This is a genomic window from Moritella sp. Urea-trap-13 (genome assembly GCF_002836355.1).
Classification (GTDB): domain Bacteria; phylum Pseudomonadota; class Gammaproteobacteria; order Enterobacterales; family Moritellaceae; genus Moritella.
This window is the reverse complement of the sequence record NZ_PJCA01000039.1, coordinates 288,358-344,007: the sequence shown is the minus strand read 5'-3', so window position 1 is coordinate 344,007 and position 55,650 is coordinate 288,358. Positions and strand designations below refer to the sequence as shown.

The following is a 55,650-nucleotide window of genomic DNA, read 5'->3' as shown; positions in this document are numbered from 1 at the left end:
ATATCTGTAAATAATTAACAGTTAAAGTTAAATGCAGAATCTTGCTCGCTGAAACCTTGATGCATTAAAAATGCAGATAGTTCAACAGTCACTTGCGCTGACTTAGGCACAGTTACGGTTTCTAAGCTTAGTGATCTGGCGTACTCGATTGCTTGCTGTATTAGATATTTACCTACACCACGCTGTTGGGTTATATCTCTCACTGCAATGCAGCTTAGGAATAACGCTGCTGCGTCATGTTGCATAATTAGCCCACCAATGTGGCGATCATTAAACTTAGCAACAAATAGCGTCTGGCTATCATCTTGAAGTAATTCATAGAAACGGTTTTTAATTTCAGCTTCGTCATGCTGAAATGGTCGATACAATTTTGTTATATCAATAAGTAACTGTGGTGTTGATTCTGTTACTGTAAATGCTGATAATCTCATACTGTTCCCTTTTTTAGATACAGGCTTATTTTACGCTATTATCACTCAATTTTTAAGGTTTGTTTTATGCAATGCAGGATGAATTGTGGGGCGTGCTGTGAAGCGCCAAGTATAACCAGTTATATTCCTGGAATGCCGGATGGTAAGCCTGCAGGGGTGCGTTGTGTTAATTTATCTGCAGACAATCTCTGCTTGATATTCACCGACCCAGAACGACCAGCGCTATGCGATACATTCAAGGCCAGTGCTGATGTGTGTGGCAATAATCGCGATCAAGCTTTGTTTTTAATTACTGATTTGGAAATACAAACCGCGATCTAGTCTATAAGCGTTTAAGCCATGAGCGTGGGTTAACGGCTTTACCTTTGTGGCGGATTTCGAAGTAAACCCCTGACTCTAGCTGACCACCACTGCGTCCCGCTAATGAGATCACATCGCCTTTACGTACTTTTTCGCCTGTTACCTTAAGTAAAGTCTGGTTATGGCCATACAAACTCATATAACCTTTGCCGTGATCGATAATCGTTACCATACCGAATCCACGTAACCAATCTGCGAATACCACTTTGCCAGCGCTGACGGCTTTAACTTTGCTGCCTTCATTCGCACTGATAACTAAACCACGCCAACTGACATTATTAAATCTCTTACTATTGAAGTTATGCAGCACTTTACCTTTTATCGGCCAGTCCAATTTACCTTTATATTGTTGTAAGCCTGATAATGATATCTGTGCGCTTTGTTGTTTTTTTAATAACGCGATTTGTTGTTGTTTTCGCAATAACGCAATTTGTTGCTTTAATTTTTGTGCTGCAATGCCTAATTCTGTTCGGGTTTTTTGCTGTTTGTTGATGCTGTAAGCGATATTTTTATTACTTTTCTTCTGCTGGTTTTTCTGTTGTGCTAATTGCTTGGCTTTTTGTTGCTGTGAGGTTTTTATGACAATTAATTGTTGTTTTATTTCTTCCTGCGCTACTTCATTTTTTTCGATTTCAGCTAAAGTGTCATTAAATTCAGCAATGGATTCTGCTCGTGCGGCGTGGAGGTGTTGATAATAAACCAGTGAGCGTTCTATCTCATTAGTGTTCTGCTGATTTAGAAGTAACTTCAAATAATCATTATTACCGCTTAAATAGGCTGTTTCGATTTGTGCGGAAAGGATATGTTGCTGTTGCTTTTTACTTTTTAATAACGCTTTTTGCTTTACCACTAGGGCGTTAAGGTCCTGCTCGATATTGGTAATTAGAGATTCGGTATTACTTAATTGTGCGGCAACTTTACTAATAGCACGATCGGTACTCTGGGTCTGTTTTGATAAATCGTTTAAATAGCGGTGCTGCTTTTTGATAGATGCGTCTTGGACTTTGATCTGATTGCGAAGTTGATTTAGTTCGGATTGATTATTGGCTGCATAAGCGTTTAATGAAAGCAATATCAGCAGGCCTATAACGCTATAGGCCATGCTGTTTTTTAAAAATGTCATGACGTTATCCTTTCCCCGTAGGGAAACGATTATTTCAGATTCATTAAGTTGTTACCAGTCATTTCCGCAGGAATATCTTGGCCAAGTAATGTTAGCAGTGTTGGTGCTAAATCACATAGACGACCCGTTTCAGCTGGTTCAGCATCACGACCAAAATAGATCAGCGGTACAGGTAAATTAGTATGCGCTGTATGGATGCCACCGGTTTCAGGGTTGACCATCATTTCAGCATTACCGTGATCGGCTGTGATCAAGCATTCACCACCCGTTTTTTCGAGTGCAGCAACAACACGGCCAATCGATTTATCGACAGCTTCACATGCTTGTACTGCAGCATCAAAGATACCAGTGTGACCAACCATATCGCCGTTAGGGTAGTTACAGATGATTGCGTCATATTTACCGCTCTCGATCGCTGCAACTAACTTATCTGTTAGCATTTCTGAGTTCATTTCAGGCTGCAGGTCGTAAGTTGCTACTTGTGGAGATGGGATTAACTCTCGATCTTCGCCAACAAATGCATCTTCTAAACCACCATTAAAGAAGAAGGTAACATGTGCATATTTTTCAGTTTCTGAAATGCGTAACTGCGTTTTGTTGTTTTGTTCAAGCACTGAACCTAATGTATTTACTAGCTTATCTGATGGGAAGGCAACGCTTGCATCAATACTCGCTGCATATTCAGTTAACATAACAAAGTCAGAAAGCTTCGGCGTTACTGCGCGTTCAAAGCCGCTGAAATCTGTATCTACGAATGCACGGGTAATTTCACGGGCACGATCGGCACGGAAGTTCATGAAGATGATTGCATCACCATCAACAATCGGAGCTGCTTCACCGATCACTGTTGCTTTAACAAACTCATCATTCTCATCACGAGCATATGCCGCTTCAAGACCAGCAAGTGCACTATCAGCATTATGTGATGCTTGTGCTTGGGTAAATAAGTTATACGCTTCTTCAACACGATCCCAACGATTATCACGATCCATTGCAAAATAACGGCCGATCAAGGTTGCAGTTTTACCAACGCCGACTTCGGCAAATTTAGCATCAAACTTTTCTAACGTACCTTGCGCACTGCGCGGTGGTGTGTCACGGCCATCTAAGAATGCATGCAGATAAATTTTTGTTGCACCCTGTTTTGCTGCCATGTCGATCATAGCTACAATTTGATCATCGTGGCTGTGTACGCCACCTGGTGATGCTAAACCAAGAATATGGACTGCTTTATCGTTAGCAATCGCAGCATCTACAGCTTTAACAAGTACTGGGTTCTGATTAAATTCACCATCAGCGATTGATTTGTCGATTTTAGTTAAATCTTGATAAACGATACGACCAGCACCAATATTTACGTGACCAACCTCAGAGTTGCCCATTTGACCATCAGGTAGGCCCACATCTAAACCTGAACTCGAGATCAACATGCTTGGGCAATCTTGCCAAAGCTTATCTAAAATCGGTGTTTTTGCACTAGCAATCGCATTATTTTGTTGGTCAAGACGGTGGCCCCAGCCATCCATGATGATAAGTGCAATTGTTTTCTTAGCCTTAGACATGAGTTTACCTCTCGGTTATTTAATTTAAATATAGGAATATTACTACACTTTCAGTGGTAAAATTGGCTCTTATTTATGATCCAGGTAGAATATTGGAGATATTTAATGGTTAATATCGGTAATATTACTACATTTAAAGCTGTTTCATGTACTGAGGTGTTAGCTTCATTATAGAAAAAACGTCATTAATTTTATTGTTTAGCTATTCATAACGGTAGTGAGGAATTTATTATTGAGCTGCTTTTATTTCTTGTCGCATGTATACTCCGTTGAGAATAATCCATTATTATTAAATCTTAGAGTCATAATCACATGCAAGAATATATTGAGTTTGCTTCAAATAATCCAGCCTTATCTCTCGCTTGGGTAGCTATTGCTGGTTTCCTTATTTATTCATTTGGCACTAGTGCCATGTCTAAAGTTAAGTCGGTGAACAACCACGAAGCGACAACTTTAATGAATAAAGACAATGCTATTGTCGTAGATGTACGTGCGGCAGAACATTATCGTAAGTCACATATTTTAAACGCAATTAACGTTACTACTGCTGATATCGAAGCAAATAAGCTAACCATGATTGAAAAATACAAAAACACCCCAATCATCGTTATGTGTGATACAGGAATGAGTTCAGGTCGCGCAGCGAATCGTTTAGCGAAAATGGACTTTACTACTGTTTATAACTTATCTGGTGGTATGGCAAGTTGGCAAGAAGCTAACTTACCGACTGTTAAGAAATAATAGTCTACCAATCAGATAGCCAAGTAATTAATTATTCAGTTTGAATTTATAAAATATTGGAAGTTACCTATGTCAGAATCAGCAAGCCAACAAGAATTTAATATCCAACGTGTTTATCTTAAAGACGTATCTTTTGAATGCCCTAATTCACCTGCGATCTTCCAACAAGAATGGAAGCCTGAAGTTAAATTAGATCTTGATACTCGTAGCTCTAAGCTGGGTGAAGGTGTATTTGAAGTTGTACTATCACTAACTGTAACTGCTAAAGATGGCGAAACAGTGGCATTCTTATGTGAAGTTCAACAAGCAGGTATCTTTACTGTTGGTGAATTAAGTGAAGGCCAACTAGCACATTGTTTAGGTGCTTTCTGTCCAAATATCTTATTCCCATATGCACGTGAAACAATTGCTAGCTTAGTAAGTCGTGGATCTTTCCCACAACTTAACCTTGCGCCTGTTAACTTCGATGCTTTATTTGCATCTTATGTACAACAAGCACAACAAGCAGCTGAAGTTCCTGCAGAGCAAAAACTGGATTCTTAAGTGATGACTAATGCAGCCTTGATAACAGTATTGGGCGCAGGCTCTTACGGTACGTCGCTAGCGATGTCTTTAGCACGTAACGGTAATAAAACTGTGTTGTGGGGTCATAATCCACAGCACGTTGCCGAACTTGCTAAAGCGCGCAGTAACGAAGCGTATTTACCTGGTATCGCCTTTCCTGACGCTTTGATATTGGAAGCTGATCTGCAGCAAGCTATTGCAGCAAGTCGCGATATTCTGATTGTTGTACCTAGCCATGTTTTTGGTGATGTATTAACGCAAATTAAACCATTCTTACGTGATGATTCTCGTATATCTTGGGCAACTAAAGGCTTAGAAGCTGAAACGGGGCGTCTGTTACAAGACGTTGCGACTGATATTCTCGGTACTCACTATCCTTTAGCTGTATTATCTGGACCGACATTTGCGAAAGAGTTAGCGGCGGGTTTACCCACAGCTATTAGTATTTCATCAACAGACCCCAAGTTTGCTGATGACATTTCACACCTGTTGCATTGCGGTCGTAGCTTACGTACTTATACCAACAATGATTTTATTGGTGTGCAACTTGGCGGCGCGGTAAAAAACGTAATTGCTATTGGCGCAGGCTTATCTGATGGGCTTGGGTTTGGCGCTAATGCACGTACTGCTTTAATTACCCGCGGTTTGACAGAATTATGTCGCCTTGGTGAAGCATTGGGTGCCGATAAAAATACCTTTATGGGTATGTCTTGCTTGGGTGATTTGGTACTGACATGTACTGATAATCAAAGCCGTAATCGTCGTTTTGGCCTCGCACTTGGTGCGGGTAAAGGCGTTGATGAAGCACAAGTTGAGATCGGTCAGGTTGTTGAAGGTTATCGAAATACCAAAGAAGTTTATTTGTTATCTGCGCGTCTTGGTGTGGAAATGCCAATTACGGAACAGATCTATCAAGTGTTATATGAGAATAAGTCTGCTAAAGAAGCAGCATTAGATTTGTTAGCACGAGATAAAAAAGGTGAATAACTATTCTTTGTAGATAAGTTTTGTCTATAAAAAAAGTGACAGCGAAAGCCGTCACTTTTTTTTATTGCCGATTTATGTAAATCGAATTCTATTACTACTTCTACGGATTAGTAAGTTAACTAACCCATATTAGCGATAGGCTTAGTAGTAAGAGTGCTCACCAGCTTGGTGCTCAGTTGCATCTTTAACTGCTGTTAGTTCTTCAGGGAACAATTCTAGTAACTGCTTTTCAATGCCTTCTTTCAACGTGAAGTCTACTTGGCTACAACCATTACAACCGCCACCGAACTGTAAAATAGCAATACCGTCGTCAGTGATTTCAGTTAATACTACGTTACCACCGTGACCTGCAAGTTGTGGATTAACTTCAGTTTGGATCACGTATTCTACGCGTTCAGCCAATGGTGCGTCATCAGCAACTGCGCGTACTTTTGCATTCGGCGCTTTCAGGGTTAATTGAGAACCCATTTTGTCAGTCACAAAATCGATATAAGCATCGGTTAAGAATGGTTTGCTCATGTCATCAATTAATGCATCAAAACCACTGAATGGTAAGACAATATCAGTACTCTCAATAGCTTCAGGTGGACAATATGATACGCCACACTCTGCATTTGCTGTGCCTGGATTAACGACGAATACTCGAATGTTAGTGCCGTCTTTTTGGTTGCTAAGTAATTTTACAAAGTGAGTTTGTGCCGCTTCAGTAATTGTTATCATGATGTCCTCTTTGTTATACCTGACTAATTTACTATGTCTTTAATTGTAACGCTATTCCTGATGAGAAACCACTAATCCGCTAATGTTCTGGCGATACACCATATATCAATACGTTCTACCCCTGCTGTAAATAATGTTTGGCAAGCTGCTTTTATGGTTTCGCCTGTGGTAACGACGTCATCAATAACTGCGATATGCTTCGCGGTTATAGGTTCGATGACTTGAAATACATTGTGCATATTGGCTCTACGCTCTACGGCAGTTTGTTGCGCTTGTGCTTTGGTATTTTTAGTTCGGATAAATTTGTTCTCGGCGATTAGCGGTATTTGTAGTTGTGCTGCTAAATCCTTGGCGACTAACTGAGCTTGGTTGTAACCACGTTTTGCAAGGCGTTTTTTATGTAAGGGGATCGCAATTAGGGCGTCGGGTAAATGGTAATCAGCTTGTATGACTTTGTTAGCGATACTACGACTTAACAGTTGTGAAAATAGTAAGTGTAGTTGTGGTTGTTGAGAAAATTTGTATTGTTTAATTAAGTATTGGCATTCTAAGGTATAACTCATACAGGTAATTAATTGCTGCCAAGGCGGTGCTTGCTCGTTGCATTCACTACATTGCAGTTGCTGGTTTTGACCTTGTGGTAGCCCACAGCGCGGGCAGTAAGAATAAGGCAAGTAGGGCAGTTCTTGTTGGCATAATAAGCACAGGAAAGGTTGTGGATTGTCGATAGGCATGTCGCATAAATAACAGCGAGGTTGTAATAGTACCATACTGATCCTGCGTATCATGGCTGTATCTACTGGTTTGATTAGTATATCCTCATGGCAATAAATAATTGCTCAAGTGTAGGATCAAATGCCAGAAGTTATCGCCACAGAAAGTAAAAGTGTAAGCCCTTGCACAAAGTTGCATGTCGAAGTTGTTGGTGATGGCCCAGATCTAGTGCTGCTGCATGGTTGGGGGCTAAACAGTGCGTGCTGGCAATCCGTGGTACCATTATTATCAGCGCATTATCGCTTACATTTAATTGATCTGCCTGGTTTTGGTTTTAGCCATGACAGTCATCTTGCCAGTGGCACACTAACAGATATTACAGAGGTATTGTTAAAGGTTGCACCAGCTAACGCAGTTTGGTTAGGTTGGTCTTTAGGTGGACTTTGTGCCACTCATTTTGCCCTGCAACATCCACAACGGGTTGCTGCTTTGGTTACTGTGGCTAGCTCTCCGAAATTTATGGCGACAGCAGAAGTTGCAGATTCGGCGGCTTGGTCTGGTATTGCTGAAAAAGTATTAGCGCAATTTCAACAGCAGTTACAGCAAAACCTACCGCAAACGATAAATCGTTTTTTAGCTATTCAGGGTATGGGTAGTGACACGGCGAAACAAGATATTAAGCAATTAAAATCCTTGTTGGCAGCTAGACCACAGCCACATGAACAAGCGCTAAGTAACGGCTTACAGTTATTAGCAAGTGTTGATTTACGTACCCAGTTATCCGCGTTATCCATGCCATTTTATCGTTGTTATGGTCGTTTAGATTCGCTAGTGCCACAAGCAACAGTTGTGTGGATGGATAATTATCTACCGCAATCATCTAGTCTGATATTTAAAGCCTCGTCGCATGCGCCTTTTATTTCCGAACCCAGACTTTTTGTTGATGAATTGCAGGCATTTATCGATCATTCGTTATAAACTCAACTGACAGACATTGATGTTATTGTGGATGTGCTACAACAAATGGGATGTTATTGCTAATCATGAGGGGATATATGTTTGTACAATCCAAAATGGCGATTAATGATCCTCGTATGAATATTGTAGATGGTGGTACTGGCATATGGCATTAGTCATTCCTCCACCAACTGGCATTCCCAATGCGCTAAATCCAACCACAGCAGCGGTCGAACGTGATGCTGAAAAACGCGAGATAACCCCTGCGATAACCCCTGATAATGCCTCCGCTGCAACCAGTGATAGTACGGCAGATAAAGATCTTATTAATTACAATCCAAAGAAACAAGATCCTCACCAGAAGAAAAAACCAAGCCATGAGCCATCCTCGTCTATAGATGCGGATGATGGCGTGATACTCGATCATGTGATTCCTGAAGGCGAAGCTCAAACACCAGCTGAAAGTGTCGTTAGTGTGATGGGATCGATCGATATGTCGGGCCCTCCGGAAACTATAATTGCTGAAGTATTGTTATTACGACAAGCCATTTTGGCTAAATCAACACTCATCGTTAACGATCGTCAACAACTTGCAGAGATCAATCACATCATTAAAACCGCACTTGCTGATCTATTGCGCTTGAAGCTGCTTGATGAAGTGAAGGTATTAGCGTCACAGCTGCCCGGGGCTAAAGGTGTATTAAAAGGTCAGAGCACACATTCCAATGTTGTCTCACTTGATGATCTATTTGCTTACTCTTTTGATGATCAAGCCGATTCAGCAGGTGCCAGTGTCTCTGCCAAATCAAAATTAGCTGGCGCTGTTGTAGGTTATTTTTATGGTGAAAATATCGAACCGCATCCACCTTCACAAATCGATCATAAGGAATGACACTGTTATTTATTGCTTATTTTCCGATACTTTAGCAGTAACTCAAGCTCTGCTTTGTTAGTATAGATAAAAATAACCTTACTAATAACGAGGATGTCATGTCAGAGCAACGGATACAGCAAGCAATACAATTAATCGATCAAATAAATCAGTGTGACCCAGTAACTGAACTCGTTGATGGTGTGGCCCAACCGAAAGAATGGCTATATGGTTTACGTATGAGTGAGTGCTTAGCTGAATTTATGCCCGACGCATCAATCGCTCTGCAGATCGCAGCGCGTGCTCAACATATTAAGCGTTGGAGTATTCCGCGTAGTGAACACCCACTTGGTCGTGAAGGCTATTACAAATGGCGTCAGTCTTTGGGTCGTTTACATGCAGAAGAAGCCATGACGATTGCTGCGCAAGTTGGTTGTGAGCAAGAAGAGATACAAGCGATTGGCCGGATGTTACGTAAAGAAAAAATCAAACGTGACCCACAAGTTCAAGCACTAGAAGATGTTATCTGCTTAGTATTCTTAAAATATTATTTTACTGCATTTGCAGAAAAGCATACACCAGAAAAGCTGATTGTGATTGTGCAAAAGACCTGGGCTAAAATGTCTGAAAAGGGCCATGAAGCGGCACTGAAATTACCGTTTACAGCTGACCAGCAAGCGCTACTAGCTAAAGCGCTGGGCTAATCACACGCTGTGAACAGCTCATAAATTCATCACTAATTTACTGTCACTATGATGAGTGTCAGTGAATTATGATGGAGCTGTTACTTCCTATTTCCCTTTCTTGTCCTGTCATTATTACTCGACGTCGCAGACGTCATTACCCGATTTTATGATATACAGTACATATCACTCTGTTAGTGGTAATTTTTCTTTGCTTTTCACTGTCATTAAAGCCTTTATATATGCAATCGCTCTGGTATATTGAACTCAGTAGTCATGGTTGGCTAATTGTATGATTTAGGGAGTTTAAGTTAATGGAAATGGAAATAATATCGGCAGCGGTCATGCTCTTTTTGATCATGGACCCGCTAGGTAACTTACCTATATTTTTGTCTATTTTAAAACATATTGATAAAAAACGCCGACGTGCGGTGATGGTCCGTGAGTTGTTAATCGCACTGTTTGTGATGCTATTATTCTTATTCTTAGGTGAAAGGATCCTTGGTTTCTTAAGTTTAAAGCAAGAAGCTGTGAGTATCGCCGGGGGTATTATTTTATTCTTGATCGCCATTAAGATGATTTTCCCGACCGCAGGTGGATTAACAGGTCTGGCTGCAGGTGAAGAACCCTTTATTGTACCAATGGCGATTCCCATGTTAGCTGGTCCTTCAATCCTAGCTGCACTGTTATTATTAGCCCATCAAGACCCAAATAAAATGTTTGAATGGTCTGCTGCGTTGCTTATTGCATGGGGTTTAACTGCTTTTATTTTGATGTTTTATGAAGGCTTTAACCGTATTTTAGGTGAGAAAGGCTTAGCTGCTGTCGAACGATTGATGGGCATGCTATTAGTGATGATCTCTGTGCAGATGTTACTCGATGGTATTGCTGATTATCTTGCCACAGTAAGCTGATAAATAACCATGGGTTGTTGCGTTATTGTAAACAAAAAATTGCTTTGTTGTTTGCAATACGCCGTCGCAATGGTAAATTAATCTATCTTAATACTTAAGTAAGCTTAACAGATAGTTTAGGACGTCAGATAAAGGCGTGCCATTTAAAGGTACTACTTCTGATGACAGTTCTCACAATATGACAAGGAAATTGAATGAGCATTACCTCTTTTTATCCCCCACAACGTACTTTGATGGGCCCTGGTCCTTCAGATGTTTATCCTAATGTATTACAGGCGTTAAGTCGTCCGACCGTTGGTCACCTTGATCCGACATTTGTACAAATGATGGATGAAGTAAAAGAATTGCTGCAATATGCGTTTCAAACTAAAAACCCTTGTACCATGGCAGTGTCTGCGCCGGGTTCTGCAGGTATGGAAACATGTTTTGTGAACTTAATTGAGCCCGGCGATAAAGTCATCGTCTGTATCAATGGTGTGTTTGGTGGCCGTATGGCTGAGAACGTAACACGCTCTGGTGGTGTGCTGGTTAAAGTGGAAGATGAATGGGGTAAACCTGTTGATCCAGAAAAACTTGCAGCGGCGTTAAAGGCCCATCCTGACGCGAAAATTGTCGCTTTTGTCCATGCAGAAACATCAACGGGTGTACTTTCTGATGCGAAGACGCTTTGTGCACTAGCAAGAGAACATGGTTGTTTGTCCATTGTCGATGCTGTGACGTCACTTGGTGGTGTGCCATTGTATGTCGATGATTGGGGTATTGATGCGGTTTATTCTGGCACGCAGAAATGTTTGTCATGTGTGCCGGGTATTTCTCCGGTGAGCTTTAGTGCTGCAGCGGTCGAAAGAATTAAAAACCGCACAGTACCAGTACAAAGCTGGTTCTTAGATCAGACGTTAGTCATGAGTTATTGGTCTGGTGAAGGCAAGCGTAGCTATCACCATACTGCACCAGTGAATACCCTGTATGGATTACATGAATCTTTAGTGCAATTACAGACTGAAGGTCTAGAAAATGCGTGGGAACGTCATGCACAGCAACATTTAGCACTACGCGCAGGCTTAGAAAAACTCGGCATTGAATTTATTGTCGATGAAGCCTGTCGTTTACCACAACTTAATACCGTGGTTATTCCTGACGGTGTGGATGATGCGGCAGTACGTAATCAGCTACTACAAACTTATAATCTTGAGATTGGTGCTGGTTTGGGTGCATTTGCTGGCAAAGCATGGCGTATTGGTTTGATGGGTTATGCTGCACGTCCTGCTAACGTTGCTTTGTGTTTACGCGCTCTAGAAGAAACGTTGAATTAAAGCATCGGTTTGGTACTAGAATACCTTTAATTATTAGGCTCGGTTAAATTAGCCTCCTGATATGTAAAAGCCCCGCTCATTAATAATGACCGGGGCTTTTTTGGTTTTAGTCTTAGCCAACTTTTGTTTTAGCTTTCAGCTAATAAACGCTTATTTTTTATTGAGATTGAGTGCTATCAGCCTGACTCGCAGCAAAGCGTTGTACCAACTTATTACGCGGATAAAGTAGCGCAGTGCGTTGCAATAAGACCTTTGCCTCGTCGTGTTGACCTAGCTTGGTTAATACGCGAACCCAGTTAATATAGATATTGGCTCTTGGTGTTTGCTGGCTGATTTCAGTAGCCCAATCTATATAGTTATTTAGCTCTGCAATGTCATTATTGTACATGGCTATTTGTAAGCGATACATCATGGCATTGAACTCTAAGCGGGTGATCCAAGCCACTGGATTCACCACTTTTGTCAGTGGCGTTATATCACTGCGATCACTACGTTCGTATTGCGTTAACAGGGTATTGGTATGTAGCGTAGTTACCATAAATACGGCAGTAACCAGTGGAATTAATAGCGCTAAAGTACGTAATAAAAACGTGTAGTTGAACGCGATGCTTTTGGTGTTGCCATAACGACTGCCGATATACCAAACCAAGGTTAAAAAGACTACCCAATGTACGATGGCATGATAAAACGGGTATTCAGTTTGGCTGTGTAATACCAGTGGGAACACCAATCCTAATAAGGCCAAACCTTGCCAGATAGGTTGCTTGACGATAATACGCAGGAAGCCAATAACCAATAAGGCGATCCCCGCTAATGCCACAAGGCCGCCTTCAATGCCCCAATATAAGAGTTCATTGTGTGGATGATCGAGGTTTTCATCTGAGCCGGGTAAGGCTAGGCCTTGGCTTAATGCGTCGCCATAGGAGTTGAGATAGGCCACTTCAAAGCTGCCATAACCCCAACCTAATAATGGTTTTTCTAACCACATAGAAAAACTGTGTAAATAAATAGGAAGACGACCACCTGGGTCTGTCAAATAAGCACTTGAGCGAGCTACAGTCTCTGCCGTTTCGAGTGAGTAAGCACCAATTGCAACAGCGATAACGCCACACACTAACCATACAAACAGACTTTTTGTTTGTTCAGATTCGCGTAATTGCAGCCACACCCAAGGTAGTAACATCAGCGGGGCAATTAATAATGACAAATAACCAGTACGTGATTGCAGTAATATCACCGGGATAACAGCCATAAAGGTGGTGACGTAACAAAATAGCCGTTTACCTTTTTCATCTAACTTGGTCTGTGTCAGCAGATATAAAGCCAGGGCAATACCGGTGGTTAAAAATGATGCGGAGACATTCGGTTGTTGAAAAATACCATAAGGGCGATTGGCAATTTTTTGATAACCGACGGTATTATTGACGGGTAACAGATAATATTGCACTAGGCTAAATAGCGCCTCGACAAAGACAGCACCTAAGATGAGATACAATAACATCAGGCGTTGTTGTTGATTAAGCTGCAATTGTTGCAAGGCAATAAAAAACAGTAAACCTCCGACTAAACCGAATAATCGCGTATAGCTAAGCCCCGCGACGATTGGGTCGGCATATAATACCGGTATTAACATGACCAGCGTGGCGGCGATGAACATTAAGCTGAGACGTGAATAAACCAGCTTAGCTTGTAATGTCGCTTGCCATAGACCGATGCCGATTAAGGTGGAAATAAATATCCAACCTATGGCATTAAATGGCAAGTGTAGACCAGAGCCGCCACCATTATGCTGAAAATAATGCATCCCGATCAGCATATAGATGGCAAACGTAATGAAAAATCCTTTTTTCAATGTTGTTAAGTTCATACTATGACTCTTGGTTAATATTATTCTGGTGGTTGAGAGTACTCAGCTGCTTTGTACGTTCAAGCATTGGCTTTAGAAAGCGTGCAGTATGGCTGTCTGGATGTTCTGCTACCGTTTCAGGTGTGCCAGCAACCAGTATTTCACCACCACCGCTACCGCCTTCAGGACCTAGATCAATAACCCAATCTGCTGTTTTAACGACATCAAGGTTATGCTCAATAATGACGATAGTATTACCGTGGTCGCGTAGGCGGTGTAATACTTTCATCAACAACTTAATATCATGAAAATGCAGACCTGTAGTCGGTTCATCCAAGATATACAAGGTTTGGCCAGTATCGCGTTTGGATAACTCTTTAGCTAATTTCACGCGTTGTGCTTCGCCACCAGATAAGGTTGTTGCTGATTGACCTAAACGTATATAAGAAAGGCCTACATCCATTAAGGTTTGTAATTTACGCGCAATAGGCGGGATCGGCGCAAAGAAGGTATTAGCCTCTTCAACTGTCATATCCAATACTTCGTGAATATTCTTACCTTTGTAACGTACTTCTAACGTTTCGCGGTTATAACGTTGGCTTTTACAGCTATCACAAGGTACATAGACATCAGGTAAGAAATGCATTTCTACTTTGATTAAGCCGTCACCTTGGCAGGCTTCACAGCGACCACCTTTAACATTAAAGCTAAAGCGCCCGGGTTTATAACCACGCGAACGGGATTCTTGCGTACCAGCAAAAATCTCCCGGATAGCGGTGAAGATACCGGTATAGGTTGCAGGGTTTGAACGTGGGGTTCGACCAATTGGGCTTTGGTCTATGTCGACAACTTTATCGAGCTGATCCAGTCCTTCTATTGAAACATAAGGTGCTGGTGTTGTTACTGTTGCGCCATTCAATTCGATATGGGCAATTTTAAAGAAAGTATCATTAATCAGGGTCGATTTACCAGAGCCTGAAACACCTGTTACACAGGTCATCACCCCAACGGGTACCGAAAGATCCACATTTTTAAGGTTGTTACCGGTTGCGCCTTTAAGATGAACCCATTTATCCGTTAACGGTGTACGTTGCGCAGGGATCTCTATGGCTTTACGGCCACTAAGGTAATCGGCTGTCAGTGAATTTTCACATTTTAAGATATCATCGACATTACCGCGAGCGACGATCTCACCACCATGAACACCCGCACCAGGGCCTATATCCAGCACGTAATCAGCGGCACGGATCGCATCTTCATCGTGTTCAACAACAATTACGGTATTGCCAAGATCACGTAAGTGGATCAGGGTTTGCAACAAGCGCTCGTTATCACGTTGGTGTAAACCGATCGACGGTTCATCGAGTACGTACATCACGCCAACCAGACCTGCGCCAATTTGACTCGCCAGACGAATACGCTGTGCTTCACCACCGGATAAAGTATCAGCGCTGCGCTCTAGACTTAAATAATTAAGACCAACATTAACCAAGAACCCCAGACGATCGCCAATTTCTTTGAGGATCTTTTCGGCAATTTGACCTTTTTGACCAGGTAGTTCCATACCAGCAAAGAAATCAAATGCTTCACCTATGGCCATGCGTGATACTTCCGGCAATGTGGTTTCTTGTATATATACGTGGCGTGCTTCTTGGCGCAAACGTGAACCTGAACAAGTCTCGCAGGGTTTAGTGGTTAAGTATTTCCCCAGTTCTTCACGTACTGCATTCGACTCCGTTTCTTTATAGCGGCGCTGCATATTCGGAATGATGCCTTCGAACGCGTGGCGGCGGACAACAATATCGCCACGATCATTGACATAGTTAAATTCAATTTCTTGCTCGCCACTGCCTTGCAGGATGTAATCTTGTACTTCGCTGGTTAATGAATTAAACGGTTTGGTGAGATCAAATTTATAATGCTTAGCCAGTGAGGTGAGCATTTGGAAATAATAAAAATTACGTTTATCCCAACCACGGATCGCGCCACCAGATAGACTCAAGTCGGCGTTGATAATAATGCGGTCGTGATCAAAATATTGTTGCACCCCAAGACCATCACAAGAATGGCAAGCACCAGCAGGGTTGTTAAACGAGAACACCCTTGGCTCAAGTTCTGCCATGCTATAACCACACTGAGGGCAAGCAAAGTTAGCCGAAAACACGATCGGCTCCGCGTTGTTATCATCCATATCGGTAATATAAGCGGTGCCGCCAGACATGTTGAGTGCAGTTTCAAAAGACTCCGAGAGACGCAGTTGCAGATCATCTCGGACTTTAAAGCGATCGATCACTACTTCAATAGTATGTTTTTTATGTAGGTCTAATGCCGGTGGATCGGAAAGATCACACACTTCACCGTCGATACGCGCACGGATATAACCTTGGCTGGCTAAACTAGCGAGGGTCTTAACATGCTCGCCCTTACGCTCTTTGACGATCGGGGCTAATAACATCAGTTTACGGCCGGTCTCTAACGCCAACACGTGATCAACCATCTGGGTGATCGTCTGTGCTGCTAATGGGGCATTGTGAGTAGGGCAACGTGGTTCGCCAACACGGGCAAACAACAGGCGCAGATAATCGTAGATCTCGGTGATGGTACCGACTGTTGAGCGTGGGTTATGCGATGTTGATTTTTGCTCGATAGAGATCGCTGGAGAGAGACCTTCTATATGATCGACATCGGGCTTTTCCATTAACGATAGGAACTGTCTGGCATAAGCAGAAAGCGATTCTACATAGCGACGCTGACCTTCTGCATAAAGCGTATCAAATGCTAACGACGACTTGCCAGAACCCGATAACCCAGTGATAACAATAAGCTTATCGCGTGGTAGTTCAACATTGATATCTTTAAGGTTATGGGTGCGTGCGCCCCGAACAATGATTTGATCCATACATAACTCACACTACATAAAATAATCAGCCAGTATCGCATACTCGAACTTGTTAGGCATTACTTTAGAAGAAACTTGAGTCTAAGTGGACTTTACCACTGTGAGCGATTCTCGGTTAAATCAGATTTTCTTTCGCCCAAGATACTGCTTGTAGGCGATTTTTAACTTTGATTTTTTTGAACACATTATAGAGATGCGATTTAATGGTGTGTTCACTGACATATAATGCATCGGCAATTTCTAAATTTGATGAGCCGGTCATTAACTGACGTAAAATTTCTTGTTCACGAGTGGTCAGCTCTGGTTTTCTATCTAAATCAACGGTTTTAGTGGAACGGTAAATTGAAATCAAAGAACTGAGAGTACGTCTTGGCATCCAAAATTCACCTTCGGTTATCTTTCCTATGCCTTTACAGACTACGTCGAGTTCATCGCGTTTATTAAACACGCCGAATATTGATGGCCAGGTGGAAATGTTCTCCATCGTGGTATCATCACTTAAATTAATTAATGCCAAACGAAACATGCCATGGTATTGCTTTAATTTATTTTTCAGTTGCTCTTGTGAAATACTGCTGAGATTGTCTGTATCAACCAGTAATAGTAAGTTGTTATCAATCGAGATCCGTTCAATTTCGGCGACTTCTCGTAATTGTTGTACCGGTATATCGAGTTTGGCTCTTAAACAAGAGACCAAGGTAGCCACTTGCAGGCTCGGTTGTGACAGTAGTACTACATTTGGGTAATCCGACATATGACTAATCCTTTAGTGTGTGTGGTGATATCCATATTTATGCTGAGTAGTATTATAAAGCGATACAATTGAGTTAATGACTTAATTTAACGATTAAACCTAATACCTAAGTTTAATGCAGCTTGGTACTAAAGTATTGACTAGCAGTCGAAAACCCAAGCTAACCTCTTTATACATTTTTCTTAATGGGTTGTTAACTTCGCTTAACATATCTGGGTGGTATAAATGAGTCAAGTTAGCATTCCGGTTTATCTCGACTCATACTTTTATCGTTTAGCGGTATCAATGGTTTAACCTTGTATACACTTTGGTTTTCATTGTCTTGCTGTCTTATTTTGGCGTTTAATGTCATTAACTATTATCAACTTGGTGTTTTACGGTTATTTTTGTTTTTTGTTAATGCTAAAGCATGGCGAGCGTCATTGTTTTTGTTTTAAATAAATTTTTATTGTCAGCTGGCATGACGTGTTAACATGGCGCTGTAAATATTAAGGGGTTGATGGATTAATTATGGATAATGTAGCTTTATCTAAATTAGAGCAAAAAACAGCGGTGTCGTTAGCATTAGTATTTGGCTTAAGAATGCTGGGGTTATTTATGATCATGCCTGTTTTTGCTATTTATGGGCGTGATTTAATCGGTTATTCGCCACTGTGGGTTGGTATCGTGATCGGTGCTTATGGTTTGACCCAAGCGATGCTGCAAATACCGATGGGGCAGTTGTCTGATCGTATTGGTCGTAAGCCCGTTATTATTGCTGGTTTAGGCCTATTTTGCTTAGGTAGTATTGTCGCCGGTATGGCTGATTCCGTTTACGGCGTGGCTTTCGGACGTATATTGCAAGGAACTGGCGCTGTTGCCAGTGCTATTCTGGCGTTAGCTGCCGATATCACTCGTGAGCAACAACGTCCTAAAGTGATGGCGGTCATTGGTATGTGTATCGGACTGTCATTTGCGTTTTCGTTGGTGGCGGGCCCGGTATTAGCACAATGGATAGGTCTTAAAGGTATCTTCTTTGTTACTGCTGCCTTGGCTATTGTTGGTATGTTAGTGGTGCATTATATTGTGCCGAACTCCACAACCAAAGCGCCAGCGGGCGATGCCAGTACCAATAAAAACAAGTTAAGAGCCATGTTGCGGGATCCGCAATTATTGCGTCTCGATGTGGGTATCTTTGTATTACACTTAACCCTGACTGCAGTATTTGTATCACTGCCATTTGAGTTAGAGGCGGCAGGACTAGTTGGTGAGCACCACTGGTGGATATATTTCCCGGCATTACTGCTATCATTTATACTGATGGTGCCGATGTTGATTATTGCGGCGAAAAAGAAAATGAATAAACAATTTTTCTTATTCGCCATTGCATTAATGGGTGTTGCCTTGTGTGTCATGGGCTTTGCAAATGGTAATCTATGGCTATTTGGCTTAGCGATTGTGTTGTATTTTACCGCGTTTAACTTTTTAGAAGCTTCGTTACCTGCGATGATCTCTATGTCAGCTCCGGCTGGTGCTAAGGGATCGGCAATGGGCATTTACTCAACCTCACAGTTTGCGGGTGCATTTTGTGGCGGTATTATTGCGGGTAGTTTGTATACGCAATTGGGTTCTCAAGGTTTATTCTTTATTATTGCTGCGGTAATGATAGTGTGGTTTGTTATTTCTTTGGGGCTAGAAAATGTCGGTCAAGTGAAGGCGCATACTATCGCTGTGACCATCGCAAACCAAAGAGAAGCTGAATTAATAGCCGAAAAGCTAATATCGCTATCCGGTATTAATGAAGCTGTAGTAGTATTAGAAGAGCAGGTCGCTTATTTAAAAGCGACTAAAGATTTTGAAATAGACCAGGCTTTGAACCTGGTTCGTGAACAGCACAGGAGCTAGCATGGCCAGTCGTGGCGTAAATAAAGTAATTATTCTTGGTAATTTAGGTAATGATCCTGAAATCCGCTCATTCCCAAATGGTGGCGCGGTTGCCAATCTAACGATTGCGACAAGTGAATCGTGGCGTGATAAGCAAACTGGCGAACAGCGTGAGAAAACTGAATGGCACCGTGTTGCTGTATTCGGTAAACTAGCGGAAATTGCTGGTGAATACCTACGTAAAGGTTCACAGGTATACATTGAAGGCGCCTTACAAACACGTAAATGGCAAGATCAAAATGGCCAAGACCGTTACACTACAGAAGTTGTAGTACAAGGTTTTAACGGTGTAATGCAGATGATTGGTGCCCGTCAAGGCGGTCAACAACAGCAGCAAGGTGGTTACAACAGTAATAACCAACAGCCACAACAGCAGCAGAATCAAAATGCAGGTTGGGGTCAGCCACAACAACCGGCTGCAGCACCTGCACAACAGCAAGGTGGCGGTTATAACAATAGTAACCAACAGCCACAACAAGCTCCACAGCAACAGGCTCCACAGCAGCAAAGCTATGCTCCACAACAGCAAGCACCTGCAGCAGCGCCTCAAGCACCACAGCAAGGTTTTAACGAACCATCTGCTGACTTTGATGACGACATTCCGTTTTAGCTCCCGAATTGATTGTTTAACATGATGATATAAGAACCTCGATTTTCGGGGTTTTTTATTATTTGTAGTTCAGGAATTGATGAGACAATAAATAACAACATAGTGTTATGATTTGAAATTATAACGATAAATATGGAAAAAAATTATTCATTTTAGCGGTGGATTAAGGTCACATTTATACTTAATCGAGCCTAAAATTAGTTGTTTTTTATTCGTATTACTCGCTAAACTGGTTTTTTATTCTTGATACCGTTCGGTATATTATCTGCTTTTCATTTTGAAATGCCGTAGAATCGATGACGATACGGTAAGTTAGTTATCATCAACAAAATTAAATTTTTGCAAGATTAGATTCTGATATAGGGATGTATAAGAATATATGAAATTTACCAATAAACTGATTGGTTTTATTATCTTTTGTGTGCTTTCATCAGTCGGTGTAGTGCTGCTCGGCGGTGCGGTGAGTTTACGCGAATTGGCGATTGAAACTCAAAAACAAAATATTTCCCGTCTCATTGATGTCATGGATGAGCAACTGGCAATGGAAGATAGCGAACCGCGTTTTGCATTCTGGCTGCCTGAGTTATTGCGCGCGCATTCGGTATTACAATTAACTGTCGAAAAAGACGGTATCGTTAGTTATTACTTTGATGCTAATACCCCTGATCCTGTTGCCGTGACCTCCTTCCTTAAAGAATATAACTTTAAATTACGCGTTAATAATGACTTCACTGCGAAGGTGGTGATGCTGTCGCCATATTACGCGATGGAATATCCCTCGGTATTATTAACTGGCGTCGGAACTGGCTTAGTGATTGCCTTGTTTGGTTTAGTTATTGCAATTCGATTACTTAAAAAAGGCATGTATGGCGCAGAGCTGTTGTCGTTGCGCAGTTATCAGATCCTTAATGGCGACCACCTCAAAGTGGCTGTTGGCTGTGAATCTGAATGGCCAAAGGCAACCAGCCGTGCATTTGATAAGTTAATCGCCGATCTTGAAGATACCAAAAAAGAGCGTAGCCGCTTTGACTCCTATATGCGTACTAACGCCTTCGTTGATCCATCTACAGGCATAGGTAACCGTGATTTCTTTTTAAATCAACTTGAGGCTATGTTATCCGACCCTGGTGTTATTGCGGGTACTGTTATCAAGATAGAAATGTATGAGTTATCGCAATTAAATTATGACCATGGCGTTGCAGATGTTGATGAGATGGTGAAGTCAGTCAGTGCATTACTGAGTAAATTTGTCGATCGTTTTACCGGCTCTGTACTTGCGCGTTATCGTGGTGATCAGTTTATTATTTTATTACCGAGGATCACCGGACCTGAATCAGAAATTGTGATGAAGCAGTTATATAAGTTGCTATCCAGAGTCAGCTTATCAACCCCTGTCGATTGTGATGAATTATTTTATACTGGTGTGGCTATTTATAACTACGGCGAAGATGCAGAAGAGGTATTAGAAAGCGTCGATCAAGCTTTAAAAATTGCGGTGCTGCAAGGCTGTTCCGGTTGGTTCTTATATGAGCAAGATGAACAGGTACCTGTGTATGCCAAAGGTACCGTGAGATGGCGTGGTTTGTTTGATAAAACCTTTAACAATAATGGCTTCCATTATGAACAGCAATTAATTCTTAGCATGGCAGATAAACAAGTATTAGGTTATGAAATATACCCAAGATTGAAAGATGAAAATGATGATTGGGTACATGCTGGGGTATTTTTACCGATGGCAGAGAAATGTGGGGTATTGAAACGTATTGACCGTCTGACCGTAGAGCACGCTATCTCTAATTTAGAAACGCGTGAACCCATTGCTTGCGGGATAAACTTAGATATCCAGAGTTATTTAGATAAACGTTTTATGCGCGCGGTGTACTTAGATATTATTCGCTTACCTGCGGCATTACGTTCACTGTTATATTTTGAGATCCATGAATATCAAATTAATCGTAATTTGGAGATGCTAATCGAACCAGCGAAAAATTTAAAAGCGCTCGGTTGTTGTCTCGCAGTGGATATGGTCGGTCAGGATGTGGTTGATTCTTCTTATATTAAAAAGTTAAATGTGGACGTTATCAAGATCCATCCGAGTTTGGTGCGTGACTTACATAAACGTCAAATCAATCAATTAGCCATCCGCAGTATTCTCGGTGGCACGGTGAATCTCGCCACCAAGGTGATTGCTGTCGGTGTTGAGTCTAAAGGTGAGTGGGATGCGCTGAATAAACTCGGCGTTTACGGTGCTCAAGGTTATTTTTGTAATAAAGTCAGTGTGTTGGCTTGAAGACTAGTTGGTTTGAATGTTATTTTTGTGCATTTCTCTGATGTTAAAACCGTGCTAATATCACACTTTGCTTACTACTTAATGCCGATTAAAGTATGATAGCCCGCAAGAAATTGATAATTCATTATTCATTTATTTAGGTGCAACAGAATCTTATGCGTATACCCTGGTTTAAAAGTCGTCACAAGCAAGCAAAACTGGGTGTTTTTATCGCTAAGCAGCGCGTTGATATTTGTGCCTTGTCGCTGGGTAATGATGCTATTGCAGTACTTGATTCAATTGCGTTTAATGATGTATCTGAATTGGTCAAAACGCTCAGTGAACTGGTCGCAAAACATAATTTAGATGCAGCGACTTGCCATGTGGTGTTGTCGAACCAGCTGTATCAGTTATTACAAATTGACAAACCGAATGTGCCTGATAATGAAATTGCTAGTTCATTACCTTTCATTGCCAAAGAGTTTATTCATGAAGCGATTGATTCTGTGGTATTCGATTATTTTTCGGTGCCGAATCAAAATAAAATTAATTTAGTTTATTGTTCAAAAAGCTTGGTTGAATTAATTGTCAGTGCAATACAGCAAGTAAAACTCGAACTTATCAGCATTGCTATTGAGGAATTAGCGACGGCAAATCTATTTAATACCCCTGCCGACGCGAAACAAAAAAATACCCAAATGTTAATTTCTCAGCAGGATTATCAAGAAGTTAATCTCACCATTATTCATGATAATCAATTGTATTTTTCACGCCGTATACGTGGTTTTGCTCGTCTACGTGACCTGCATGAAAATCAGCTTGATAGCCCCTTGCTGGATAATTTCAGTTTGGAAATTCAACGCTCAGCTGACTTTGCGGTGAGCCAGTTGAAGTTACCTGAAGTAAAAGAAATCAACTTAGCCTTGCCGAGTCATATTTTAGAACCGTTAATTACCCGCCTGCAACTCAATTTTACTATTCCGGTGACGCCGCTAAAGCATGCATTGATTGCTGATAATATGGATTCTGGATTTTTACCTGCCATTGGCGGCGCTTTGGAAAAACTGTAATGAAGACTCGCGTAAATTTATATACTCAGGCGTTTAGGCCAAAGAAAGAACGCTTTGCGTTAACACATGCTTTGCTGATTATTAGCTGTTCACTGTTATTGATGCTGACGCTAACAGTGATGTCGGAAAATGAAAATTCAGCGTTAACGCAGCAAGTCAACAATGTCAAACAGAAGGTCGCGACATTGGAAACTGAGGTCGATGTACTGTCTGATAAAGTTGCTCGTCATGTACAAAATCCGGCTTTAGAGCAACAACTCGCGCTATTAAAAACACGCTTAAAATACCGTGATGAGTTATTGGTGCAGTTATCAAAGTTAGCGCAAGTGCAAACCAGTGGTTTTGCTATCTTAATGTCTGATTTAGCTTTACAACGCGATAAAGATATTCGCTTAAATCAAATTCGTTTAGCGGGCAGCAGCATGACGTTAAAAGGTATCGCACGTAATCATGACGCGATCCCCCGTTGGATTGGTAAATTTTCGGCGGGTAAATCACTGCAAGGCCGTGAATTTAGCCAGCTTAACATCACCCGCAATGACGATGATATTATCGCGTTTACCTTAACTAATACGCCTATTTTGGAGGCCGATAAATGATCAAGCAACATTGGCTAACCATGAATGATAAATTTAAGCAGTTGTCGATGCGTGAACGCGTGCTGCTTGTCGGTTCGCTGGCCTGTGCGATTATTTATATCATTTTTAGCTTTGTACTCGAACCTAACTATGCGCGTAATAAACAATTAGCGACCCAACTATCTTCGTTAACACAACAACAGCGACAATATAATTTTACTATTGCTGAGTTACAGCAAGTACTAGTAACTGATCCTAATAAAGTAATCAAATTACGTATTTCACGTGCTGAAAATGAACTTAAGCAAGCTAATGGTAAATTAACCGATCTGACGGCAGATTTAATTAATTCCAACCAAATGGCATTAGTGCTGGGCGATGTGTTAAGTCGAGCTAAAAAAGTGAAATTGCTTGCTATCGAATCACTACCAGTGACTGCTATCACCGGTAATAGTCATAACACCGCAGAGCAAGAAAAAGCGCAAGATAAAAGCCAAGCTAAGCCGAAAATGGCCAATGCTAGCGGGCAAGAAGTTAACTCTGAAGAACTCATTAAAGCGGATGCTATTTCAAGTAATATTAATAGTGTCTTGGAGTCGAGTGGTTCTGAAGTGTTGCTTTATCGCCATGGGTTACGTATTACCATGACGGGTGCGTTCTTTGATATTCAAGCGTATCTGGACTCTATTGAGCAATTGCCGAAAAAATTCTACTGGGAAGTATTTGATTATCAAATGCAAACATACCCAACCGCTGAAGTTGTTATGGAAATCTATACCTTGAGTATAAATAAGGAGTTTATTCGTGGTTAAACTACTACTGCCTATATTCATTCTATTGAGCTCAACCTTGGTTCAAGCAGGGCAAGGTGTGATTGACGGTCATGTACTTGATGATCCTACTGGTCCTTGGGGAGCGGCAGATCCTATTGTGCGTACTCAAACTAAAGCAAGGATACAGACACCAAATTTGCAGGCTATTTTTGTCCGAGGCAATAGCCACATAGCGATCATGAACGGTAAAGAAGTGATCGCAGGTAGTTGGGTATCTGGTTTCCAGATCCGCCAAATTACCGATGACTTCGTGTATTTTATACGTAACGATAAAGAATTTAGATTGTCATTATTTGGCAGTAAAATTAAACATTAAGGCTCAAATTTAATTATGAAAAAGTTGTATCTTGCAATTATTTTAAGTGTATTTCTATCGGGTTGTGAAACAACGCGTAGCCCACTTGAGCCTGTTGCGATCAAAGAGTCCATTCAAGCAGAACTCGATCGAGCCGATGCCCAAGCGCAAGCTTGGACTGTGCCGGATGATGTTAATGCTGAATTATTGCCTGATTTTGAGAGCAGTGATGCGTTAAACCGTCCTGTTGTCGAGCCGCGTATGGATATTTCGGCAAAATCGGTAACCGCGCGTCAATTCTTCGGGTCTTTACTAAAAGGCACGAAATATAATCTGACTGTGAATCCTGATGTGTCGGGTCGTGTTACTGTGGTGCTCAATGATGTCACCATTGCTGAAACCATGGATGCCGTTGCGGATATGTATGGCTATGATATTAAGCGTCACGGTAATACCTACCGTGTTAATGGTGCCGGTGTTCGCACTGAAATCATCCCAATGAACTATTTATTGATGAAGCGTAATGGTTTATCAAACAGCTCAATTAGCTCGGGTTATTTAACTGACAATGGCTCGTCGAGCAGTTCTTCAAATGATGATAATAGCTCATCTGACTCATCGTCGTCATCATCAAAGAGTGCTGGCACCGAGATATCAACGCAAACGGATACCGATTATTGGGCTGAATTAGAAAATACCTTATTAGGCTTAACGGCAAATCAAGACGATACCCAAGTCATTATTAGCCCACAAGCGGGTTTAGTGACTGTACATGGTTATCCAAAAGACATTCGTAAAATAAAAGACTTTCTTACTAAAGCGGAGCAGCAATTACAACGCCAAGTATTACTTGAAGTGAAGATCATGGAAGTAACATTAAATGATGGCTACGAACAAGGTATTGATTGGAACGTAAATAATGCCAATGTAGCCACTGATTCATCGTTTAGTTTTGGTATTGATAATGTCGCTGATGTTGTCTCTGGTGGCGGGGTCTTAACTTTAGCGGGTAATGACTTTAGTGCTGCCATTAACTTGCTGAAAACCCAAGGTGATGTCAACGTATTATCAAGTCCACGAGTGACGGCGCTAAATAATCAAAAAGCGGTGATTAAAGTTGGCACGGACGAATATTTTGTCACGGGTTATACCACCACGACATCAACAGAAAACGATACCACAGATCAAGATATCGAATTAACGCCATTCTTTTCCGGTATCGCCTTGGATGTGACTCCGCAAATCGATAGCGAAGGCGGGGTGTTATTGCATGTCCATCCATCGATCATTGATGTTAGTGATTCGACTAAAACGATCTCTGCCGCGACGGATATCGTCTTACCGTTAGCGAAAAGTGATGTGCGTGAAACAGATACAGTGGTGAAAGCTAAAAGTGGTGAGATCATTGTTATTGGTGGTTTGATGAAAACCGCCAATAAAGACTTAGTGGCTAAAATACCATTCCTCGGTGATATTCCTTGGTTAGGAGAACTCTTTACCAGTCGTTCGCAATCAGTACAAAAAACAGAGTTAATTATTTTAATCAAACCTATCGTTGTTGATCAAAATACCTGGCGTTTAGAATTGGAACGTTCGGCTGAGTTGCTGGAACAATGGTATCCAACTGAATCAAAAAATGAGCAAGGGTAATGTATAAAGCTCATTTTGGTTTGACCGAAGTACCGTTCGGTCTCACGCCTAACACGCAATTTTATCATCCCTTAGTCCCGCATTTTGAAGCGCTGCAAGTATTGACGACAGCGCTTGCTAGCGGTGAAGGTTTTATTAAAGTTACCGGTGAAGTAGGGACAGGGAAAACCTTAATTTGCCGTAAATTGCTCAATGAGCTTGGCGAGCATTATGTGATTGCTTATTTGCCGAATCCGTATTTAACGCCAAATGAAATGCGCGCCGCTATTGCCAGTGAATTAAGTATTGATACCAGTTTAGATCAACAGCAATTAACCCAAGCACTGAATCATCGTTTAATTGCGTTATCAGGCGAAGACAAACAAGTGGTGTTGTTAATCGATGAAGCGCAGATGTTGCCGCATGAAACGTTAGAAGCGTTGCGTTTAATCAGTAATTTAGAAACAGAAAGCAAGAAGCTTATGCAGGTGGTGTTGTTTGGTCAGCCAGAATTGGATGTACGTTTAAAACAAGATGATTTACGTCAATTACGTCAGCGTATTACTTTTTCTTACCAACTTAGACCTTTACTTACCAATGAAACGGCTAGCTATGTTGAGCATCGCTTAACGGTATCAGGCTATCGCGGTGCGCCGCTATTTGAAGCCAAAGCATTACGATTATTACATCAGGCCAGTGGTGGTATTCCGCGTTTAATAAATATCTTAGCGCATAAATGTTTAATGCTGAGTTATGGCCAAAATGTGCGAAATATTAGTGCCAAGTTAGTCAAGCTGGCAATAAAAGATACCGACAGTGCCATTCAGCCACGTAATCTTCGCTTGCCTATCATGGTGAGTATTTTAGTGATTGAAATATTTTTAGTTATTTGGTGGTTTGGGGAGTCAATGCTGTGAGTGTTATTAATCAAATGCTAAAAGGCTTAGATAAAGAGCAACAACAAGCTATGGTTGAATCGACTGGCGCTGTTATCGTTGCAGCGCCTAAACGTCATAATAAACTTGTGATTACCTTGTGCTCTGCCATCGTTATTTTTGCTGCGTTAGCAGGCTATTTTTTTGTGCAAAAACAAAGTCGCGCAGAGAACGTGAACGGGCAACAGAGAGTGACCTCATCACCAGTAGGTGCTGAAGAGGTTATAGCGAGTGACGAGCAGATGATCAGCGAAGAATTAGCGTCCCAGCTAGTGCAAAAGCCGATACTTATTGAACCTGAACCTGAACCTGAGCAGGCTAAACCCTTTGTCCGAAAGCCAGTGATAGCTAACTCAGCGGTTGCTCCAGTGACAGCAGAGACAAAAGTTGTCGTTGCTCGAATTGAACCGCCGACACCAGTAAGGGTTAAACCGAGTCCAGTAACTGCACCGAAAAAACCAATTCAACAAGTTGTGCCTGTGACGCCTGCTGCGCATCCTACAGCACCTGCAGAAGATGAAGTCGTTATTAAAACGGTAACAAGAACGCCTCTACAGCAAGCGCAGTTATATGCCAAGCAAGCTGAAGCCGCGTTATTGGCGGGTGACAAAGCAAACGCGAAGAAACTCTTTAGCAAGGTATTAAGCTTTGATAAACAGCATGATTTAGCGCGAGAGAAATTAGCGGCACTGTTATATGGTGAGCAGCGTACGCAATCTGCGGTTAATTTGTTGCAAGAAGGTTTAAGTGTATCGCCTGAATATACTAATTTCCGCTTAATGCTGGCACGTATTTATCTCAAGAATAACAATAAACAACAAGCTTATTATTATCTCAAACCGCATCAACCTCAGGTTGCTGGTAATGTTGAGTATTATGCGATTTTGGCTGGTTTAGCGCAAAGTCTGGATGATTTAGATACCGCGTTAGTGGCTTATAAAAAACTTACCGTTCATGAACCTAACCGCGCAAAATGGTGGTTAGGACTGGGTATTACTGCAGATAAAGCCAAGCAAGTGGGATTAGCGCTAAATGCTTACCACACAGCCCAAAATATGGGGCAGTTATCTGCGTCTTCACGTAACTATATCAATGCACGAATTACCCAGTTGGAGAAACAGTAATGGCACAATTAAAATTAAAACAACGACTGGGTGACTTACTTGTTGGTGAAGGCATCATCAGTGATGAACAGCTCGGTTTAGCATTAAAAGAACAGCGCAGTAGCGGCCGTAAGCTTGGTGCGACATTAATTCATCTCGATTTTATTACTGAAGAGCAACTGCTGAACTTTTTATCTCAACAGTTGGAAATTCCATTTTTAAATATAGCTACGCTAAATATCGATCCGCAAGCGGTACTTAAGTTACCGGAAGTACATGCTCGTCGACACCGCGCATTAGTGGTTAAAGCCGACCATGAGACCTTGACCATTGCCTTAAGTGATCCGGCAGATTTGAATGCGGTGGAAGCGATATCAAGTTTCTTATCCTCGTATCAACTCGAATTTGCGATTGTGCGAGAGAGTCAGTTATTACCAGCGTACGATCGTTTGTACCGCCGAACCAAAGATATTGAAGCGTTTGCTGGTCAGCTAGAAGATGAGCATAGACCAGCGCAAGAATTTGATATTTTTAAAGATGTCGACGATGCCTCTAGCGAAGCTACGGTGGTTAAGTTTCTTAACTCGGTGTTTGAAGATGCGGTGCAAGTGGGCGCTTCGGATATTCATATTGAACCTGATGAAAAAGCCTTACGTATTCGTTTACGTGTGGATGGCGTGCTGCAAGAGAATATCTTGAATGAAGTCGCGATCGTACCTGCGTTGGTATTACGGTTAAAGCTAATGGCCGGTTTAGATATTTCCGAGAAACGCTTACCGCAAGATGGCCGTTTTAATTTAAAGGTTCGTAATCAATCGATTGATATCCGTATGTCGACGATGCCGGTGCAATACGGTGAATCTGTGGTGATGCGTTTGCTTAATCAAGATTCAGGTATTTTCCAGTTAGAAAGCACCGGGATGCCTGCAGACTTAATTAAGCGATTACGTGGTTTGATCCGCCGTCCGCATGGCATGGTATTGGTAACAGGCCCAACAGGTAGTGGTAAAACCACCTCGTTATATGCCGCCTTGAGCGAGCTAAACGAACCCGGTAAAAAGATTATTACCGTGGAAGATCCGGTGGAATACCGTCTACCACGGATCAGTCAAGTGCAGGTAAACCCTAAGATTGGTTTAGACTTTGCGCATATTCTACGTACTTGTTTACGTCAGGATCCGGATATCTTATTGGTCGGCGAAATGCGTGACAAGGAAACCGTCGAAATTGGTTTACGTGGCGCCTTAACTGGACACATGGTGTTATCGACACTGCATACCAATGACGCGATCACTTGTGCATTGCGCTTAATGGACATGGGTGCGCCGGGTTATTTAATTGGCGCGGCATTACGTGCTGTTGTTGCTCAGCGCTTAGTACGAAAATTATGTAACCAGTGTAAAAGTAGCCATGAACTGACCAGCAGTGAACATGCTTGTTTAGAGCGGATTGGCAATGAATCATTCGGCGAGGAACATTTTTATCGCAGTGTTGGTTGTCAAAGCTGTAACTATACCGGCTACCGTGGCCGTATCGGTGTATTTGAGTTATTAGAACTGAATGATGCTATGGGTGATGCATTACGACGTGAGTCGGCGGCAGAATTTGAGGCGGAAGCGCGTAAGAGCAAACTCTATCGTCCATTGGTATTATCAGCGCTGGATTTTGCCAAGCAAGGCTTAACCTCTATTGAAGAAGTATTAAAACTGGCAGATGAAGTGGTTCTTGATGATAATCACGGTGAAGGTAATAGTAGCGGTGAAGATGACCGCAGTGGCGAACATGAATTCAGTAATGATAACAACCATGTTACCAGTGTTAGCGCCAATGAAACCGCAGTTTCTGATACTTTAGGGGCTAATATCGCCTCGCATGTTCGGGAGTTAGACAAGGTCGATAATGTTGATATTGAAAATATCTTACGCTTGGTTGAAGTGGTTAGATCGATGGACCGTAGTGGTCAGTAAACAGGATTGTTAAGGTTAGCCAATGCCAAATTTCACGTATAAAGGCCGCGATAGCCAAGGTAATGCTGCTTCTGGTAAACAGGATGCGCAGAATCAAGATGCCTTAGTGCAATCGTTAATGGCTAAAGGTATTACTCCCACCGAGATTAAAGTGGCGAGCAGTAACAGTAATAATATTGATCTCAGCCAGTTGTTAACACGCAGTATTCCACTTGCCGAGTTGGTTATTTTTGCCCGTCAGATGTACTCGCTTACACGAGCGGGTATTCCGATGATCAGGGCGATTAAAGGACTCTCTGAATCGAGTTCACATGCCAAGCTTAAAGACGTGCTTAACGATGTGGTTGTCCGTCTAAACAGTGGTAATACCTTATCGGCATCAATGGCGGCACATCCGCATGTATTCGCCTCTATCTTTGTGTCCATTGTGCGAGTGGGTGAGAATACTGGTCGTTTAGATGATTCATTTTTACAAATCGCTAATTATTTAGAATTAGAAATGGATACCCGACGTCGTATTGCCAGTGCCGTGCGTTATCCTATTTTTGTATTGATCGCTATTTCAGCCGCGATGGTGATCTTGAATATTTTTGTTATTCCGACGTTTGCCAATATGTTTAACAAGTTTGGGGTTGAATTACCTTGGGCGACGCGAGCATTACTGGCTTCATCGGCATTTTTTGTTAATTATTGGCATCTACTTATTGTTGCGGTTATTGCCAGTATTATTGGCTTTAAATATTACATTCAAACCGATAAAGGCAAGTTACGCTGGGGACTGTTTTATATTCGTATTCCCATTGTTGGTCCGGTAATTGAAAAAACCTTGTTATCACGTTTTGCGCGCAGCTTTTCATTAATGTTAAAAGGTGGTGTGCCACTGAATAACAGTTTGTCATTGGTGGCATCAACGGTTGATAATGCTTGGATGGAAGTGCGTATTTTATCGATGCGTGCGGGTATTGAAGAGGGGAAAAGCCTGACGATCACGGCTAGTGAAAGTGGCATGTTTACTCCGCTTATTTTACAAATGATCTCGGTGGGTGATGAAACGGGTCAAGTCGATGACTTATTATTAGAAGCTGCACAGTTTTATGAGCGTGAAGTGGATTATGAACTGCAGTCGTTGACCGCTAAGATTGAACCGATATTGATAGGCATCGTGGCTGTAATGGTATTGATTCTTGCTCTGGGTATTTTCGTACCTATGTGGGACATGATGGGGGTGGTACAAGGTTAGTTTGACACTACCACTATGGTATTATCTAGTGTGAAAACGATATAATCATGCTTATTGTTTTGTTAATTACAATATGAAATGTTATAGACGGACAGAATGTTGTGATTAAGCGACATTTATGAAAAAAAACTAGTGAAATGGTACATTTTTTGGCATAGTATCGAAAAATATACTATTACGTACATTAATGTAAATTAGGTGGATATCCTACTAGTTATATATTCATGTAATTTATACTAAAAACAGCTTTTGGAGCTAAAATGAAAAGAAATGCAGGTTTTACACTAATCGAATTAGTGATCGTAATTATTGTTCTAGGTATCTTAGCTGCCACTGCTGTGCCGAAATTTATCAACCTTCAAGATGATGCTAAAGTAGCTGCAATGAAAGGCGTTGAGTCTGCTCTACATAGTGCTGCTAATATCGTTTATTCAAAGTCTGCAATTGATGGAACTGAAACTTCATCTGATTCTGCAGTATCAGATGCTGGTGCGACTATTGAAACTATTTATGGCTACCCTGAAGCAACTGATGCTGGTATTGGCGCATCTGTTGAATTAAGTGGTTTTAGTTCGACTGATGCTACAGCTAGTGGCGGTCTTGCTACTTTGATATTCTGGAATGGAAATGCGTCTTCAACCACAGATACTTGTGTGACTTATACGCAAGCATCTAAAACAGTGCGTTATGCTATAGTAAGTGGTAAATGTCCAGCAAAGTAATTTACTAAACATTAATAGGTTTCCCTATTATTGATTTGTAAAAAGCTTACTTCGGTAAGCTTTTTTTATATTTTCAATATAATTTAGTAATGTATTATTATCAATGCTTAATATGAAAATCGTTTAAAATCAAATACCCACAACCATTAAGCCATCAGGTACGATAGCATATGTTTAAAAAATCAGGCTTTACCCTCATTGAGCTGGTCATTGTTATCATCCTTCTCGGTATTCTCGCCGCGACTGCGATCCCCAAATTAATTGGTAATGATGGCTTTGAGGCGCAAGCCTATCGTGACCAACTGCAGCAATTATTAAAAACCGTACAGCAGCAAGCTATGAGTTGTGATGCGGCATGTCGTAGTACTCGCACGACTAATCCTTATGCTTGTAATAAAGTACTTATTGAAGCTGAACGTTTCGGTATACCTTCTAATTGTGATGATAAGATCTTAACTCCACTTAAGCTACCAGTGGTATTTAATCCACCCCAATTAGGCATGAGTAAAGCAGAGGCTGATAGTAGTGGTATTAAATTTAGTGAGCATAAGATTGAATTTAACTCTCGTGGTGTCGCCAGTAGCTGTGCTGGCTGTGATATCAGTATTTTCGGCGATCAAACATTAAAAATCCGTATCGAATCTCAAGGTTATATCCATGAACAAGGTTAACAATAAGCAACGCGGCTTTACCTTAATTGAAATTGTTGTCGGCATCGTGGTGTTGGCGGTAGCGCTGACTATTGTGACAGGGGTGTTCTTACCACAAGCCAATAAAATGACTTCGCCTATGTACCAAATAAAAGCGACGGCCTTAGGTAAAAGCATCATGAACCAAGTGCTTATTCGCTATTATGATGATGTGAATGCCCGCAGTAATGGCGCTATCCGATGTGGCCAAGTTATTACTGGTGAAGTGACTGTTGCGTGTAGTACTAGCTTAGGGTTAGATACTGGCGAGACTAAAGCCAGCCCAAATGCTTTTAATGATGTTGATGATTATCATATTTATTGTGATGACCAAACGGATTATGATCCAAAAACTGCACTAGGATTTTTTACTGATGAATATCCTGGCTATGGTGTTCGGATTTGTGTTTCATTAGCTGCCGATAAGTTTGGTGGTAGTACCGGTGAAAACCATGTCGCGAAGCTAATATCAGTGACCATATACATGCCTAACAATGAAGAGGTTACGCTGACTTCATTTAAGGGCAACTACTGATGTCTAATGCCCTTAAGCATAAGCAGCTAGGTTTTACTTTAGTTGAATTGGTGACTGTGATCATCTTGTTAGGTATTGTAGGTACCTTTAGCAGTCGTTTTATTAGTGATAACGTCGTGCTTTATCAAACTTCAGTTAACCAAAATGAGCGTCTTAATGATGCGCGCTTTGTAATAAATCGTATGAGCAAAGAGCTGGACTCTACAATCGCGTTTAGTGTTACTCAAACTCCTGCTATAGCAGGGAATACGTGTATCCAATTTGTGCCTTTTACTGCAGCTGGTCAGTATCTTAATAGTGTGCTGGATGAACCTATGACGTTAATTATGGATAAAGAAACCAGAGATTTAGACGATCCAAATACCAATGATTTCCAAGGCCAATACATGAGTGTTCTCACCACTGATGCGAGCGATTTTTATTCTGTGCCAAGCGATACCTTTGCTGAAATTGATGCTTATATCCAAATCCCAGTATCAGGTGCTAAATCAACTCAGGCCGATATCACGTTGCTATCGCCACTAGTAAGAGACTCTGCTGTCTCGCGTTATTTTATTGCTGAAAAGAAAGTACAATATTGTTTAACGCAAATTGGTGATGCTATGCGCTTATCTCGTAGTGAGGCAGCGTTAACTTCTTCGGTTTACCCGCTTTCTGTTTTAATGGTAGATAACTTAAGTATTGGTAGTCGTATGTCATTAACCAATGCAAGCCAATTCAGTAATGCTATTTTGGAGTTAAATTTTAATTTCTTATTACGTGATGGCAGTGCAATCAAATTTGAACATCAGGTGGTTATGACCAATGTCCCTTAATCATATGCCGAGTAAACGCAAGCAACAGCAAGGCAGTATGTTGGTGATCGCTCTTTTTATTATTGTGGTCATTTCATTATTAGCTGCCTCCTTGAGTCGTATTTTAAGTTCGACAGCCGATAGTGTTGCTAATGAGGTGTATAGCGCTAAGGCTTATTATGCTTCTGACAGTGGTATGGAATATGGGATTTATCAGGTATTGAGCAATGGTTTAGTGTGTACAGCGTTTCCAGGCAATGACCCTATTACTGGTTTTGATATTAGTACAGAAGTTGGATTTGAAAATTGTAGCGTGAGTATTGATTGTCAGACTATTGATTTACCTGATGGTCGCTCGCAATATTATCTAGTATCAACGGGTACATGTGACGGTGGTAAAATTGTTGCAGAGCATAAAGTAGAAGCGGCAGTCACATTATAAAGTGGGCTATTAAATAGCGCTAGACCTGCGGCTTTAACATATGCGAATGCACCTAAATGGTTATCCTCAGTAAACATCGAATTCGGCTTTTTTCGTGGTAATGATCGAGTTATTTACCGTCGACGGTTAAATTAATAGTGAGTCCGTCATAAAGTCTGATAAACTTGCCACATTCATTGCGCATTGGTAACGTTAACCGATCTTGCAACATTTTACTTTTAGGAATGCCCATAACTATGTTTAAGAAGTTAAGAGGCTTATTCTCTAGCGATTTATCAATCGATTTGGGAACAGCAAACACTCTCATTTATGTTAAAGGTCAAGGTATTGTTCTTGACGAGCCTTCTGTTGTTGCGATCCGCCAAGAGCGTGGTGCAAACAAGAGTGTGGCTGCCGTTGGTACTGCAGCAAAGCAAATGCTAGGTCGTACTCCTGGTAATATCGCCGCTATTCGTCCAATGAAAGATGGCGTTATCGCTGACTTTTTCGTGACAGAAAAAATGCTACAGCACTTTATTAAACAAGTGCATGACAATAATTTTTTCCGTCCAAGCCCACGTGTTCTCGTGTGTGTACCATGTGGTTCAACACAAGTAGAGCGTCGTGCTATCCGTGAATCTGCACAAGGTGCTGGTGCGCGTGAAGTATTTTTAATCGACGAGCCAATGGCAGCAGCGATTGGTGCTGGCATGCCAGTATCTGAAGCAACTGGTTCTATGGTTGTTGATATAGGTGGTGGTACTACCGAAGTGGCAATCATCTCATTAAACGGTGTAGTTTATTCTTCATCTGTTCGTATTGGCGGTGACAAACTTGATGAAGCAATCATCAGCTATGTACGTCGTAACTACGGCAGCTTAATTGGTGAAGCAACTGCCGAACGTATTAAGAAAGAAATTGGTTCTGCTTATCCACTTGATGAAGTTGTTGAAATTGAAGTACGTGGCCGTAACCTTGCAGAAGGTGTTCCGCGTAGTTTCATTTTAAACAGCACTGAAATTTTAGAAGCATTACAAGAGCCGCTATCGGGTGTTGTGAGTGCAGTAATGACAGCCTTAGAGCAGTCTCCACCAGAGTTAGCGTCGGATATTGCTGAGCGTGGTATGGTGCTAACTGGCGGCGGCGCATTAATCCGCGGCCTTGATCGTTTATTACTTGAAGAAACCGGTATTCCAGTTGTTATCGCTGAAGATCCACTGACGTGTGTGGCTCGTGGCGGCGGTACGGCATTAGAAATGATTGATATGCACGGTGGTGATCTGTTCCATTACGATTAAGCCCTGATTAATAATCCTATAGGATGGTGGACGCGCCATCCTTTGAGAATACCATCTAATGAAACCTATTTTTGCTACCTCAACATCTTTACAACTGCGCCTATTCCTTGCGGTTATCGCCTCTTTCTCATTAATTGTTTTTGATTCAAAATTTGATTCATTTTCAAATGTGCGACTTTATCTCAATACCGCTGTCTCTCCGCTAATTTATGCTGCAGATATTCCCAGTGAAATGCTTAAAGGTGTATCAAATAACGTTGTCAGCCGCCGAGATTTAAGAAAAAAAGTGGCAGAACAAAAAGACAAACTATTCACTCAGCAAGTTCAGTTGTTGGAATTTAAGCACCTAAAACAAGAAAACAAACGTCTCCGTGCCTTACTTAACTCCCCCGTCCACTCTGACCAGCGCAAGTTAGTCGCTGAAATCATTACGGTTAATTCCGATCCGTTTTCACTGCAAGTGGTGATTAATAAGGGCGCAATGGATGGTATTTATATTGGTCAACCGGTATTAAACGAGCAGGGTGTGGTCGGACAAATTGTCGATGTAGCAGCAACATATAGTCGGGTATTACTGATTTCTGATATTAGCCACGGTATTCCGGTGCGGGTACAGCGTAATGATATTCGCGCGATTGCCAATGGTGGCGGCGAACTCAATAGCCTTAATCTACCCTATATGCCACACAGCACTGATATTCAGGTGGGTGATGTATTAGTAACGTCAGGTCTTGGTGGGGTATTCCCAGAAGGCTATCCTGTTGCCACAATTTCTGAGTTTACTTATCAGGTTGGTCAGCCTTACGCACAAGTTGAAGCGAAACCTGTTGTGGCATTAGAGCGGATACGTTATGTGTTATTAGTTTGGGACGATGAAGATAATTCAATCGAGTTAGATCCTGAAATCATAGATGCTAATCAAGATGAATTAGAAACAAGCAAGGAGAAGGACCTATGACGTCTGCTAACGGTCGTTTTAAATTAATCCTGACCTTAATTCTGGCATTATTACTGACCGCGTTACCTGTTCCTGAACCGCTTGATAGCTTCCGACCTGATTGGGTGCTATTGGTGCTAGGTTATTGGTGCATGGCGTTGCCGTATCGGGTGAGTATTGGTTATGCTTGGCTCACCGGGCTAGCGTTAGACTTATTATTAGGCGCTCCCTTGGGTATCCACTCCCTGGCCTTGTCTATTGTCATCTATATCATCGTCATGAATCATCGCTTGATCCGCAATATTTCGTTATGGCAGCAAGCCTTGATTGTCGGCTTCTTAACGATGCTTAATAAGCTGATTATATTCTGGGCTGAAAAATTACTTTTCGATATCTCAATAACACCGATGTACTTATGGTCAATCCTAACCACGATGTTAATATGGCCATGGATATTCTTGATTTTAAGGAAGATTCGTCGTCAATTTGCGATTAGATAGTGGCCTGAAGATAGCTTAATTGAATAGAAGATAATAAGATGAAACAGAGTAATATGTATTTAGCGTCGCAGTCTCCACGTCGCCGTGAGTTATTAACCCAAATAGGTGTTGAATTCTCGGTATTATCCGTCGATGTGGAAGAGCAACAACAAGTGGGTGAATTAGCGCCTGATTATGTGTCACGTTTAGCGCGTGATAAAGCGCAAGCGGGAGTTGCTGCGCTAATTAATACTAACCCAACACAGCTAAGCGCTCACGCAGTCGCTGAACCTGTGGTGTTAGGAGCGGACACCATAGTCGTCTATGCCGGACAAGTATTAGAAAAACCGGTAGATGAAGCGGACTCTGCACGCATGTTAAGTTTATTATCCGGTCATGAACATGAAGTGATGACCGCTGTGGCACTTGCCGATAGCACGCGTTGCTGGGTCGAGCTAGTGACAACGACGGTACAGTTTAGAGATATATCAGCGATTGAAATGCAGGACTACTGGCGTACGGGTGAACCACGTGATAAAGCTGGGAGTTATGCAATCCAAGGTATTGCCGGTAAATTTGTCAGCCATATAAGCGGTAGTTATAGCGCGGTTGTCGGTTTACCATTAATGCAGACCGAGCAATTAATTCAAGCCTTTAAGGCAAAGCAGAATAAGTAACGAAGGGCTAAAGAATATGGGTATAACGACAGAATTATTAGTAAATGTTACCCCGAGCGAAACACGTGTTGCCTTGATTGAAAATGGCATACTACAAGAAATACATGTAGAGCGAGAAGCGAAACGTGGCATCGTGGGTAATATCTATAAAGGTAAAGTAAGCCGGGTATTACCGGGCATGCAAGCTGCATTTATTGATATTGGTCTTGATAAGGCTGCATTTCTACACGCATCAGATATTGTACCGCATACTGAGTGTGTGGCACCGGGTGAGAAGAAGCATTTTAAAGTTGCTGATATTTCGCAGTTAGTACGCCAAGGCCAAGATATCACCGTACAAGTAGTGAAAGATCCAATGGGCACTAAAGGTGCGCGTCTGACTACCGATATTACCTTGCCGTCACGTTATTTAGTCTTTATGCCGGGCAGTTCGCATGTTGGCGTATCACAACGTATTGATTGTGAAGAAGAGCGCAGTCGTCTAAAACGTGTCACTGAAGCGCAGATTGATGAACTCGGTGGTTATATCATTCGCACTGCCGCTGATGGTGTTGGTGATAAAGAGCTTGAGCAAGACATTGCTTACTTAAAACGTCTATGGACCAAAGTTTTGCAACGTAAAGCGACGAACCCAAGCGCGAGCATGTTGTATCAAGATCCGTCTTTGGCATTTCGTATTATTCGCGATTTTGCAGGCGCACCATTAGACAAGATCAGGGTCGATTCACGTTTGGCTTATGCTGAGCTATGTGAATTTACCGAATCGTATGTACCAGAGCTAGTCAGTGCGTTAGAACCGTATACTGGTGAACGTCCAATCTTTGAAATGTACGATGTTGAAAGTGAATCGCAACGTGCGCTTGAACGTAGAGTAAAGTTAAAGTCGGGTGGTTATTTAATTATTGATCAGACCGAAGCGATGACCACGATTGATATTAATACCGGTGCTTTTGTTGGCCATCGTAACCTTGAAGATACGATTTTTAATACCAATGTCGAATCTACTCAGGCGATAGCACGTCAGCTGAGGTTACGTAATCTTGGTGGTATTATCATTATCGACTTTATTGATATGCAAAGTTCTGAACACCGCCGTCGAGTGATGGAATGTTTGGAATCAGCATTAAGCCATGATCGCGCTAAAACTAATACCCATGATTTCTCGGCATTAGGCTTAGTAGAAATGACCCGTAAACGTACGCGTGAATCATTAGAACATGTATTATGTTCTGATTGCCCAACGTGTGACGGTCGTGGTTCGGTAAAAACAGTGGAAACGGTATGTTATGAGATATTCCGTGAAGTAACCCGGGTTAATCGTGCTTACGATGCTGATCAGTTTAACGTTTATGCATCTGTTGCAGTTGCGGAATACATTGTAAAAGAAGAGTCTCACAGTATTGCTGAATTAGAATTATTCATGGGTAAACAGGTTAAAATAAAACCTGAGCCACAATACTTGCAAGAGCAATTTGATGTGGTAATGATGTAACGTGGTAAGAACTCGAAATTGGCTAAGAAGGTTTGGTAAAATATGCCTGTATACTTTTGCCTGCTTAGCGGTTTTTTCTGCCGTTTCGATTAGCCTGTTACGGGCGAGTTTACCCTATCTGAATCAATATCATGATCGAGTGATTGATTGGCTGGTGGCTGATCAAGCGGTGAGTATTGAAGTTGCAAGTATTGATGCGGGCTGGTATAAATTCGGCCCGGTATTAATTGTCAATACCTTAGATGTGAAGTTTGATGAGTTAGTACCGTATGATTTTGATGTTGAACGCATCAAGATCAGCATTGATTTTTGGAACAGTGTATTAGAAAGAAAACTACTGCTCGATAATCTGATCTTAGATGGTGTGCAGATAAAACTACCCATTTCTCCGTTTCAGAGTGCTGATGAAAAAGACGGAAAACTTGCTTCCCCTGAATTAACCCGCCTGCTTGATGTTTTTTTTCGTCAGCTTGCGCACTTCGAATTAACCAACAGTAATCTACGAGTATTAACCCCTGCTGGTGAAGAAAAAGTCATTCATATTCCAGAGTTTTCCTGGTTAAACCAAGATAATCGTCACCGCGGTGAGGGCAGAGCCTATATTAATGATGATATCACTGATAATAATCTGCGCATCATGGTTGATGTCACCAGCGCCCGAGATGATTTAACCAATGTCAGCGGTCAGATTTATGTACAAGCCGAAAACATGAGTCTGTCGAATTGGTTTGAAAAGGTATTATTTAAACGCGAAGGTTTAAAGCAAGGCGCTGTCAGCTTTGAAAGTTGGATTGATATTGTTAATAATAAACCAACATCAGCGTTATTACAGTTACAGCCTTCAGCGTTTACTTGGAAAAGCGGCAACCTACAGCAAAACCTGAATATTTGGGGCGGAGAATTGGAGTGGCAGTTAACTGATTCGGGTTGGCAATTAGATAGTCGTGATTTAGCGCTGGTGACCAATGGTATTATCTGGCCACAGTTAAACTTACAAGTAAGGCAGCAAGACAGTGATTTGTTTGCTTTCGTTAATCAAGTTGAGCTATCTAAACTCGCCCCTATTGTCGCCTTGTCACGTCATGTTGATGAGGCCTTATTTAAGGATCTAAAAACCTTATATCCACATGGTCTCGTGCGTGACGTTAAGGTTAAGATCCCATTGCAAGATTGGACGCAGTTACGTTATCAGCTAAACGTGGATGGTCTACAGTTGCAAAGTTGGCAAGGTTTTCCCGCTATTGATAATGTCGATATCGCGGTGAGCGGTAGTTTAGATGCCGGTAAGATCAGTGTCGATATGCAGGATACCTTGTTAGACCTTTCTGAGCATCTTGAGCATAGTATTCAGGTTAATCAATTTTCAAGTGACTTAACTTGGTATCGCTATGATTATAGCGATACTGATGCTGATACGAATACCGCCGCTGAAAAAACGTTTACTGGCATAGAGGTCCGTGCAGATAAGGTATTTGTTGATACCACCGAGTTAGTGCTCGATAGTCAGTTCTTATTAGATATTCCGACTAATGCGCCGCCATTTCTTAGCCTTGCCGGAGATTTGCAGCTACGCGATGCCAGCAAAGCCTATTATTACTATCCCACCGCATATATGGGGGAATCATTAATTGATTATCTCAGGGGGGCGTTAAAGCAAGGTCATGCTGATCATGGTCAAGTATTGTGGTTTGGTGAATTTGCTAATTATCCTTATGCTCAAGGTGACGGCATCTTTGAGACCCGCTTAAATGTCGTTGATGCTGAGTTTAAATTTGATCCACAATGGCCAACCCTGACTGAATTACAGCTCGAATTACTATTTCAAAATGATGATTTATTTATGTCATCGCGACAAGGTAATTTGGATCAAGTTGCGATATCGGCAGTGGACTTACAGTTACCGAGCTTAGGTGATGTGCAAGCACTCGGGATTCAGGCGCGATTTACCACTACGGGAAAAAAAGCCAAATCTTTGATTGATTTAAGTCCGTTGCCTGAAGTTAGCGAGGTATTGAACAGCTTACAAGTCTCTGGTGATATTAACGGGGAAATTGATATTGTCCTGCCGTTTACCTATGATGATCCGGTTATTGTCAGTGGTGATATTGGTTTAATGAATGACAGTATTTATCTGTCTGCACTGGATCTAACCTTGACGGATGTTAACGGTAGTTTTAAGTTTGATGATGCCGGACTGTTCTCCACCCCGTTAACCGCCAAGTTGTTTGATGAACCGTTAAATGTCAGCTTTAGCAGTGGCCAGCAAGACAGTAACTATCAAGTCAATGTGGACCTTGCGGGCAATTGGGCTAGTAAGCAGCTAATGAAACAGTTCATGCCTGGATATCAGCAGTACGTGTCTGGTGATGTGAACTGGAAGGGCGCATTAAACATGGTTTTCCCTGAACAGGGTTTTAACTATGAATTTGATCTGCAGAGTGATTTACAGAGCGTAACATTAGATTTACCTATGCCGTTGGCAAAGTCAGCCTCGCAGGATTGGCCAACGGACTTATCTGTGGTTGGTAATGATAAACAAGCCCATATTCAGCTGAATTCGCCTGATGTTATCAATTTTTCTGGTCAGGTTAATTATGCCGATGAAAAATTAGCACTGATCCAGTCTTTAGTGCAGATAGGTCATGCAGATGAGTTGCTGAGCAGTGATGCCGCAAATGCAGTGGTGGTGAATGTCGATAACCTGGATATTGCCGATTGGCAGTCGTGGTACAGCGGTTTACCGGACAGTAACTTAGATGTCAGTAGTACTGTTGCACCCTTGTCTTCGATTACCGTCGATGTGGCTAATACCGTTTATTATCAACAGCCTTTGGCTGACTTAAGCGTTGTCGCGACGAAAGGTTACCGTAACTGGGGCATAGCGCTAAAAGCGGATGAATTTAATGGCAATATCGTTATCCCTGAAGTGGGGGATATTAATATCGATTTTGACTATTTATATTTACCCGACTTAGTGTTTAGCGGTGATGAGAATAGTAATGCGACAACCGAAAAAACCGCCGATAACTCACCATCAACCGCGCTGGTTTGGCAAGATATACCGAGCTTTAACTTTAATTGCGATGCCTGTATTTTAGGGCAAATTAATTTGGGGCAAGCATCTGCTAAAGTGACGAAGAGCAACACTGGGCTGAGTTTAAAATCCCTTGATGTCGATATGGAACACTCGACGGTAGCGATGACTGGTCGCTGGTTTACGGATGAGCAAGGGAAGCAAGCAACACAACTACAGGGTCAATTAAATACCAAGAGTGTTGAAGAATTTATGACGGGCCTAGGCATGATTAGTCCGTTAGCTAAGACCCCTGCAGATGTTGATTTTAGACTTGCTTGGCAAGATCAGCCGTTAAGTTTTGCTGGTGATTCCTTAAATGGCAGTGTGACGATAGCAACTAAAGCAGGACGGATATCGAATGTCAGTGATAAAGGCACTCGGTTCTTAAGTGTGCTGAGCTTACAGTCATTAGTGAAGCGCTTGAGTTTAGACTTTAGTGATGTATTTAATGATGGTTTACCATATTCTTCCATGCAAGCATCGCTGCAGATTGTTGATGGTGCGATTAATAATAAAGATTTTTTACTTAATTCCAGTAGTGGTAAAATAACAGGTAGCGGTTATATCGATTTAGTCACGGATACCATAAATTATAATTTAAGCTTTTTTCCCGATGTGACCTCAAGTTTACCGGTATTGGCCGCCTTTGCGGTAACGCCAACGACCGCATTGGCTGTGTTTGCGTTATCCAAGATCTTAGAACCGGTGGTGGAAGTCATCACCGAACTTAAGTTTAATGTCAGTGGCGACTTTGCTGATCCCGTATTTACTGAAGTTAAGCGTAATCAAAAAGCCATCACTGTACCTGACAAATTACTTAATGAAACTGAGTTGAAAACTACAAGGGGTAAGTAATGCAATTAGTGGCAATACAAATGAACTCTGGGGCGGACATCACTGCTAATCTCGCTTACGTAGCGACACAGTTGGCGCTGGTGGATTTTGCAATTAAACCCACACTGATCTTACTCCCCGAGAACTTTGCATTATTTTCCCATCGTGACGATTATTTAGCGCACGCAGAGGTATTAGGCCGAGGTCCGGTACAACAACAACTCGCCGATTGGGCTCGACAGTACCAGTGTTGGCTGGTTGCCGGTTCTTTCCCTATCCTTAGTGATATTGATGAACGTATTTATACCTCTAGTTTAGCATTTGACCCGAATGGGGAATTGGTGCAACATTACCACAAGATCCATTTGTTTGATGCGCATGTTCCGGCTGTCTCTGTCACCACGAATGATAACCAAGCTAAAACGGTCTTTAAGAAAGAGTTAAACAGCCAAATTTATAAAGAGTCAGATAGCTTTATTGCCGGAGATCGGATTGCGACCTTTAGCGTCGGCAATATAACTTTTGGCATGGCGATTTGTTATGACTTACGCTTTCCGGGATTATTCCGTGCACTCAGTGCTGCCAATGTTGATGTGTTATTAGTGCCTGCAGCGTTTACTTATGCGACAGGTAAAGCCCATTGGTTACCCCTGTTACAAGCCAGAGCAATTGAAAACCAATGCTACGTCATAGCGGCGAATCAGGTGGGTGAGCATGGCCACAATCGTCATACTTGGGGGCACTCTGTTATCTTAGACCCTTGGGGAGATATACTGTCGCAACAAACCTCGGCATGCGGTATCAGTTGTGCGCGATTAGACAAACATAAGTTAGTACAAGTACGTACTGACATACCTATTTTACAACACGCACGCTTTACGGCGAGCTTGAAAAATAAAGAGTAATAGCCCTAATGAGATTTGAACAAGTCGAAAATTCAATTTTACTGCCCGCTGGTTTAAACGTTGATCACCTGCAGAGTACACTGTCATTATTAATGGGTAATCAACTTGATTATGGTGATCTTTATTTCCAAGCTTGCAAACATGAATCTTGGGGTTTAGAAGACGGCATCGTTAAAGAAGGTTCGTTTAATATCGAGAGAGGGGTTGGCGTTCGTGCGGTATCGGGCGAGAAAACCGGTTTTGCTTATTCTGACGAGATCAGTTTAAAGGCATTAACCCAGTCAGCTAAAGCGGCGCGTGGTATTGCCGCAAGCGGTGGTGAAGGTAAAGTCAAAGCGTGGAGCAAACCACAAGGTAGCGAGATTTATCAGCCATTAGATCCATTAGCGAGCATGGAAAGACAACGTAAAATTGACTTATTACATGAAGTTGATGTGTACGCGCGTTCATTAGATTCACATGTTACCCAAGTGAGTGTCAGTTTATCTGCGGTATACGAAGAGATATTAGTTGCGGCAACCGACGGCACTCTCGCGACAGACATACGCCCATTAGTGCGTATGAACTGTTCTGTGCTGATTGAGAAAAATGGTAAGCGTGAACGTGGCGGTGCTGGTGGCGGTGGTCGTTATGGTTTTGATTACTTTTTAGATGATGTAGATGGTGTGCAACGAGCATTTAGTTATGCCAAAGATGCTGTGCGCCAAGCGTTAGTTAATATTGATGCCATTGATGCACCTGCTGGTGCCATGGAAGTTGTGCTTGGTGCTGGTTGGCCTGGGGTATTATTACACGAAGCGGTAGGCCATGGCTTAGAAGGTGACTTTAACCGTAAAGGTACGTCTTCTTATGCAGGTAAAATTGGCGAGCAAGTGGCATCGCCATTATGTACGATTGTTGATAATGGCACCTTAGAAAATCGTCGTGGTTCATTGAATATTGATGACGAAGGTACGGTAACACAAAATACTATGTTGATTGAAAAGGGTATTTTGAAAGGTTATATGCAAGATAAACTTAATGCCCGGTTAATGGGTGTTGAATCTACGGGTAATGGTCGTCGTGAATCATTCGCGCATTTACCTATGCCACGCATGACGAACACTTACATGTTACCTGGCGAGCATACACCAGAAGAAATCATTAGCACGGTTAAGAAGGGTATTTACGCGCCTAACTTTGGTGGTGGTCAAGTTGATATTACGTCGGGTAAGTTTGTGTTCTCTGCATCAGAAGCGTATTTAATTGAGAATGGTAAAATTACTACGCCAATTAAAGGCGCAACCTTGATCGGTAATGGTCATGATGCGATGCAAGATATCTCTATGGTCGGTAATGATCTGCAGTTAGATAAGGGTGTCGGTATCTGTGGTAAAGAAGGCCAGAGTATACCTGTTGGTGTTGGTCAGCCAACATTGAAATTAAACAGCATGACAGTCGGTGGCACTGGTAGCTAATTATGTTGCTCGACATAAAAAATGTCACGACTAACAAATAGCAGATAAAAATAAAGCCCTAGCAAGTATGTGATCACTTGTTAGGGCTTTATTGTTTGTACTGGTTAAATATTAAATGTGCCGAGATGGCTGATTAATATTATATACCGGCAATTTCACGTAGATGTTTAAAGATTTCTTTGCTTGGTTTCGCTGCTTTAAGCGGCTTTTCAGCTTTAAGTTCTTTATTCACTTGGCGAATAAGTAGACGTAATTTCTGACGGTCAGCATTTGGATAGGTTTCCAGTAATGTTGAGATCGCAGTATCACCACCGGCAATTAAGTTATCACGTACCATTTCTAGTTTTGCTAACTCAACCGTTGCTTGGTTGTACTTATTGGTGATCTTATCGTATGCCGCTTGGATTGGCTCAAGACCATCGCTGCGCATGATTTTGCACATGTACGATAGATGTCTGCTGTAAGCATCAGTACGTACAACAATTTTTCTTGCTGTGACGATTGCTGCAAGCATCTCTTCTGAAAAACCCATCTTGGCAATTTCAGCTTTACTGAGTAAAGCGATAGCGCCAGCGAGTTTCAGAGTCTTGGCAATTTCAATTTTGTTTTCTGCACGACTTTGATATAACTCGTCGTCTTCAGCGCGTCGGTAAGACTTTTCACTGGTAATATTTCGTTCTTTTACGCTCATAATATTCTTTTTCAAAACGATTGATATGTTAATTGTATCAGTTTATTGCTAATTGCGCAGTTGCTGGAGGAATTTTTATCGCATCATGGTATGCTAAATCCAGTATAACTAATAGAAACGAGCCCATGAACTTAAAACAGCAAATTACATTAGAACAAAATAAATTGGAATTAGCCGTTACTCAAGCACTCGAAATCGCCAAAAAAGCGGGCGCGAGTGACGCTGAAGTAGCTATTTCACGACAAACGGGTTTGTCTGTGAGTACGCGCATGGGTGAAGTTGAAAATGTTGAGTTCAACCACGATGGCGCGTTAGGTATCTGTGTATACCGTGGCCAACGTAAAGGTAATGCATCAACTTCTGATTTAAGTGAAGCCGCAATTCAAAGCACGGTTGCCGCGGCGTTAGATATCGCCTTACATACTGCTGAAGATGAGTTTGCTGGTTTGGCCGATCGTGAGCTGATGGAGTTTGCCCCGGCAGACTTAGATTTATGCCACCCGATTGAAATTAAGCCTGAGTATGCCATTGAGCAAGCGTGTCTAACTGAACGTCTAGCGTTAGCGCAAGATCCTCGTATTGTGAACAGTGAAGGTGCGTTTACCAGCCACACTAGTATTAAAGTGTATGGTAATAGTCATGGTCTAGTGAATGGTTATGCGAGTACCCGCCATAGCATGAGCTCAGTACTTATTGCTGAAGAGAACGGTGCAATGGAACGTGATTACGGCTACTCAATGGCTCGTGACGCAAGTAAATTGTGGACACCTGAACAGATAGCTACAGAAGCGGTTAATCGCACTGTAGACCGTCTAGGTGCGCGTAAAATTGATACTTGTAATGTCCCGGTGATTTTTCATCACGATGTTGCCAGTAGTTTAATGGGTCAATTAGTGATGGGCATCAGTGGCGGTAGCTTATACCGTAAATCATCATTTTTATTGGACAAGCTTGGTGAACAGATTTTCCCTGAGTGGTTGAATATCCAAGAACGCCCGCATATTAGAGGTGGCTTAGCATCCTCTATGTATGACGCTGAAGGCGTGCGTACTAAAGATTTGAATGTGGTAGAGCAAGGTATCTTAAAGAGTTACCTACTAACCAGTTATAGCGGCCGTAAATTAGGCATGCAAACAACCGGTCATGCTGGTGGTATCCATAACTGGAATGTCACTGGTAAAGGCGAAACATTAGGCCAGCTTTGTCGTCAAATGGGCACGGGCTTGTTAGTGACGGAATTAATGGGTCAAGGCGTTAATATTGTCACCGGTGACTATAGCCGTGGCGCGTCGGGTTTCTGGGTTGAAAATGGTGAACTGCAATATCCAGTACACGAGATCACCATCGCTGGTAACTTAACGGATATGTTCAAAAACATCGTTGCTGTGGGTAACGATATAGATGTGCGTAGCAGTATTTTAATGGGTTCTACACTGTTAGAGTCAATGCAGATTGCAGGTAATTAATTGCTGCTCGCCAGTGATATAGCCTAAACATTGCGTTAAAGATACAACAAAGCCTGTGTAATGATGACACAGGCTTTTTGCGTTATGGGCTTTTGCTTTGACTCGGACGGTTAACCGTAAACCAGTGTTGCCATGCCTAAGAAGGCAAATAAACCGACTACATCGGTAACTGTGGTGAGAGCCATACCGCCTGCTAATGCCGGGTCTATATTGTATTTTTTCATCACCAGTGGGATCACCACACCAGCCAGTCCGCCCATCGCCATATTAATAAACATCGCCCCACCAATGATCAGGCCCAGTGACGGGTCGCCTTTCCATAGCGAGACAATGATAGCGATAGAGATGGCCCAAATGGCGCCATTAAGAGCCCCAACCATGGCCTCTTTACCTATTAACCAACGGCTATTATCTTCGTTAATATGACCAACGGCCATACCACGAATCACCAGCGCTAAAGTTTGATTACCGGCAATACCACCCATGCTTGGTACTATGGTCATTAAAATAGCTAAGGTCGCTAATTGTTCTAAAGTGGCTTCAAACATATTCGATACGGATGCGGCGGTCAGTGCGGCAATTAGGTTAACCCCAAGCCAGAGTGTGCGGCGTTTGGTACTTTGTATCACGGGAGCGAAGGTATCTTCATCATCATCCATACCGGCCATGCCCATCATGTCATGCTCGGCATTTTCACGAATAATATCAACCACGTCATCAATAGTAATACGACCAAGCAGTTTCCCCGAATCATCAATGACAGGTGCAGAGATCCAATTATGACGCTCAAACAACTTGGCGACTTCGGAGGTATCCATATTGGCTGGTAATGTTTCAGCTTGGCGATCCATGATGGTATCGACCACACTGTTTAGATCTGTGGTGAGTAGCATCGCCAAAGATACATCACCCATTAAGCGATTATCTTTATCCACCACGTATAATGTATCGGTTGCTTCTGGTAGTTCTCCGCGTAAACGGATATAGCGTAAAATAACATCGACAGTGACATCTGGACGAAAAGTGATGGTATCAGTGTCCATGATACTGCCCGCAGTGTCTTCCGGATAGGCCATTGCCGCTTCTAGGCGATGGCGATCTTGGGTATCCATTTTCGAGATAACTTCTTGATAGATGCTATCTGGTAGACTACGGAGAATATTAGCCAAATCATCGGAATCTAAACCTTCAGTCGCTGCGACAAGCGATTCGGTATCCATGAGTTTGAGAATACTGGTTTTAGCATCTTCGTTGAGCTCGTCAAGGATCTCACCTTGCATTTCAGAATCGGTTAATCGCCATAGCAGTTTACGGCCTGCTGGTGGCGATGATTCGAGTAATAATGCGATATCACAAGGGGGGATCTGGTAGAGCATTCGTTTAACGTGAACAAACATACCACTATCAAGTGCTTCATTCAGTTCGCTTAAACGTAGGTGTGTGCTTTCATGCTCCATTTTTTCTGGCATATGTCGTCCCCATTCTTATTCTTTTGCTGCAAGACCTTGCTCGCAGGTGCTGCGCAATTCTAGCTTAATCTATATTTATAATCAGCATTAACAAGCGATACCATAAAATATAATAATAATTAACGGTATCGTTTTGTTAATGCTGAGAGTATTTAGCTAATTTTATGTTTGTTTTTTTCTAACGTTTGGTGACGCGTTTGTACTACTCGGTCTTGTAACTTAAAGCTTTTAGCGAGTTGTTCAGCGATGAATACTGAACGATGTTGACCGCCAGTACAGCCAATCGCAACGGTGACATAGCTGCGGTTATTTTTTTCTAATAGCGGTAACCAGGTGGTTAATAAGTTTTCAATTTGCATCGTAAAGCTCATTACCTCTGGTTGCTGACTGAGGTAATTAATCACCGGCTCATCGAGACCTGTGTAAGGTTTTAACTCTGGGATCCAATGTGGATTTGGCAAAAATCGTACATCAAAGACATAATCTGCATCCATAGGCAGGCCATGTTTAAAACCAAATGATTGAAAAACTAGGACTAATTGATTGTTTTTCTTGCCTAAAATACGCTCTTTTATTTGTTCGCTGAGCTCATGAATATTTAATTCAGAAGTATCGATTTTTAAATCAGCATGCAAAGCGATAGGACGTAATCGTTTTTCTTCTATTTCAATTGCTTGAGATAATGACAGCTCATCTTTGGTTAATGGATGCAGTCGTCTTGTTTCGCTATAACGCTTAATAAGCACTGATTTATTGGCATCAAGGAATAAACTGGTTAGTTCGGTGCTGGCTTTTAGCTCCGTAATGATGTCATTTAATTCTTGCTTATCAGTCGGTAGATTACGCACATCAATGCTGACTGCCATTTTTTCAGTTTTGGCATTTAAGGTTTGTAGTAGCTGTGGGAGTAAGGTGACTGGCAGGTTGTCTACGCAATAGTAGCCTAAATCTTCAAGTACCCGTAATGCAATTGATTTACCGGATCCTGATTGGCCGCTGACTATAATTAATTTCATATTTCATCCTCACATCTGCGCAGTTCATACACCATGACCTGAGCCAAAATTAGTTTGCTAATTTTAAACTCATGACGATATATAATAATGGGCTCATTATCCCGCAATTGATGTGGATATGATATGTTTTAATTATGGCAGGAGCATGAATACCTAAAGGAAAAATAGTTTTCCTTTAGGTTATTTGTTGTGGGACTAAAACTAATGGCGGATTAATTTTTCTTTATGCTTAATTACTTGGCGATCAAGTTTATCCATTAAGCCATCAATGGCTGCATACATATCGTTATGTTCATGTACGGCAAAGATTTCACCCCCGCTTAACTGTATTTTTGCTTCTGCAACTTGGAGTAGTTTTTCGACATTTAAGATCACATGGATATTGTTAATGTGATCGAAATGTCGTTCTAATTTGGAAAACTTGCTGTCAACGTAATCTTTCAGTGAATCTGTAATGTCTACATGTCTACCTGTTAAATTAATTTGCATATACGTCTCCCTTATGAAGGTTAGGTGAGTCCTATAACAGACTCTTGCGCTGATTCGATGGCGGTATACTCAGTGCTTCTCGGTACTTTGCAATAGTACGTCGAGCCACCTTGATACCTTGATCAGCAAGTAAATCAGCAATCTTGCTGTCACTTAATGGTTTGCTGACATTTTCTGCCGCGACCAATTTCTTAATTAATGCCCGGATGGCGGTTGATGAACACTCGCCGCCGTTATCTGTGCTTACATGACTTGAAAAGAAAAATTTCAATTCAAAAATACCACGTGGCGTGTGCATAAATTTCTGCGTCGTTACCCGTGAAATAGTTGATTCATGCATTTCAACTTCTTCGGCAATATCGTTGAGTACCATCGGCTTCATGGCTTCATCGCCATACTCAAAGAAATCAACCTGTCGTTGTACAATACTTTTTGTCACTTTTAGCAAGGTGTCATTACGACTTTCTAAACTTTTAATAAACCACTTAGCTTCCTGTACGTGGGTACGTACAAATTGCCCATCGCTACTGTTGCGGTTACCCGTCGAAAGATTAGAATATTCATTGTTCACTTTTAATCTTGGCACAATGTCAGGATTTAACGCTACTACCCACTGATTATTTTTTTTCTTTACTAACACGTCGGGAATAACGTAGAGGCCTTCCGTTTGATCAATAACATTACCTGGTCTTGGCTCCAAGCTCTGAATTAATTGCATGATCTCTTTAAGCTGTGGCTCTTTTAATTTTGTTTTACGGCTTAATTGACGGTAGTCGCGATTACCCAATAAATCCATATGAGAGTGAATTATTTGCTGACATTCGCTTAACCAAGGGGTATTTTTAGGTAAATGTTGGAGTTGGATCAATAAACATTCTTGCAGTGAGCGTGCTGCGACACCGATGGGGTCAAAGTGCTGAATGCGTTTTAGCACCGCTTCGACTTCATCTAATTCAATTTTTTCGTCGTTGTTATCATCAACTTCTTGGTGATCGATATCAACGCTATTAAGGATCTCTTCGCAGCTTTGGTTAAGGTAACCATGGTCATCAATACCATCAATAATGGCGATGGCAATAGCGCGGTCGATATCAGAAAATGGGGTTAACTCCATTTGCCACATCAAGTGCTCGTATAAACCTTCGCTGGTTTCACCTTGGTAAACTTGATCAAGTCCATCAATACCGGCACTACCGCTACTGTGGTTTTGTATTTGTGGGGTGTAGACATCATCCCAATTACTGTCATTGGGTAATTCATCTTGGATAGAGTCGCTGTTAAGCGCATCGCCAACTTCAATTTGACTGCTATCGGTCAGCGCAGCATCGTTATCGATGTCCTGACTATTGCCATCATGATCAGTATTACTCTCTGCATCGTTAGAAAGCGATTCATGGGGATCTTCTTGTTCTAGTAGTGGATTGCTATCTAGCGCTTCTTGAATCTCTTGCTGTAACTCCAAGGTCGATAATTGTAATAACCGAATCGCTTGTTGTAACTGTGGCGTCATTGCCAGAGATTGACTCATCCTAAGTTGTAATGATGGCTTCATCTAACGACTACTCTCTCTTCCTTAATGCGGCTAAGTATCAATATCAAACTATAGTCGGAATTGATCTCCAAGATATACTTCTTTCACTTTTTCGTTAGATAAAATCTCTTCGGAAGTACCTGATGCGATCAAATGTCCATGACTAACAATATAAGAGTGTTCACATACATCGAGCGTCTCACGTACGTTATGGTCGGTAATTAATACCCCTAAACCACGATCACGCAGGTGCTGAATAATTTTTTTAATATCACCAACCGAGATCGGATCAACACCGGCAAACGGTTCATCTAATAAAATAAACTTAGGATCAGCTGCCAATGCGCGGGCAATCTCAACGCGGCGGCGTTCACCACCGGATAAACTCATGCCTAAACTGTCGCGAATATGGGTGATATGAAATTCTTCTAGTAACTCTTCTAACTTTTCTTCGCGTTCAAAACGACTGAGTTCTGGACGTAACTCTAAGATGGCCATGATATTTTTAGTCACTGATAGGCGACGAAAAATGGAGGCTTCTTGCGGTAAATAACCAATACCTTGCTGTGCTCGAATATGCATTGGCTCATGCGTTAATTCTTGGTCATCAATGAAGATTTGTCCATGATCTCGTTTAACTAAGCCAACCACCATGTAGAAGGTGGTGGTTTTACCTGCGCCATTGGGCCCAAGCAAACCAACAATTTGGCCTGATTCAACTTCGAGACTCACATCTGAAACAACTTTTCGTTTGTTGTAACTTTTTGCTAAGTGTGATGCTTTTAAACGCGCCATATGAATTTATTTACTCTACTTAGTTTTAGTGTCTTCAGGAGTGAAAATGGTGATCACTCGATCTGATTCATTATTACCGCTCTCGGCTATCATTTCTTGTTTATCAATTTGGTAGATGATCTTGTTACCTTTGACTTCACTATCAGCCTGACGTAAACGTGCATTTATTGTTAATGTTAAACGCTTTTTACCCAGTTCGTAACGGATCTCATTCGACTCAGCATTAATCTTTTTGCCGTCATCAAGCTCTTGATAAAAAGTGGCGACGTTACCTGTGGCTATCATTACTTCTGTACCTTTACCACCCGGACTTAATACCGTTAGCTTATCAGCATGAATTAATATAGTCCCTTGAGTCACTACCACATTATCATAAAATATGACGCGGTTCTCTTTAATAAACACTTCTTGACGTTTGGCGTTTACGATAACATTTTCTTCAAAGTCAGACTCTAACGCGAGGGCTGAATTACTCATCAATAACGTTAACAGTAAAATTTTATATTTTTTCATCATTAGTATATATCGCTTTAACTTGCTTAAGGATAGTCATGTATTCTTGTTTTAAATCACCTTCCAGCCCAATCCCTGTTTGATTAAACAAGTCACCGGTAATGGTAATTAATTGATCGCTACGCACCAAGTTTGTGGCGAGCTCTAGTTGTAAATAACTGGTGGTGATGACATCTATATAATCATTTTTAGCCATGTTTTTGATAACCACATCATTGCGTAGTGTGGCAACATCCTCACTGCTAAAATCACCTTCTTTGGCCTGAATTTTCCACGTTGCTTGTGCATTGTCATCATAAAGGATAATAACGGGGTTGGTGAACATTGTCATGCCTAACTCGCCATAATGCTCCATACTATCTGCAAAAGTGCGACGTATAATTTTGCCTTCAATACTGAATTCGACACTACGGAGTATTTGTGCGGTGAAATCAGGCTGATATTCGGTTGACGCAGGTGCGGTTGTTTGTTCATCAGGCGAAAAAAATCGCCATATGCCAAGGGCACACAAAAAGAGGATAACTATTCCTACATTTTGTCGATTCATACCGAAGTACCTTGTGCTTGGTCTAAAATGCCTTTCGCTAATAGGATTAAATCGGCTAATTCTCTTACTGCACCAAAGCCACCGCGAATAGAGGTGCTAAAATCAGCGCCTTTTTTGACTAATGGATGTGCATCTGCAACGGCGACACTGAGGCCACAAAGATTCATCACCGGTAAGTCAATCACGTCATCACCGATGTAACCAACATGCTCAGGTGATATGTTTAATTTTTCAAGTAGCATGTTGAAGGCAATAACTTTGTTGTCTTGGCCTTGATAGATATGTTTAACCCCTAAGCCTTGCATGCGATTGGCGACAATGGTTGATTGACGTCCGGTGATAACCGCCACTTCAATACCTGCATTCAGCAGTGATTTAACCCCAAAACCATCACGGGTATGAAATGCTTTAAGCTCTTCGCCATCGTTACCCATATACACGCGACCGTCAGAAAAAACGCCATCTATATCGCAAATAAGTAGCTTTAATGTTTTTGCTTTAGTTAAAATTTCTTGTGAGATTGGACCGTATAATGTGTTGATCATTTTATAGTACACCTGCGCGTAGTAAGTCATGCATGTTGAAGGCGCCGACCGGTTCTTGTTGTGCATTAACGACAATTAAACCGTTAACTTTTTTATTTTCCATGACGGCAAGGGCTTCTGCAGCCAATATATGTTCATTAATAGTAACACACCTTTTGGTCATTACTGCACTGATAGGGGTTTGGTGAATATCTATACGCGCATCTAAAATACGACGTAAATCACCGTCAGTGAAAATACCAACTAACCTATTGGCGTTAGTGACAGCCGTCATACCAAGGCCTTTTCGAGACACTTCTAATAAGGCATCTGAGATAGTTTCGTTTTGCTGCACACTCGGTATACCATCACCTTTATGCATAATATCGGAAATACGCAGTA

The 55,650-nt window shown here is 41.7% G+C and carries 53 protein-coding genes (1 of these 53 only partly in view); 35 read left to right on the top strand and 18 right to left on the bottom strand.

Annotated elements, in window-relative coordinates; translation table 11 throughout:
• Positions 1–14: 14 nt before the first annotated feature.
• On the bottom strand, positions 15–431 hold the full coding sequence (locus CXF93_RS20470; RefSeq protein ID WP_101064349.1) for an acetyl-CoA sensor PanZ family protein: 417 nt from the start codon (positions 429–431) through the stop codon (positions 15–17).
• Between the two features lie 66 nt (positions 432–497).
• On the opposite strand from CXF93_RS20470, the gene CXF93_RS20465 reads away from it, so the two are divergent.
• Positions 498–752 carry a YkgJ family cysteine cluster protein gene (locus CXF93_RS20465; RefSeq protein WP_101064348.1) on the top strand — a complete coding sequence of 85 codons (255 nt, stop codon included), beginning with the start codon at positions 498–500 and terminating at the stop codon, positions 750–752.
• A 1-nt stretch (position 753) separates the two neighbouring features.
• On the opposite strand, the gene CXF93_RS20460 is transcribed toward CXF93_RS20465, so the two are convergent.
• A complete protein-coding gene (locus CXF93_RS20460) occupies positions 754–1,914 on the bottom strand; it encodes a murein hydrolase activator EnvC (RefSeq protein ID WP_101064347.1) in 1,161 nt (386 codons plus the stop codon).
• Positions 1,915–1,943: 29 nt separating this feature from the next.
• Entirely contained in the window at positions 1,944–3,476 is a 1,533-nt protein-coding gene (gpmM, locus tag CXF93_RS20455; RefSeq protein ID WP_101064346.1) for a 2,3-bisphosphoglycerate-independent phosphoglycerate mutase, read from the bottom strand.
• Positions 3,477–3,788: 312 nt separating this feature from the next.
• Here gpmM and CXF93_RS20450 point away from each other — a divergent pair, with 312 nt between their 5' ends.
• The 3 genes from CXF93_RS20450 to gpsA all read left to right on the top strand — a co-directional run bounded on the left by CXF93_RS20450 (position 3,789) and on the right by gpsA (position 5,768).
• Positions 3,789–4,217 (top strand): rhodanese-like domain-containing protein, encoded by a 429-nt coding sequence (locus CXF93_RS20450; RefSeq protein WP_101064345.1) that lies wholly within the window; start codon positions 3,789–3,791, stop codon positions 4,215–4,217.
• 69 nt (positions 4,218–4,286) lie between these two features.
• Complete coding sequence (gene secB / locus CXF93_RS20445) at positions 4,287–4,760, top strand: protein-export chaperone SecB (RefSeq protein ID WP_101064344.1); 474 nt, start codon at positions 4,287–4,289, stop codon at positions 4,758–4,760.
• Between the two features lie 3 nt (positions 4,761–4,763).
• Positions 4,764–5,768: an NAD(P)H-dependent glycerol-3-phosphate dehydrogenase gene (gpsA, locus tag CXF93_RS20440; protein ID WP_101064359.1), complete on the top strand. Its 1,005-nt coding sequence runs from the start codon at positions 4,764–4,766 to the stop codon at positions 5,766–5,768.
• Positions 5,769–5,909: 141 nt separating this feature from the next.
• Here the strand turns inward: gpsA and nfuA are convergent, their stop codons facing one another.
• Both nfuA and CXF93_RS20430 read right to left on the bottom strand, forming a co-directional pair.
• Complete coding sequence (nfuA, locus tag CXF93_RS20435; protein ID WP_017221655.1) at positions 5,910–6,488, bottom strand: Fe-S biogenesis protein NfuA; 579 nt, start codon at positions 6,486–6,488, stop codon at positions 5,910–5,912.
• Positions 6,489–6,559: 71 nt separating this feature from the next.
• The gene (locus tag CXF93_RS20430; RefSeq protein ID WP_232784271.1) at positions 6,560–7,258 is read right to left on the bottom strand and encodes a ComF family protein; all 699 of its coding nucleotides are present in this window, start codon (positions 7,256–7,258) and stop codon (positions 6,560–6,562) included.
• 85 nt (positions 7,259–7,343) lie between these two features.
• Here CXF93_RS20430 and bioH point away from each other — a divergent pair, with 85 nt between their 5' ends.
• From bioH to CXF93_RS20405, 5 genes are all read left to right on the top strand, one after another.
• Positions 7,344–8,180 carry a pimeloyl-ACP methyl ester esterase BioH gene (bioH, locus tag CXF93_RS20425; protein ID WP_101064342.1) on the top strand — a complete coding sequence of 279 codons (837 nt, stop codon included), beginning with the start codon at positions 7,344–7,346 and terminating at the stop codon, positions 8,178–8,180.
• A gap of 145 nt (positions 8,181–8,325) precedes the next feature.
• On the top strand, positions 8,326–9,051 hold the full coding sequence (locus CXF93_RS20420) for a hypothetical protein (RefSeq protein ID WP_101064341.1): 726 nt from the start codon (positions 8,326–8,328) through the stop codon (positions 9,049–9,051).
• Between the two features lie 98 nt (positions 9,052–9,149).
• Positions 9,150–9,734 (top strand): DUF4202 domain-containing protein, encoded by a 585-nt coding sequence (locus CXF93_RS20415; RefSeq protein WP_101064340.1) that lies wholly within the window; start codon positions 9,150–9,152, stop codon positions 9,732–9,734.
• A 299-nt stretch (positions 9,735–10,033) separates the two neighbouring features.
• The gene (locus CXF93_RS20410; RefSeq protein WP_101064358.1) at positions 10,034–10,627 is read left to right on the top strand and encodes a YhgN family NAAT transporter; all 594 of its coding nucleotides are present in this window, start codon (positions 10,034–10,036) and stop codon (positions 10,625–10,627) included.
• A gap of 194 nt (positions 10,628–10,821) precedes the next feature.
• Positions 10,822–11,940, top strand: a complete 1,119-nt coding sequence (locus CXF93_RS20405) for an alanine--glyoxylate aminotransferase family protein (protein WP_101064339.1) — start codon at positions 10,822–10,824, stop codon at positions 11,938–11,940.
• 157 nt (positions 11,941–12,097) lie between these two features.
• Here CXF93_RS20405 and CXF93_RS20400 read toward each other — a convergent pair whose 3' ends face one another.
• The 3 genes from CXF93_RS20400 to CXF93_RS20390 form a co-directional block, all read right to left on the bottom strand.
• Positions 12,098–13,807: a PglL family O-oligosaccharyltransferase gene (locus CXF93_RS20400; RefSeq protein ID WP_101064338.1), complete on the bottom strand. Its 1,710-nt coding sequence runs from the start codon at positions 13,805–13,807 to the stop codon at positions 12,098–12,100.
• 1 nt (position 13,808) lies between these two features.
• Positions 13,809–16,685 carry an excinuclease ABC subunit UvrA gene (uvrA, locus tag CXF93_RS20395; RefSeq protein ID WP_101064337.1) on the bottom strand — a complete coding sequence of 959 codons (2,877 nt, stop codon included), beginning with the start codon at positions 16,683–16,685 and terminating at the stop codon, positions 13,809–13,811.
• 115 nt (positions 16,686–16,800) lie between these two features.
• A complete protein-coding gene (locus CXF93_RS20390; RefSeq protein ID WP_101064336.1) occupies positions 16,801–17,439 on the bottom strand; it encodes a LuxR C-terminal-related transcriptional regulator in 639 nt (212 codons plus the stop codon).
• 510 nt (positions 17,440–17,949) lie between these two features.
• Here CXF93_RS20390 and CXF93_RS20385 point away from each other — a divergent pair.
• The 25 genes from CXF93_RS20385 (at position 17,950) to tldD (ending at position 46,207) form a co-directional block, all read left to right on the top strand.
• On the top strand, positions 17,950–19,323 hold the full coding sequence (locus CXF93_RS20385; protein ID WP_101064335.1) for an MFS transporter: 1,374 nt from the start codon (positions 17,950–17,952) through the stop codon (positions 19,321–19,323).
• A 1-nt stretch (position 19,324) separates the two neighbouring features.
• Positions 19,325–19,972, top strand: a complete 648-nt coding sequence (gene ssb / locus CXF93_RS20380) for a single-stranded DNA-binding protein (protein ID WP_101064334.1) — start codon at positions 19,325–19,327, stop codon at positions 19,970–19,972.
• Positions 19,973–20,351: 379 nt separating this feature from the next.
• Complete coding sequence (locus tag CXF93_RS20375; RefSeq protein WP_101064333.1) at positions 20,352–22,262, top strand: EAL domain-containing protein; 1,911 nt, start codon at positions 20,352–20,354, stop codon at positions 22,260–22,262.
• Between the two features lie 155 nt (positions 22,263–22,417).
• Positions 22,418–23,311 carry a type IV pilus biogenesis protein PilM gene (pilM, locus tag CXF93_RS20370; protein WP_101064332.1) on the top strand — a complete coding sequence of 298 codons (894 nt, stop codon included), beginning with the start codon at positions 22,418–22,420 and terminating at the stop codon, positions 23,309–23,311.
• Entirely contained in the window at positions 23,311–23,910 is a 600-nt protein-coding gene (locus tag CXF93_RS20365) for an MSHA biogenesis protein MshI (protein ID WP_101064331.1), read from the top strand. Before pilM ends, CXF93_RS20365 begins: the two co-directional genes overlap by 1 nt.
• Positions 23,907–24,701 carry a glucose-6-phosphate isomerase gene (locus tag CXF93_RS20360; protein ID WP_101064330.1) on the top strand — a complete coding sequence of 265 codons (795 nt, stop codon included), beginning with the start codon at positions 23,907–23,909 and terminating at the stop codon, positions 24,699–24,701. Before CXF93_RS20365 ends, CXF93_RS20360 begins: the two co-directional genes overlap by 4 nt.
• A complete protein-coding gene (locus CXF93_RS20355) occupies positions 24,694–25,038 on the top strand; it encodes an MSHA biogenesis protein MshK (RefSeq protein ID WP_101064329.1) in 345 nt (114 codons plus the stop codon). Before CXF93_RS20360 ends, CXF93_RS20355 begins: the two co-directional genes overlap by 8 nt.
• A 15-nt stretch (positions 25,039–25,053) precedes the next feature.
• A complete protein-coding gene (gene mshL / locus CXF93_RS20350) occupies positions 25,054–26,667 on the top strand; it encodes a pilus (MSHA type) biogenesis protein MshL (RefSeq protein ID WP_101064328.1) in 1,614 nt (537 codons plus the stop codon).
• A complete protein-coding gene (locus CXF93_RS20345) occupies positions 26,667–27,563 on the top strand; it encodes an ExeA family protein (protein WP_101064327.1) in 897 nt (298 codons plus the stop codon). The genes mshL and CXF93_RS20345 overlap by 1 nt, the downstream gene beginning before the upstream one ends.
• On the top strand, positions 27,560–28,705 hold the full coding sequence (locus CXF93_RS20340; protein WP_101064326.1) for a tetratricopeptide repeat protein: 1,146 nt from the start codon (positions 27,560–27,562) through the stop codon (positions 28,703–28,705). The genes CXF93_RS20345 and CXF93_RS20340 overlap by 4 nt, the downstream gene beginning before the upstream one ends.
• Entirely contained in the window at positions 28,705–30,651 is a 1,947-nt protein-coding gene (locus CXF93_RS20335; protein WP_101064325.1) for a GspE/PulE family protein, read from the top strand. The genes CXF93_RS20340 and CXF93_RS20335 overlap by 1 nt, the downstream gene beginning before the upstream one ends.
• Positions 30,652–30,673: 22 nt before the next feature.
• On the top strand, positions 30,674–31,891 hold the full coding sequence (locus CXF93_RS20330; protein ID WP_101064324.1) for a type II secretion system F family protein: 1,218 nt from the start codon (positions 30,674–30,676) through the stop codon (positions 31,889–31,891).
• Positions 31,892–32,151: 260 nt separating this feature from the next.
• The gene (locus CXF93_RS22440; RefSeq protein ID WP_101064323.1) at positions 32,152–32,613 is read left to right on the top strand and encodes a type II secretion system protein; all 462 of its coding nucleotides are present in this window, start codon (positions 32,152–32,154) and stop codon (positions 32,611–32,613) included.
• 170 nt (positions 32,614–32,783) lie between these two features.
• The gene (locus tag CXF93_RS20320; protein ID WP_101064322.1) at positions 32,784–33,284 is read left to right on the top strand and encodes a type II secretion system protein; all 501 of its coding nucleotides are present in this window, start codon (positions 32,784–32,786) and stop codon (positions 33,282–33,284) included.
• The gene (locus CXF93_RS20315) at positions 33,271–33,837 is read left to right on the top strand and encodes a prepilin-type N-terminal cleavage/methylation domain-containing protein (protein ID WP_101064321.1); all 567 of its coding nucleotides are present in this window, start codon (positions 33,271–33,273) and stop codon (positions 33,835–33,837) included. The genes CXF93_RS20320 and CXF93_RS20315 overlap by 14 nt, the downstream gene beginning before the upstream one ends.
• Complete coding sequence (locus CXF93_RS20310; protein WP_101064320.1) at positions 33,837–34,652, top strand: type II secretion system protein J; 816 nt, start codon at positions 33,837–33,839, stop codon at positions 34,650–34,652. Before CXF93_RS20315 ends, CXF93_RS20310 begins: the two co-directional genes overlap by 1 nt.
• Entirely contained in the window at positions 34,642–35,073 is a 432-nt protein-coding gene (locus tag CXF93_RS20305) for a PilX N-terminal domain-containing pilus assembly protein (RefSeq protein WP_101064319.1), read from the top strand. Before CXF93_RS20310 ends, CXF93_RS20305 begins: the two co-directional genes overlap by 11 nt.
• Before the next feature lie 236 nt (positions 35,074–35,309).
• Positions 35,310–36,350, top strand: coding sequence for a rod shape-determining protein (locus CXF93_RS20300; protein WP_017221686.1), 1,041 nt, complete (start codon positions 35,310–35,312; stop codon positions 36,348–36,350).
• A 58-nt stretch (positions 36,351–36,408) separates the two neighbouring features.
• Positions 36,409–37,308 carry a rod shape-determining protein MreC gene (gene mreC, locus CXF93_RS20295; RefSeq protein WP_101064318.1) on the top strand — a complete coding sequence of 300 codons (900 nt, stop codon included), beginning with the start codon at positions 36,409–36,411 and terminating at the stop codon, positions 37,306–37,308.
• Positions 37,305–37,787, top strand: coding sequence for a rod shape-determining protein MreD (mreD, locus tag CXF93_RS20290; RefSeq protein WP_101064317.1), 483 nt, complete (start codon positions 37,305–37,307; stop codon positions 37,785–37,787). Before mreC ends, mreD begins: the two co-directional genes overlap by 4 nt.
• A 38-nt stretch (positions 37,788–37,825) precedes the next feature.
• Positions 37,826–38,443 (top strand): nucleoside triphosphate pyrophosphatase, encoded by a 618-nt coding sequence (locus tag CXF93_RS20285; protein ID WP_101064316.1) that lies wholly within the window; start codon positions 37,826–37,828, stop codon positions 38,441–38,443.
• A 16-nt stretch (positions 38,444–38,459) separates the two neighbouring features.
• Complete coding sequence (gene rng, locus CXF93_RS20280; RefSeq protein ID WP_101064315.1) at positions 38,460–39,935, top strand: ribonuclease G; 1,476 nt, start codon at positions 38,460–38,462, stop codon at positions 39,933–39,935.
• Between the two features lies 1 nt (position 39,936).
• Positions 39,937–43,866, top strand: coding sequence for a YhdP family protein (locus tag CXF93_RS20275; protein WP_101064314.1), 3,930 nt, complete (start codon positions 39,937–39,939; stop codon positions 43,864–43,866).
• Positions 43,866–44,750, top strand: a complete 885-nt coding sequence (locus CXF93_RS20270; protein WP_101064313.1) for a carbon-nitrogen hydrolase family protein — start codon at positions 43,866–43,868, stop codon at positions 44,748–44,750. Before CXF93_RS20275 ends, CXF93_RS20270 begins: the two co-directional genes overlap by 1 nt.
• An 8-nt stretch (positions 44,751–44,758) precedes the next feature.
• Complete coding sequence (tldD, locus tag CXF93_RS20265; RefSeq protein WP_101064312.1) at positions 44,759–46,207, top strand: metalloprotease TldD; 1,449 nt, start codon at positions 44,759–44,761, stop codon at positions 46,205–46,207.
• A gap of 139 nt (positions 46,208–46,346) precedes the next feature.
• On the opposite strand, the gene yjgA is transcribed toward tldD, so the two are convergent.
• Complete coding sequence (yjgA, locus tag CXF93_RS20260) at positions 46,347–46,898, bottom strand: ribosome biogenesis factor YjgA (RefSeq protein ID WP_101064311.1); 552 nt, start codon at positions 46,896–46,898, stop codon at positions 46,347–46,349.
• A 125-nt stretch (positions 46,899–47,023) separates the two neighbouring features.
• Between yjgA and pmbA the strand changes: the two genes are divergently transcribed.
• The gene (pmbA, locus tag CXF93_RS20255; RefSeq protein ID WP_101064310.1) at positions 47,024–48,364 is read left to right on the top strand and encodes a metalloprotease PmbA; all 1,341 of its coding nucleotides are present in this window, start codon (positions 47,024–47,026) and stop codon (positions 48,362–48,364) included.
• A gap of 110 nt (positions 48,365–48,474) precedes the next feature.
• Here pmbA and mgtE read toward each other — a convergent pair whose 3' ends face one another.
• The 9 genes from mgtE to CXF93_RS20210 form a co-directional block, all read right to left on the bottom strand.
• Complete coding sequence (gene mgtE, locus CXF93_RS20250; protein WP_101064309.1) at positions 48,475–49,833, bottom strand: magnesium transporter; 1,359 nt, start codon at positions 49,831–49,833, stop codon at positions 48,475–48,477.
• A gap of 152 nt (positions 49,834–49,985) precedes the next feature.
• Positions 49,986–50,849, bottom strand: a complete 864-nt coding sequence (gene rapZ / locus CXF93_RS20245) for an RNase adapter RapZ (RefSeq protein WP_101064308.1) — start codon at positions 50,847–50,849, stop codon at positions 49,986–49,988.
• 201 nt (positions 50,850–51,050) lie between these two features.
• Positions 51,051–51,338, bottom strand: a complete 288-nt coding sequence (gene hpf, locus CXF93_RS20240; RefSeq protein ID WP_019440718.1) for a ribosome hibernation promoting factor — start codon at positions 51,336–51,338, stop codon at positions 51,051–51,053.
• Positions 51,339–51,369: 31 nt separating this feature from the next.
• Positions 51,370–52,890: an RNA polymerase factor sigma-54 gene (locus tag CXF93_RS20235; protein ID WP_101064307.1), complete on the bottom strand. Its 1,521-nt coding sequence runs from the start codon at positions 52,888–52,890 to the stop codon at positions 51,370–51,372.
• Positions 52,891–52,938: 48 nt separating this feature from the next.
• Positions 52,939–53,664 (bottom strand): LPS export ABC transporter ATP-binding protein, encoded by a 726-nt coding sequence (gene lptB, locus CXF93_RS20230; RefSeq protein WP_101064306.1) that lies wholly within the window; start codon positions 53,662–53,664, stop codon positions 52,939–52,941.
• A gap of 15 nt (positions 53,665–53,679) precedes the next feature.
• Positions 53,680–54,180, bottom strand: a complete 501-nt coding sequence (gene lptA / locus CXF93_RS20225; RefSeq protein WP_101064305.1) for a lipopolysaccharide transport periplasmic protein LptA — start codon at positions 54,178–54,180, stop codon at positions 53,680–53,682.
• A complete protein-coding gene (gene lptC, locus CXF93_RS20220) occupies positions 54,164–54,724 on the bottom strand; it encodes an LPS export ABC transporter periplasmic protein LptC (RefSeq protein WP_101064304.1) in 561 nt (186 codons plus the stop codon). Before lptC ends, lptA begins: the two co-directional genes overlap by 17 nt.
• Positions 54,721–55,269, bottom strand: coding sequence for a 3-deoxy-manno-octulosonate-8-phosphatase KdsC (kdsC, locus tag CXF93_RS20215; protein ID WP_101064303.1), 549 nt, complete (start codon positions 55,267–55,269; stop codon positions 54,721–54,723). The genes lptC and kdsC overlap by 4 nt, the downstream gene beginning before the upstream one ends.
• Position 55,270: 1 nt before the next feature.
• Positions 55,271–55,650: the final stretch of a KpsF/GutQ family sugar-phosphate isomerase gene (locus CXF93_RS20210; RefSeq protein ID WP_101064302.1), read on the bottom strand. It continues 592 nt past the right edge of the window; the window shows 380 of its 972 coding nt (coding positions 593–972); its start codon lies off the right edge, out of view; its stop codon occupies positions 55,271–55,273.

Excerpts from the sequence above, each read along its gene's own strand:
- CXF93_RS20470 (WP_101064349.1), bottom strand. The coding sequence starts at position 431 with ATGAGATTATCAGCATTTACAGTAACAGAATCAACACCACAGTTACTT.
- CXF93_RS20465 (WP_101064348.1), top strand. The coding sequence starts at position 498 with ATGCAATGCAGGATGAATTGTGGGGCGTGCTGTGAAGCGCCAAGTATA.
- CXF93_RS20460 (WP_101064347.1), bottom strand. The coding sequence starts at position 1,914 with ATGACATTTTTAAAAAACAGCATGGCCTATAGCGTTATAGGCCTGCTG.
- gpmM (WP_101064346.1), bottom strand. The coding sequence starts at position 3,476 with ATGTCTAAGGCTAAGAAAACAATTGCACTTATCATCATGGATGGCTGG.
- CXF93_RS20450 (WP_101064345.1), top strand. The coding sequence starts at position 3,789 with ATGCAAGAATATATTGAGTTTGCTTCAAATAATCCAGCCTTATCTCTC.
- secB (WP_101064344.1), top strand. The coding sequence starts at position 4,287 with ATGTCAGAATCAGCAAGCCAACAAGAATTTAATATCCAACGTGTTTAT.
- gpsA (WP_101064359.1), top strand. The coding sequence starts at position 4,764 with ATGACTAATGCAGCCTTGATAACAGTATTGGGCGCAGGCTCTTACGGT.
- nfuA (WP_017221655.1), bottom strand. The coding sequence starts at position 6,488 with ATGATAACAATTACTGAAGCGGCACAAACTCACTTTGTAAAATTACTT.
- CXF93_RS20430 (WP_232784271.1), bottom strand. The coding sequence starts at position 7,258 with ATGGTACTATTACAACCTCGCTGTTATTTATGCGACATGCCTATCGAC.
- bioH (WP_101064342.1), top strand. The coding sequence starts at position 7,344 with ATGCCAGAAGTTATCGCCACAGAAAGTAAAAGTGTAAGCCCTTGCACA.
- CXF93_RS20420 (WP_101064341.1), top strand. The coding sequence starts at position 8,326 with ATGGCATTAGTCATTCCTCCACCAACTGGCATTCCCAATGCGCTAAAT.
- CXF93_RS20415 (WP_101064340.1), top strand. The coding sequence starts at position 9,150 with ATGTCAGAGCAACGGATACAGCAAGCAATACAATTAATCGATCAAATA.
- CXF93_RS20410 (WP_101064358.1), top strand. The coding sequence starts at position 10,034 with ATGGAAATAATATCGGCAGCGGTCATGCTCTTTTTGATCATGGACCCG.
- CXF93_RS20405 (WP_101064339.1), top strand. The coding sequence starts at position 10,822 with ATGAGCATTACCTCTTTTTATCCCCCACAACGTACTTTGATGGGCCCT.
- CXF93_RS20400 (WP_101064338.1), bottom strand. The coding sequence starts at position 13,807 with ATGAACTTAACAACATTGAAAAAAGGATTTTTCATTACGTTTGCCATC.
- uvrA (WP_101064337.1), bottom strand. The coding sequence starts at position 16,685 with ATGGATCAAATCATTGTTCGGGGCGCACGCACCCATAACCTTAAAGAT.
- CXF93_RS20390 (WP_101064336.1), bottom strand. The coding sequence starts at position 17,439 with ATGTCGGATTACCCAAATGTAGTACTACTGTCACAACCGAGCCTGCAA.
- CXF93_RS20385 (WP_101064335.1), top strand. The coding sequence starts at position 17,950 with ATGGATAATGTAGCTTTATCTAAATTAGAGCAAAAAACAGCGGTGTCG.
- ssb (WP_101064334.1), top strand. The coding sequence starts at position 19,325 with ATGGCCAGTCGTGGCGTAAATAAAGTAATTATTCTTGGTAATTTAGGT.
- CXF93_RS20375 (WP_101064333.1), top strand. The coding sequence starts at position 20,352 with ATGAAATTTACCAATAAACTGATTGGTTTTATTATCTTTTGTGTGCTT.
- pilM (WP_101064332.1), top strand. The coding sequence starts at position 22,418 with ATGCGTATACCCTGGTTTAAAAGTCGTCACAAGCAAGCAAAACTGGGT.
- CXF93_RS20365 (WP_101064331.1), top strand. The coding sequence starts at position 23,311 with ATGAAGACTCGCGTAAATTTATATACTCAGGCGTTTAGGCCAAAGAAA.
- CXF93_RS20360 (WP_101064330.1), top strand. The coding sequence starts at position 23,907 with ATGATCAAGCAACATTGGCTAACCATGAATGATAAATTTAAGCAGTTG.
- mshL (WP_101064328.1), top strand. The coding sequence starts at position 25,054 with ATGAAAAAGTTGTATCTTGCAATTATTTTAAGTGTATTTCTATCGGGT.
- CXF93_RS20345 (WP_101064327.1), top strand. The coding sequence starts at position 26,667 with ATGTATAAAGCTCATTTTGGTTTGACCGAAGTACCGTTCGGTCTCACG.
- CXF93_RS20335 (WP_101064325.1), top strand. The coding sequence starts at position 28,705 with ATGGCACAATTAAAATTAAAACAACGACTGGGTGACTTACTTGTTGGT.
- CXF93_RS20330 (WP_101064324.1), top strand. The coding sequence starts at position 30,674 with ATGCCAAATTTCACGTATAAAGGCCGCGATAGCCAAGGTAATGCTGCT.
- CXF93_RS22440 (WP_101064323.1), top strand. The coding sequence starts at position 32,152 with ATGAAAAGAAATGCAGGTTTTACACTAATCGAATTAGTGATCGTAATT.
- CXF93_RS20320 (WP_101064322.1), top strand. The coding sequence starts at position 32,784 with ATGTTTAAAAAATCAGGCTTTACCCTCATTGAGCTGGTCATTGTTATC.
- CXF93_RS20315 (WP_101064321.1), top strand. The coding sequence starts at position 33,271 with ATGAACAAGGTTAACAATAAGCAACGCGGCTTTACCTTAATTGAAATT.
- CXF93_RS20310 (WP_101064320.1), top strand. The coding sequence starts at position 33,837 with ATGTCTAATGCCCTTAAGCATAAGCAGCTAGGTTTTACTTTAGTTGAA.
- CXF93_RS20305 (WP_101064319.1), top strand. The coding sequence starts at position 34,642 with ATGTCCCTTAATCATATGCCGAGTAAACGCAAGCAACAGCAAGGCAGT.
- CXF93_RS20300 (WP_017221686.1), top strand. The coding sequence starts at position 35,310 with ATGTTTAAGAAGTTAAGAGGCTTATTCTCTAGCGATTTATCAATCGAT.
- mreC (WP_101064318.1), top strand. The coding sequence starts at position 36,409 with ATGAAACCTATTTTTGCTACCTCAACATCTTTACAACTGCGCCTATTC.
- mreD (WP_101064317.1), top strand. The coding sequence starts at position 37,305 with ATGACGTCTGCTAACGGTCGTTTTAAATTAATCCTGACCTTAATTCTG.
- CXF93_RS20285 (WP_101064316.1), top strand. The coding sequence starts at position 37,826 with ATGAAACAGAGTAATATGTATTTAGCGTCGCAGTCTCCACGTCGCCGT.
- rng (WP_101064315.1), top strand. The coding sequence starts at position 38,460 with ATGGGTATAACGACAGAATTATTAGTAAATGTTACCCCGAGCGAAACA.
- CXF93_RS20270 (WP_101064313.1), top strand. The coding sequence starts at position 43,866 with ATGCAATTAGTGGCAATACAAATGAACTCTGGGGCGGACATCACTGCT.
- tldD (WP_101064312.1), top strand. The coding sequence starts at position 44,759 with ATGAGATTTGAACAAGTCGAAAATTCAATTTTACTGCCCGCTGGTTTA.
- yjgA (WP_101064311.1), bottom strand. The coding sequence starts at position 46,898 with ATGAGCGTAAAAGAACGAAATATTACCAGTGAAAAGTCTTACCGACGC.
- pmbA (WP_101064310.1), top strand. The coding sequence starts at position 47,024 with ATGAACTTAAAACAGCAAATTACATTAGAACAAAATAAATTGGAATTA.
- mgtE (WP_101064309.1), bottom strand. The coding sequence starts at position 49,833 with ATGCCAGAAAAAATGGAGCATGAAAGCACACACCTACGTTTAAGCGAA.
- rapZ (WP_101064308.1), bottom strand. The coding sequence starts at position 50,849 with ATGAAATTAATTATAGTCAGCGGCCAATCAGGATCCGGTAAATCAATT.
- hpf (WP_019440718.1), bottom strand. The coding sequence starts at position 51,338 with ATGCAAATTAATTTAACAGGTAGACATGTAGACATTACAGATTCACTG.
- CXF93_RS20235 (WP_101064307.1), bottom strand. The coding sequence starts at position 52,890 with ATGAAGCCATCATTACAACTTAGGATGAGTCAATCTCTGGCAATGACG.
- lptB (WP_101064306.1), bottom strand. The coding sequence starts at position 53,664 with ATGGCGCGTTTAAAAGCATCACACTTAGCAAAAAGTTACAACAAACGA.
- lptA (WP_101064305.1), bottom strand. The coding sequence starts at position 54,180 with ATGATGAAAAAATATAAAATTTTACTGTTAACGTTATTGATGAGTAAT.
- lptC (WP_101064304.1), bottom strand. The coding sequence starts at position 54,724 with ATGAATCGACAAAATGTAGGAATAGTTATCCTCTTTTTGTGTGCCCTT.
- kdsC (WP_101064303.1), bottom strand. The coding sequence starts at position 55,269 with ATGATCAACACATTATACGGTCCAATCTCACAAGAAATTTTAACTAAA.